Raw genomic sequence first — 55,169 nt, 5'->3', positions numbered from 1 at the left:
CTTTGTGGCAGACAAACATCTTGCCCAGGGCAGAAGACGAATAGTTGGCAGCATTCTTAATTGAAAAGAACGGGAACAGAACAAGCAGCTGCAACACCTGAAGACAGGTGAATTTGCAATTCGGATTCTTAACTGACCCGATGACTTTGCTTTGTATCCTTATGCTGTTCATAATGGTTGATATGCTGTTTATTGCCTTGCTAGAGTCATTCTTTGCAAAAAACTCTTGGAGTTCACCGATAATATATCTATTTTTGTTCATGGCTAAAGGGTGCTATATCCTTTGTTTGGCGACATTAATATAGTGATAATCATCGAATTATCAAACTCTTTAGCCTTTTTTATTACATTATTTGAGTACTTGCGAAACTTGAATACTATTGTTAATCCGGAAACTGATGTGCTGGTTATCGGCTATACACCGTGTGATAAACCGATACTGATGAAATAGATAAAAGGAATAATTGTTTTAATTAAAATGGAATGAATATTGCATTCCAAAAGGGAAATACCGTGTTCAGAAATCATTTAGTAGAGGTGATGAGGATATTCTTTTGACAGACAGTTTTGAGGTTAAATAAAAATGTGTGGAGTATGAAAAACTGGTATATTTATTTCGTGGCGATGATGGCAATATACGGACTGGGATGCAATCGCACGACATCAAAAAAACAGGTTATGCAGATTGGACCTGCCGATGCACAATGCCTGAACTGTGATACGCTGGGGACTACTGTGCGGATGAATATGATACAGAACCATTATCCGCTTGATACGAAGAATGTGTATGCAATCCTATTGAATCCTAAGCGTAAGTCGCTGATTTTTGGTGGTGACTGGACATTGCAGAAATGGGAAAACGGTTCGTGGATGGGTGCAAAGATGAATGGAATGTATGGCTTTGGAGATGTAGGTATGCAGTTAAACTTTGCTCCTGATTATTATTGTTTTAGTTATCCTGTCAGTTGCTATAGAATTACATCCGGAAAATATCGGATTATTCAATCATTCCATGACGGGAGGAAAGAACTTACAGTAAGTGCCGAGTTTTGGATAGATAAATAACGGAAAATTGTTTCACGGAAAAATATTATGTTATGAGAACAAAATTATTGTTAGGGGTATTGGCTTGGTTTGCAGCGTGTACATTGCAAGCTCAGGAGGTGAATGACCGTTATATTGAGGTGACGGGCACTTCAGAAATAGAAATTGTGCCGGATAAGATTCATTATCTTATTGAAATTCGGGAGTATTTTGAAGAGGAGTTCGACGGTAAGTCCAAGTCGGAGGAATATCGTACAAAAGTACCTTTAGGGCAGATAGAGCAGCAGTTGTGGAAGGTATTGATTGATGTGGGGATTCCGAAAGAAGCTGTCCGTACACAAGAGGTGGGGGACTATTGGCGCAGACAGGGACAGGATTTTCTGGTTTCCAAGAAATACGACATTACATTAACCGATTTCAAGCAGATAGATGAAATCGTGAAACGTATTGATACCAGAGGTGTGAATACCATGCGTATCGGAGAACTGGAAAACAAGGATATGTTGGTTTATCATCAGAAAGGGAAAATAGAGGCCCTGAAAGCAGCACAACGGAAGGCTGCTTATCTGGTGGAGGCGCTGGGAAAGAAACTGGGGGAGGTAATTCGTATTGTAGAGGATGGCAATGCAGGAATGTCCTCGTTTTTCAGTGCACAGAGTAATGTCCGTGCCTCTGATGCAGTTTCGTTCGACGGCTTCCGCACGATAAAAAAGTATTACTCTATGCAAGTACGGTTTGAAATTACAGATTGAATAGTTTTAAATGGATAGAGAATCATGAAAGCGGAATGTTTCATATTGTTGTGCGGATGCCTGATTTTAGGTCTGGCTGGTTGTAGCTGTAAAAAGTCGGACAGACAACAGGAAATACTTCCTGTAGGGGCTGTAGACAATACTGTGGGTCTCAACGATACATTGGGAATCTCCTTACATCCTGAATACCCTGTCTATTCTACCCGACAGAAACAGATTATCTTTGTATTGTCCAACCAAAGTGGTATGAATATCAGTTACGGTTTGGATTATCGTTATACGTATGAAGATGAGGCGGGTATATGGAGGGAGATTTCGAAACGACCTGTCGTTTTTGAGGTGGAATATGTACTTCTGCATGGGGGTAAACAGTATATCTATGCAGATTTGTATAGGAACTTACCAGGCCGATATCGTTTCTTTTTCGATGTTTGGAGATACGACCGAAGTTATACTTTCATGGCTGAGTTCGGTTTATGGGACACTAATGTGGTGGGTAAATAAAAATAGTCATTATAATCGAAAAGTCTTAATGGAATGAAAACGGTAAGATTCTATTGCTTTTGGGTAATTGGTTTCCTTTTAGTAGTAAGCTGTACTGGAAAACCAGCACAAAAAGAGACGAAGGTCTCCGAACCGCCTTCTCAGGAACAGATTCCTGACCAGAGCGAAGGTTGGAAAATCATTGAGGCCTTGACCAAGGCTTACGGGGATAATCCGAACCTCATCGGAGATTTCATTGGGAGTTCCCGATGTCCGGACTTTCTGGAAGGACGGTATTTTGACGGGAATACATTGGTTTTCCAGGTGCGGGGAGATACAACGTCGGCACGGCAGACGCTGGAAAAGACATCGGGTAGCAAAGCTTTCCGGATAGAGCAGCTGACGGACAGTACTTTTTCAGAGAAACAGCTTCAATGTCTTTTAGATAAGCTGAACAGTCGCTTTAATTCATTGCCGGAAAGCAAACTGAAAACCAATATGAAGAGTTGGGGGAGTACGGCACATTACATTGATGTGACTTTTATCCGTAACACTCCGGAGGCCCGCGCGGAGTTCCGCAGGCTGTTGATGGATTCGCCTGCCATCCGTTTCTTCGGACCAGAGCAGCCTGTCCGAAACAATACGACCGGAGCATCGGAAGTATACGGCATTTGCTTGTATCCCGAATATACCGTTTATCCGGATACGGCTGATACCGCTTCATTCATTCTGTTGAACCGGAGTAACGGACAGATTACCTGTGGCGAACATTATTTTATCACTTACGAGGGAGCAGACGGACAATGGTATGAGTTGCCTATCAATACCTTTGCGAATGATATTGCTTATGTGCTGAAGCCGGATTCACAACATCGTTTTGTGGCTAGGTTATATCCTGCGGTCAATGACAATAAACCGGGGCGTTACCGTTTCTTCTATGAGGTGTCTTTGGAATCAGGAGAAAATATCCGGATGATGGCGGAATTCCGTCTGACAGATGATTACGAAGAAGCCCGACGGGCCGGGAAAACTCCGATTCCGAAAACTACTGGCAGGAATTATGTGGAAGTTCCTCAGACCGATGAGCAAATGGTTTATCAGGTGGTAGAAGAAATGCCGGAGTTCCCCGGTGGAATGCCTGCTTTGATGGAGTTCATCCGGAAGAACCTTCGGCATGATAAGGCAGAAACAAAGGTACGTGTCATTCTCCAGGTTGTAGTGGATAAGGAGGGGAATGTAACAAATCCTGTTGTACTGCGGAGCGTAAACTCGATATTGGATGAAGAAGCTTTACGTATGGTCAGTCTGATGCCGAAATGGAAACCGGGAAGACAGGCCGGAAAGAACCGGAATGTAAGGTTTACTTTTCCGGTAACTTTCGAACCTTCGGGTAAAGGACTTCAATAATCTGCATGGAAAATAAGTCGTTTTTTCATCGGATGATTCCCGTATCACTGTCTTTCAGCTGGATGGTCTTGTTGATGGTACGGTATTTCCGTCCTTTGTTCAGGCGCCAGCTGATGTTGAGGCTGACCAGGTTGCGGCGGTCGGTGCTGTATAGGGCTATCTGCTTCTGTAGATTCCGGTTCAGGATTTCGGTTTCAAACATTTTGTATCTTTTCATCAGCGGCTGTTGCCAGATTAGGGCGAATTGCCAGTCCTTGTATCGGTAAGAGGTCTTCAGGGCAACATCAGAGCCGTTATAGCCTTTCGTTTCCCCTTCCAGAAAGCGCCATCCGTTGTCTGCGTATGCCTGTATGGAGAAATTGCTCAAGTAGGCATTGAGACTGCCTGTCACGAAATAAGAGGTATAGCAGTGAGTGTAATCGGTTCCGAAATTGAAGCAGCGGAACAGTCCTCCGTAGCCGGCCACGGACAGTTTCTCCGGCAGTAGCCAATAATTTACATAGCCCGAAACTTGCAGGGCATCTATTTCTTTCTGATTGCGCTGTGTGTAGATGAACTTGTCGTTGGCTGTCCGTTCGTACACGGCCATGTTCGGGTGACGACAAATCTTGTAGTAACCCTGAAGGTCTGCCTGTAGACGCGAATCGGCATAAGAGAGTCTGAGGGTTTGGTATGTGTCTCGGTTCGGCTTGAGTTCCGGACTTCCTACGGTCCATCCCATGCTGTTGGTACGGATGCTGGCATCGCTTATCATGGCTATCCGTGAAACCCGTTCGTTGGATTGGACGTTGTAACTGAGTTGCAGCCTGTCGGTAAAGTTGTAGCTTGATGAGGCTTTGGGGCAGAAAGTCCAATGGTTATAGGAATGTTCATCCTGACGGTAATACAGGTAACTTACTCCCACACCGGCCGCGTAGCGGAACTTGCCCCATGTACCTTTTATCTCGGAAAAGGCATATATCCGGCTGTTGTGCATGAGATTGAGCGAGGAAACATCTCCTGTATATTCATTGTCAGTGTATTTCTGGCTGTAGTTGAGTCCTGCGGAAAGGGTGAAGGGCTTTAGCCGGTTTTCATAGATGGCTTCGCTCAGAAAGGAGTAGGTCTTTCCTTCTACATTGTATACGTAGGGGGAGCCTTCATTGTAACTGCTGGATGAACGGGTGTCTATATAAGTACCTACAGCATTGAAGGTAAGCGATTGGTTGGGAGTAAGCTGTCGGAAATAGTAAAGGTCCAGTACCGGATTTTGGGACAGGCTGTTGTTCGTCTGGGTAGCCAGATAGTCATTCGTTCCGTCTTGAATCTCTTTCCGGTTGAAATTGCCCGGAATGTGGTTGAAGTTTCCGGTCAGCGAAGCTTGAAAGACATAGTCGGTAGAGTCCGCCAGGTTATAGGTCAGCTTGATATTGTTGTTGAAATACCGGCTACGTGACTCGGTGTCGTTACGGCGGATGGTATAGACAGAGCCGTCGTTCAGGTGATACCAGGCTGTTTCTTCCATCCGGTTGCCATTGTAATCCTGGTACCCGAATCCATAATTCAGCGAAAATTCACTCTTCCCGGTATTCCATTTTCCATATACCGAATAATTGCCGTTCCGGGCTGTAAGGGATTGGGTCATGTCGGTTCCTACAGTGTATCCGCTTTCGTTCCGGCGGGTTGTAATGTTGATGACGTAAGCGATTTCGTCGCCGTACCGTACCCCAGGTTGGTCAATGAAATCGATTTTGCTGATGGTTTTTGGGTCGAGTGCCAACATTTCTGCCTGGTCTACAATGATTCCGTTGATACGGAGTTGTACACTTCCTTTGTTGTCGATGGCGGTTACGCTATGTGAGACTTCATCGATGCGGATGTTCGGCAAAGTCAGTTGTTGAAGTACACTGTAACCTGAAGCGGATGACGTCTTCTGTTCGTCGGTGGGGTAAAGCAGCAGGCCGTCTGTCTTATGGACGACACGGGCTGCCTTTACTTCTACCTCTTTCAGCTCTATCGTCTGTTCCGTTTCTTGTGCCGTTGCTGTGGCTGTATAGCCAATAAACATGGATAATATGAGAACGGTTCGTATCCGTTTGTCCAGGGTACCGTTCTGCGAAGTCTGTCTATGGCAGGCATCTTTTACTGTCAGATTGATGAGTGCTTTCATGTGTTCCTGTTTTGTTGTTCAGGAACAAAAGTAGGCTTCTGCGGCAAAGACGGCAAAATCGGGAGCTGACATTTGTCTGACAATCTCTTGTCAGTTTTCCTGTTCTTTGATTTCCAGGGAATAACTCTTCCCTCTGTCGGCTACGATTCTGAGATTCGTATGGCTCTCGATGATGGGCTTTACCCGTCGGATAAGGGTATAGAGTGTGTCGTTGGCGTCGTCTTTCTTGGGCCAGAGGGCTGTACAGATTTCTTCTTTTGTCAGCGCATGGGAAGGAGCGTTCCAGAACATCCGGATGAGCTGTTCCTGCATGGGAGTGAAATGGATGAGGTCGTGGCTGGCATTGTAGAAACGGTTGTCTGTTTCCGAGTAGACCAGTCCGCCGAACCCGATGCTTTCTACCTGCATTTTTACTTCTTCCTTTTTTCTTCTTATGTATAACCAGACGAATATCCCCCAAAGGAAGGCAGCTACCATCAGTCCGGCTGACAGGCGCTGGTCGGAAAGGCCGAATATGGCAGCAGCAGACAAGCGGGTGTATCCTTTCAATGCGAGGGTCTCTTGAAGGGCCGGGTCTGTAACAATCAAGGTATCGCTGCAGATGGCCGGTTCATCCGTAGCATGGCCGGTATACTGATTATCCACCACATCGAAAGTAAGAAACGCCGATTCTTTCAGCCGTTTGTTCTTCAGGTACCGGCAAAAGCGCTCGTCCGAAACGGCTATCAGGACTTTCCCGCCGGATGTCTTACGGAGTTGTTTGTACACTTTGATGGTATCTTGTGTAACAATAGGCCTTGTCTTTTCTTTGACAATCAGTGCCAGTGCCTGGTTCAGGTCGGCTGTCAGCTCTTCTTTGGCGGTGCAATAGCTGTGTCTTCCGGCCAATAGGGAACTTAGCATGAGAGTCAGAAATACAATGACAGGAAGTGGTTTGTGTTTCATAATCGTCAGGTTTGTTTCATGCAAATGTAATGAATTTTACAGTTCAGGATAGTCTGTCACAAAAAATAATTATCCCCTTTTTATGGCTCTCAATGTGTTGCCAGATACCATGAAGTCTGTGGATAGTCTATGGTCCTACTGTTCGAGCTGGGTTCGGAGGTCGTTATACCTGAATATTGCTCCACTGTAATCGGACCTCTTGAGGCGGTATAAAACCTTTCTGTATGTGCCTTATAAGGAATGACTTTTTCCATTAGGGCGATGAAGTAACCATACAGCTCAGAATCGTTTCCGCACAGTGTACGCACATAATCACCGAAATCATAGAAAATGACAGGCGAATAACCGTCCATGCGTTGAATGTAAGTTATCTGTGAATTGTCTAAAGAATAGCTGGAATGGATAAGTTTCATCAGGTCTGCCAGTTCATCCAATTGGGAACAGTCCGTAACGGCAATGGTCCCGTACGGATATTGGTAACTGGAATAGAACTGGTAGAAGGCATTGCAGATGGCGGCATAGTCCGGCTTTTCAGCCAGCAGGTATTCTCCCATGGTGGAGTAGGGCATGCCGTATACCATGATTTCGGTAGGACAGGCTATCAGATAGTCGGTCACATGACGTAAGTCGTAGGCTGCTTCCAGCGATGACATGTAGCAGTCATCAAACAGGATATAATCCATTTTCAGTCCGCTGTTTGATAGGCTTTGTGAAAGGGTGGTGACATCCGTCTGATATTCGGCTGTCAATCCGCCAAAGAAACGGGTCTGAGGTACATCGGTATATTCCCAATGGTAGACAAAGTCTGTGATAGCTCTGCCTCGGCTTTGTTCAACAGGTAGCCATCCCATGCCGTGGCAACCGATTATCATGGCATAGTTGGCTGCCGGAGCATAAGATTTCATGTCATTCAGGATGGCCGTCAATCCTGTTTCGGTTGTAAAGGCTGGCGTCGTATATTCCTTTAACATGTCCCTGCGGCAGTGACCGTTTTCATATACGATTTCGAACATTTCAGCTTCAGATGCACTGGTGGATAGGAAAACAATCACCCGCTCATTATGAAGCCCTCGTCGGGAAATGGCTTTTTCCATATCTGAAATGTTGTTATAAAAGTATTCGGTCAGATTGGTAGACCATGGCAGGTACATGAAGATAGTCCTTTCGTTTGATGAGACAGGTGGTATATCTTCTTTTTGGCAACCGACCAAAGAGAAGATACTGATAATTACAATCAATATACGGGTTGCATGGGTGATTCTCATGAGATTTTTCTTGATGTTTTTCAGTGGTGTAAAAGTAGTATCTTTTTTTGAGTTTTCTGTTTTTTGAGCTATTTTTGTTGTTAGATGATTTAAACTGAAACCTATGAAGAAATTTCTCGGCGTTTTGTTTCTTGCGTCCGGACTGCTGTCTTTTACCGCTTGTTCCGGTGAAGAGTCGGATGGACCGGAGTCTGATGTGATATGGGATATCGCTCCTTTCGTGATTCATATAACTGTCTCTGATAAGGACGGAAATGATTTGTTGAATCCGGAAACATCGCAGTCCATTGCCGATAATGGGATAAAGGCCATTTGGACGGGAAGGACATTCGAAAAGGATTCCATATTTGTCCCCGATGGTCAGTCTCGGGCTGTTCTTGCTGTTTTCAGAGGCTTGTATGCCAATCAATGGCCTGACGGCCGTTACAGGCTTTCGTTCGGCGAATTTGCGGGGGACAGGAATTATGAACCTCAGGAACTGGTAATTGACTGGAACGACGGAACTCCGAATGACACCATCGTTTTCAGCCATTCTTTCTGGTGGGAGAATCACGAACCGAACCAGAAAACCATTGTTTATCTGAACGGGAAAGAAACAGACTCGCCTGTGCATATTGTCAAATGATGAAAAATCCTTTTATTTTATCTTACCTGTTTGTGGCTCCGATTTCAGATGAAGAGATTTTCTTTTTCTGCTAGCATAGGCTGAAATTCAGTCGTTCAAAACGAACGTCCGTTTGATAGGAAGCGTGCGTTCGTTTTGGTTAAAGCGTGCGCACGTTTTAATTGAAACGTCTAGACGTTTTTGGACCGGTCTTTTTGTGTCCGGAACCTGATGGGGGAAATGCCGGTTTTGCGGTGAAAGAATTTTCCGAAAACAGACTGGTCCGAGAATCCCAACTGGTCGGCTATCTCTTTGACGTCGAGGTCTGTGCATTCAAGCAGCTTTCGGGCATCGGCACATAACAGTTCCGAAATGTGGAAACAGACGGTGCGTCCTGTGATGTGTTTCACGATGCGTGACAGATAGGTGGTAGAGATGTTCAACTGGTCGGCATAGAACTGGATGGTGTGCTGCTCGCGGTAGTGGTGTACCAGTAACCGCTTGAAATTCCTGAAAATCTCGCTTGAGCGTTTTACACATCCCGAAGTGTCCCGGTTTTTCTTATACAGTATATCGGCTATCTGCAACAGCAGGAAACTGCACAGGTGTCGGATGGCTCCATCCTGATACAGTTGCATCTTTTCCAGTTGCGGGGTGAATAAAGCCATGGTCTTCTGCAGGTATTCCGTTTGTGCCTTGTCGAGTTGGAAGATGGGCAGGCGGAAATTCCCGATGTAGGAAGATACCTGATTGTAGGCCAGCTGACCTACAGCCAGTGTGTCGAAGTAGTCGGGGACGATGTATAGACAAATGCAACGGAAATCTTCGCTCTTGCCGGTCAGCCGGACCTGCACGCTGGGAGTCACTACCAGTAACTGTCGGGCAGAGAGTGTGTAGGTATGGTAAATGTCATTGACGGAGGATGTTCCGTTAATGACGAGCAGGAAGAAGAATCCTTTTTCCAGTGTGACAGTGTCATAGGCTGAAAACGAGCTCTCTATCTGTAGACATCCGGTCTTTACAAGGCCTGGACTCAAGCTTTTCATCACTTCATTGAAAGAAACATCCATGGGTATCGGTTTTTACACGCAAAGGTAGGTGTTGTTTCGTTTCCGACCAAGATAAGTCGTTCTTTTTCGACCGAAGAAATGAAAAATAGTATGAACTTTGCGGCATGTTTAAAAAAGAGACTTATGAGTAAGTATATGTTCAGGCGTTATCTGCTGTTTGTCGTTTCGTTGTTCATCAATGCATTCGGTATCGCATTCATCACCAAAGCGTTGCTGGGAACTTCGCCCATTACCAGTGTCACTTATGTGCTAAGTATGTTTACTCCCTTTACGATGGGAGTTTGGACTATTCTGCTAAACCTTTTGTTTGTGGTGCTGGAATTGTTCTTGATGACACGGAAAGACTTGAAAGAGGATTTGCGCATGTATCTGCTTCAGATTCCCGTTTCGTTCTGTTTCGGACTGTTCATCGATTTTTCTATGATGATGCTTTCCTGGCTTACACCGGCATCGTATGTTTCGCAGGTGGTGGACTTGCTGATAGGTTGTACCATTCTGGCGTTGGGTATTGCTTTGGAGGTCAAGGCAAATGCTGCCATGATGGCGGGAGAGTATTTCGTGAAGGCTATTACCCGCAGATTCCGGGGCGATTTCGGCTATGTGAAATTGGGCTTTGACATTACGCTGCTGGGTATAGCGTGTACTTTGTCGCTTGTTTTCATGTCCGGCATTTACGGGGTGCGTGAAGGTACTGTAGTGGCGGCGTTGCTGGTCGGCCCGATTGTGCATTTCGTGAGCCCGTATTATCGTTTCCTGGACAAGTGGATTACAGACCCTCTCCGTAGTCGGGAAGAAGGTACGAAACGGAGTGAAAACATTGTCATCACCATTGCGCGGGAATATGGAAGTGGCGGGCACCAGTTGGGCGAAATGCTTGCCAAGGAGCTGGGCATCAAACTGTATGACAATGAATTTATTCGCCTGGCAGCCCAACGGAGTGGAATGGATGAGCAGTATATCGTGAAGAATGAACAGTCTATTCCTTCGTTCTGGTTGAAGTGTATCCTTTCCAAGAACAGCGAACAACCTTTGGAAGGTAGTCTTTCGGCCGATGACGTGTTGTTTGTGGCCGAAAGCCGGATTGTGCAGGATTTGGCCGAGGAAGGTTCTTGTGTCATTGTGGGACGGTGCGCGGATTTTGTGCTGAAGGATTATCCGAAAGTGTTGAAAGTGTTCTGTTATTCGGATTTGCAGAGTGCGGTGGAGCGTTGCATCACCCGCTACGGTATTTCTGCGGAAGATGCCGAAGCTGAAATCCGTCGGGTGAACCGGAACCGTATTCGTCATTATGAATATTATACCGGTAGGAAATGGGGAAGTCCTCATCAATATCAGCTGATGTTGAATACGGGAAGTATCGGTCTGGATACGGCTTGCCGGTTGGTGAAGGATATTTATCGGGAAATGGAGAAGAAAAAAGTAGCGGCGAAGTAGGAAAATGCATTGTAGCGGGCTCGTTTTTTACGAGTATTTCAGTGCTTATTTTTATATATAGGTATAGGACTCCCTGTTCCCTGTACCTGCATGAAACTTTTTGTGAGCTTGAAAATCAGTCGTTTGTAGAAAAAATGCGATTTTTCTGATAAAAAAGTGTCGCTATGTTTTGGAGGTTTCAGAAAAAGCTATACCTTTGCACTCGCAATCGGGAAACCAATCGCCGGTTGTTGCAGGATAAGCGGAAATAGCTCAGTTGGTAGAGCATAACCTTGCCAAGGTTAGGGTCGCGAGTTCGAGTCTCGTTTTCCGCTCCCAAAGAGAAGGATGCGCGAAAGTCGAAAGGCTTTTATCAATGCCCAGGTGGCGGAATGGTAGACGCGCACGTTTCAGGTGCGTGTGTCGAGAGGCATGCAGGTTCGAGTCCTGTTCTGGGCACAACATTCTTCTCTCGTCTTGGAGGAATGGCGGAATTGGTAGACGCGCCACTTTGAGGGGGTGGTGACAGTTATGTCGTGTGAGTTCGAGTCTCATTTCCTTCACGATTGTAAATGCGGAAATAGCTCAGTTGGTAGAGCATAACCTTGCCAAGGTTAGGGTCGCGAGTTCGAGTCTCGTTTTCCGCTCCAAGCGTTGTTTAAAATGCTGTAAAGTCGAAAGACGAATTGCCCAGGTGGCGGAATGGTAGACGCGCACGTTTCAGGTGCGTGTGTCGAGAGGCATGCAGGTTCGAGTCCTGTTCTGGGCACTTTGTTGCGGAAATAGCTCAGTTGGTAGAGCATAACCTTGCCAAGGTTAGGGTCGCGAGTTCGAGTCTCGTTTTCCGCTCTTTACATCTTGTTTTGAATTATTGCGGAAATAGCTCAGTTGGTAGAGCATAACCTTGCCAAGGTTAGGGTCGCGAGTTCGAGTCTCGTTTTCCGCTCGTCGAAGAAATCGTTCATCGGTTTCTTTTTTTTGTTTTATACCCGTTTGTCTTTCCCTTATCTTTTTTTCTGGAATACGTTTTGGAAATCGGAGTTTTTATGTAAGTTTGCGGCGCAATCTAGCTAATGAATTTTGTATATGAAAACGTATGACATTTATTTCTCGGATGGTAATTCGAGCGATCACAAGGGATTCTCAATCAAAACTCAGGAGAAGGCTGTTCACATGGCTGAAGACATGCTGGTGAAGGGAAATTCTTATATCGACGATTATGCGGGAGGCCTTATTTCGGTAGTCGATTCGGAAGGCGTGACCGTCTGGAGCCAGCCTATTCCGGCTCATGTAAAGTGAATTGTTTATTCAAAAAAGATATAAAAGATTAGATATGTTCTCAGGTATTGTAGAAGAATATGCAGAAGTGGTGAAGGTGGTGAAGGATCAGGAGAATCTTCATCTTACCTTGAAGTGTTCGTTTGTAGACGAGCTGAAAATCGACCAGAGTGTGTCGCATAATGGAGTCTGTCTGACTGTGGTCCGGATTGAGGACGGTACTTATACGGTAACAGCCATGAAGGAAACCATTGAGCGTTCAAATATCGGACTGTTGCAGCCGGGCGACAAGGTGAATGTGGAACGTAGTATGATGATGAACGGCCGGCTGGACGGACATATCGTACAGGGACATGTGGACCAGACGGCTACCTGTGAAGCGATTGCCGATGCGGAAGGAAGCTGGTATTATACGTTCCGCTACCGGTTCGACCCGGAGATGGCCAAACGGGGATATTTTACCGTTGACAAGGGTTCGGTTACGGTGAACGGTGTCAGCCTGACGGTTTGTAATCCTACGGAAGACAGCTTCCAGGTGGCGATTATCCCTTATACCTACGAACATACCAATTTCCATACGCTGAAGGTAGGTAGCGTAGTCAATATCGAGTTTGATATTATTGGGAAATACCTGAGCCGCATGATGCAGCTGACCGGCAAATGAGCCGTGTCAAAGGTCTTTCAGCAAGATTTTATTGTTGCGGTATAAATATTCTTCGCGAGCTTTGATCAGTGCATCCCACGAGGAGGAATAATGCTTGCGGTCTATCTTGAATGCTTCTGATCCGGTTGAATCCAGTCGGCTCAGGAGCATTCCTACTGTCAGGACGTTGATGTCGATGGCTGGAGTGTAGCCTATCTCGTCCGATTTGTCATCATGGCTGGTTTCCAGAATCAGCTTCATGTCCTGTAATTCGTATAAAAGCTTTTTGGTCAGGCGGATGGGAATCTTGTGTTCTTTACTCAGTTCTTCGGCTGTGTAGGCTGAGGCTCCTACTGCAAAACGCTTGCAGATGGAGGAGAGGATGATGGTGCAGAAGAAATCGTGGTACCGCCGGCTGATGTTCGCTGTCTCCTTCCCGAAGTTGAAGGAAGACAGGTTCTGGCTGATGTAGCACATCTCGGCTCCTAGCAGACAGATGGTCCAGGAAATCTGTGTCCAGAGCAGGAACATCGGTATGGCTGCGAAACTACCGTAAATGGCGTTGTAGCTGGATACCCATATCTGGCTGTTGATATAGAAGTATTGGAAGGCTTGGAAGGCGCTTCCGGCAATGATTCCTGGCAGCCAGGCGTGGCTGAACTTGACTTTGGTGTTGGGAATGAAGATGAACAGGGCTGTGAACATGCTCCAGGTCAGGACGTAGGGAATCAGCCGGACCAGAAATTTCACAATCGGAGCCAGGACCACATAGTTCTCCATATCCTTTATATAGGTCGACATGAAGATACCCAGACCGCTGGAAACTACAATCAGAATGGGTAAAAGCAGAATCATGGAAAAATAATCGGTTATTTTCCGCATGACGCTTCGCGGACGTTTCACCTGCCAGATGGCATTGAAGCTCCGTTCGATGGTGTCGGTCAGGATAAGCACTGTCCAAAGTAGGACGACGAGGCCTACTCCGATAAAAATACCGCTCTGGGCATGCTCCAGGTAAGAGTTTATCCAGGAAATGATGAGCTCTGCCTGTTGGCTGGCTACACCGCTCCTGAACTGGCTTTCCACAAGGGAATCGAAGCCGAACCCGCGGGCAATGGCAAAGAGGATGGCCAGTATCGGGATGATGGAGAGTAGGGTACTGTATGTCAGTGCGGATGCTCTTTCGGTAATCCGGTCTACATCGAACTGCTTGATAGATAACGATACGACTTTGATGCATGCGTAGAGGCGCTGTTGAAGTGGAGTGACTTCATCTTCCGTTACTCGCCAGATACCATCGGTGAGGAACTGCAGCCAACTGTTGATTCGCGACTTGTTCATGGACTGAATTTAAGGGAGAGAATAAAAGAATAACAGCCGGCCTATAAGCCGGGTTCTGTCTCCCTGCAAGCAGGGGAGCCTGTCATTTATCTACACCGCCTGTTGCCAGACGGTTCTAGCGGTCCACCCTCCGACGTGGGGCGAGCAACCCTCGTTAGTGCCGGTTTACATGACCTTACAACTCCTAAGATGCACAGCCCGCATATCGCTATACGGCTGGTAGGCTCTTACCCTACCTTCTCACCCTTACCTCCCGGAGGAGGCGGTTCTTTTCTTCTGCATGGCTCTACCCTCGCGGATAGCTTTCTGTTAGGAAGTAGGATGCTCTGTGTTGCCCGGACTTTCCTCTTGTACCGAAGTACCAGCGACAAGCCGGCCGACTGTTATTCTGAATGCAAAGGTACGTATTTTTGCCGAAACTGCCGAGGCTTTGTCAGAAATATCTTTGTCAGTACTGGGTATGAACGGATTAATGAATGTAAAATTGGCAGAAAACCCCGTTAACTGCGGTTAACCGCCTGACATCCTTTGTTAAAAGACGGAAAAAAGCTGACAGGGGCGATACAACTGTATGGATTTTGTTCTAATTTAGCAAATGAAAAGTTAAATCAAACGTGAAATTAACAAATTATTAAATATTAGATTATGAAAACAGTAACTAAATTTGCGATAGGAACCATGGCTATGGTTGCTGTCAGCGCTGGCGTAGCTGGTGTGACCGCTTATACTGTTGCACAGAAAGCAGAAAACAATGAGGCTTCTTTCTATAAAACATTCGATACTCCTGCACTGCGTACGGCAGCTCTGGATTCTTCGACGATGCAGCCGGTAGATTTGACCGGAGCGGCCGAAAGCTCTCTGAATTCGGTGGTACATATCATGGCTGTTCAGCGCAGTAAGGTACAGACGGTTCAGACTCCGGATATCTTCGACTTCTTCTTTGGTGGAAGAGGACAGCAGCGTCAGGTGCAGACTCCGGAACAGCGTGGATTCGGTTCGGGTGTCATCATTTCGAAAGATGGATACATTGTAACCAATAACCATGTAATCGACGGCGCCGATGAAATCAGTGTCAAATTGCATGACGGTCGTGAGATGAAAGGTCGTGTAATCGGTACAGACCCTACTACGGACTTGGCTCTGGTGAAGATTGAAGGTGATGATTTCCCGGCTATCGTGGTCGGTAACTCCGATGCCTTGAAGGTCGGCGAATGGGTACTCGCGGTAGGTAACCCGTTCAATCTGGGTTCTACAGTGACGGCCGGTGTGGTCAGCGCGAAGTCTCGTGGATTGCGGGCCAATCAGGTGGAATCGTTCATTCAGACCGATGCGGCCATCAACCAGGGTAACAGTGGTGGCGCCTTGGTGAATGTGCGTGGCGAACTGGTGGGTATTAACTCCATGCTGTATTCTCCGACCGGTGCTTATTCCGGTTATGGATTCGCTATCCCGACCAGCATCATGACTAAGGTCGTTTCAGACTTGAAGCAGTATGGTACTGTACAGCGTGCGTTGTTGGGCATTGCAGGTCGTGACATGATGGGTGATGAAGTCTATCCGGATGAAATCCGTAAGGAACAGAAGGATTTGGGAGTAACCGAAGGTGTTCAGGTGGTAGAAGTCACTGAAGGTGGTTCATCGGAAGGTATACTCCAGAAGAACGATGTCATCTTGAAGGTGAATGGCACGAAGGTGAAGACAATGACAGACCTGCAGGGACTGCTTGCTCAGCTTCGTCCGGGCGACAAGGTGAAAGTGACAGTATGGCGTGACAAGAAAGAAAAAGAATTTACCATTACGCTGAAGAACGCGCAGGGCAACACCAAGATTGTGAAGAAAGCAGATATGGAAATCTTGGGCGCAGCCTTCCGTGCAGTGCCGGATGAATTGAAGAGACAGCTGAACTTGGGTTACGGCGTTCAGGTAACGGGCGTCAGTGACGGAAGAATGGCAGACAGTGGCATCCGTAAGGGATTCATCATTCTGAAAGCAAACGGTAAGCAGTTGAGAACTGTAGAAGATCTGGAAGATGTGATGAAGGCCGCTTCGCAGTCACCGGATCAGGTATTGTTCATGACAGGTGTCTATCCGTCAGGAAAACGTGCCAATTATGCAGTCGATTTGTCTCAAGCAGAATAAGCCGAAAGGATTGATTCGATAGGTATTTTAAGGTGGAAAGAAAGGACGTGTTATGTAATGTTAAATTAACACGTCCTTTTTATCTATTTGGCTCGTTTCTTGTTGTAATAGTAATGAATTTTTCGAAAAATCTTCGTTTAAGAAGATGGAGAATTCAAGAAAAAATTGTAACTTTGCATTCAAATCGATTTTTAGGAATGAGACAGTTAAAGATTACCAAAAGTATCACTAACCGAGAGAGTGCTTCTCTGGATAAATATTTGCAGGAGATAGGTCGTGAGGACCTGATTACAGTCGAAGAAGAAGTAGAACTCGCTCAACGTATCCGTAAAGGTGACCGTGTAGCTTTGGAGAAACTTACGCGTGCCAATCTGCGTTTTGTGGTTTCTGTAGCTAAACAGTACCAGAATCAAGGATTGAGTCTTCCGGACTTGATTAACGAAGGAAACTTGGGATTGATCAAGGCTGCTGAAAAATTCGATGAGACCCGTGGTTTCAAGTTCATCAGTTATGCTGTATGGTGGATTCGCCAGTCTATTCTTCAGGCACTGGCAGAACAGTCTCGTATCGTACGTTTGCCGTTGAACCAGGTCGGTTCGTTGAATAAAATCAGCAAGGCTTTTTCGAAATTCGAACAGGAGAACGAACGTCGTCCTTCTCCGGAAGAATTGGCGGATGAACTGGAGATTCCGGTAGACAAGATTTCGGATACATTGAAGGTATCAGGCCGTCACATTTCAGTAGATGCTCCGTTTGTTGAAGGCGAAGATAACAGTCTTCTGGATGTCCTGGTCAATGACGATTCTCCTATGGCTGACCGCTCTTTGGTTAATGAATCACTTTCGAGAGAAATCGATAGAGCACTTTCTACGCTGACCGAAAGAGAGAAAGAGATTATTCAGATGTTTTTCGGTATTAACACGCAGGAAATGACGTTGGAAGAGATCGGCGACAAATTTGGGCTCACCCGTGAGCGTGTCCGTCAGATCAAGGAAAAAGCTATCAGAAGATTGAGACAGAATTCTCGTAGTAAGTTGCTCAAGTCTTATTTGGGATAAGATAAGGGTTGATTTCTAAAAAAGACAGTAAGGTGTATTCCGTTCGGAGTACACCTTATTTATTTGATACACTTCGGTAGATGGGGATTGGGAAGAAAAGCAGGTGAGCTCCCCGGGGAAATCAGTGGGTCATGCTGTTCGTCGAGATGGATGTACCTGCTTGCATTTGTCGGATTTTGTGTTAATAAATGTCCACAGCCTCGGTTATTTAACTTTAATTGCTTATTTTTGTCCGCAATAAATTAGAGACTTATGCGATATACAAGATTTTTATGCTTCTTTTTACTGTCTATATTGGCAGTTTCTGCATTCTGTAAGGAACCGAAAGACAAAAATACATACGGTGTTTATTTGGCAGGTGTATCTGCATCCTTTACAGATTCACTCGTTTATTTTACTGATATTCAGTTGGTAGACAGCGCGGCTTTGGATTCAAAGGGCTTGTTGATCGGACGTTCTCTCTACAGTATGCAGTTGAAGGATTATCTGGAACAGCATCAGGATGGCAAGAACCGTACTTGCTTCATGTTCTTTAATACAAAGAAAAGAAAGCTGGAAAAGGAAATTAGTAAGTTGAAGCAGAAATATCAGAAGGGGAATACTTTGGTTCTGAAAGATCTGGGAGATTCCTTTCGTTTTGAAAAGGCTGTTGTGGAATAATGTGGTGAAGCTATGAAACGTATTCTTTTTTTATTGTTTTCTGTTTGCCTTTTTGTATCCTGCTCCAATGAAATTCCTGCCGACGTACAGGAGGAGAGACAAGGGCGTACCCTCATGGCTTATCTGGTTTCCAATAATCAGAGTAGTGATTTGGATTCGTATCTGAAGTATAACGTGGTCAGCATGTATTATAGCCTGATTCATTCGGAGAAACCTTGCGCCTTAACGGTGTATTACCGTCCGAAACCGTTGGATACCGACATGCCTTATCCTTGCATCTTAAGCTTTGAGTCGGATGGTAAGGGACAGGTGAACAATGTAGCGGAGGTCGATGTCGAAAATATTGAAAGTCTGATCGCTGATCCTTGGCAGTGGGGATCTTTCCCTACCTCCAGAGTTCAGGAAGCTTTCAGCGAAATCTTTAAGGTTGCCTATGTGAAAAAGCAGTATGAATCTGCAAGTCATGTGGCTACGGACCCGGTTGTAATGCGGCAGGTCATAGCCGATATGCAGGCGATATTCCCTTCGAATACGTATGGTATGATTTATGGTTCCCATGGTACAGGATGGATGAAGGGGGCCAAGACCGTAGCCCGTTCATTTGGCGATGATGGTGGGTATAGCATTGACGTTCCCGAGTTGGCTGCTGTATTGGAAAACAGCTTTTCTGCCGGGAAACTGGATTTTGTCTTGTTCGATGCCTGTATGATGGGAACAGCTGAGGTGGCCTATGAGTTGCGTAATGCGACCCGTTATTGCATCGCTTCAGTCATGGAAACACCGGCTGAAGGATTCCCTTATAAATACCTGATGAAGAATCTATATGCCGATAGTCCCAATTATCAGGAACTTTGTACCACATTTGCCGATTACTTCAAGAACGAGTGGGGAACTTGTGCAGTGGTTGACTGTTCAAAGATGGAGGGCTTGGCTACGGCGGTATCGGCGCAGTTACAGGAACATGCAGATCGGTTGCAGGACTTTGATGTTCATTCAGTACAGCAGTATGGTGAGAATTCGTATCGTAATTTTTCGTTCGATGTCGGCGATTTTGTCCGTCAGTTGAACGGAGGTGTCATACCTGCTTCTTTCCAGCAGGCATTGGATGAAGCTGTCATTGCCAAATCTTGTGTAGAACGGACATTCATTACCATAAGACCTGATGCGGAACGTTTCTGCGGTATCGGCATGTATCTCCCTGGAATGGTCAGCAATGTCTCTTCTTCGTGGGAAAGTTACTATGCTTCGGCTATCTCTTGGAATGATGCTGTCGGATGGAATACGTGGAAATAAATGAAGATTGTGAAATGATATGGAAAGAGGGCTTTCGAACGGTAGTGTGTTTGAAAGCCTTTTTTATCGGTATCTATCCAAACGACTGAACAGTCTCTTAAACGATTTGTTATTATTTAAGAAAAGACTATGTGGAATTTTATCAAAGAACTGAAACGGAAGGACCATCAGCGGTATCTGGGTGGTTTGGATATTCTGAAATACATCGGACCGGGGCTCCTGGTTACTGTCGGATTTATTGACCCGGGTAACTGGGCTTCCAATTTTGCGGCAGGCTCCGATTATGGTTATGCCTTGCTTTGGGTGATTACCCTTTCTACGGTCATGCTGATTGTCCTGCAGCATAATGTGGCCCATCTGGGGATTGTTACCGGACTCTGTCTGAGTGAAGCTGCTACCAAGTATGCTCCCAAATGGGTGTCTCGTCCTATTTTGGGCAGTGCGGTGTTGGCTTCCATTTCCACCTCGTTGGCGGAAATTCTGGGAGGTGCCATCGCTTTGGAGATGCTGTTTGATGTTCCCATCATCTGGGGGGCGTTGCTGACAGCCGTATTGGTAACCGTCATGCTTTTCACCAATTCGTACAAGCGGATTGAGCGGTTGATTATCGCTTTTGTATCCGTTATCGGCCTTTCTTTCTTGTATGAACTGTTTCTGATTGATGTGGATTGGCCCTTGGCGGCCCGTTCTTGGGTGGTTCCCAGCATTCCGGAAGGGAGTATGCTGATTATCATGAGTGTACTGGGGGCCGTAGTGATGCCGCATAATCTTTTTCTGCACTCAGAGGTGGTACAGAGTCGGGAGTATAACCGTGAGGATGAGGCCTCTATCCGGAAACTGTTGAAATATGAGTTTTACGATACCCTGCTTTCCATGGGAGTCGGATGGGCTATCAACAGTGCCATGATTCTGCTGGCAGCCGCTACTTTTTTCGTAAACAGGACACCCGTAGAAGAGTTGCAGCAGGCGAAATCGTTGTTGGACCCGTTGTTGGGTAGTCATGCCGGTATCGTATTTGCTTTGGCGTTGCTTATGGCGGGTATCTCGTCTACGGTGACCAGTGGCATGGCGGCAGGTTCTATCTTTGCCGGCATGTTCGGAGAGTCTTATCACATTAAGGACATCCACTCGAAGGTGGGAGTACTGCTGTCTTTAGGCATTGCCCTGCTGATTATCTTCTTTATAGACAATCCTTTCCAGGGGTTGATTGTTTCGCAGATGATGCTGAGTGTCCAGCTTCCTTTTACCGTTTTCCTGCAGGTCGGGCTCACTTCCTCCAAGCGGGTGATGGGGATTTATGCCAATTCCCGCTGGAGTACATTCGTCCTCTATTCGATAGCCGTTGTGGTTTCGGCGCTGAATATCCTGCTATTGTTCAGTTAGAGGATAGGTCTCTTTCATCTTTTTGATGTGATGCATCAGCATGGCAACCGCTGTCAGGAAGGCCAGCATATCTGAAACAGGCATGCTGGACCATACTCCGTTCACGCCAAAGAAGGGAGGCAGGAATGCCAGGCCCGGAAGCAGGAAGAGCAGTTGTCGGGACAGGGAGAGAAAGATGGAAACTGCGGCTTTCCCGATGGATTGGAAGAATTGGGTGATGACAATCTGAGCACCGATGACCGGGAAGCTGGCAACGCCAATCTGAAGGGCGATGCTTGCCCGATGGGTCAGCTCTTCGTTGTCTGTAAACATGCCGACGAACACCTGAGGGAACAATTCGCAGGCGATGAATCCAGCGGTTGTGATGATTGTACCGGCCATGATACCCAGTTTCAGGGTTCTTTTGACGCGTTCAAAATTTCTTGCTCCATAGTTGTAGCCGCTGATGGGCTGCATACCCATGGTGATTCCCATTACAATCATGACGAAAAGCATCTGGATACGGTTCAAGATGCCGAAAGCGCCGATGGATAAGTCGCCTCCGTAATGCAACAGACGGTTGTTGATGAAGATGACAATGCAGCAGGCGCAGACATTCATGACAAATGGAGACATGCCGATGCTGAAAATGTTCCGGATGATGGGAAGTCTCAGACGGAAACAGGATTTCCGGAAGCGGACAAAACTCTTCTGGCTGTAGAAATGCGAGAGCACCCAAATCATACCGACAAACTGGGAGGTGATGGTCGAGAGCGCAGCTCCACGGATACCCCATTCCAATACAAAGATACAGATAGGAGCCAGGATAACATTACAGCCCACGGTCAGTAACGATGAAAGCATGGCTTTCTTCGGATACCCCGTAGCTCGCATGATGTTGTTCAGACCAATCATGACAAACGAGATGGGGCTTCCTAACAGAATGACCTGCATGAAGTCGTAGGCGTAGGGAAGGGTAGAGTCGCTGGCTCCGAAGAAGCGTAGTATCTCTTCCAGAAAAAGGAGGGTGATTCCGCTGAAGACTACCGCATTGATGACACAGAGGACAGCCACATTACCCAGGATATACTCGGCACCGGTCTGGTCTTTCTGTCCCAACCGGATAGAGGACATGGTTGCGCCTCCTACTCCTACCAGGGTACAGAAGGCGATGTTCAGGTTCATCAGCGGGAAGGTGATGGCCAGTCCGGAGATGGCGAGTGCCCCTACACCGTGTCCGATGAAGATACTGTCGATGATGTTATACAGGGAAGTCAGTGTCATACCGATGATGGCCGGTATGGAATATTCCACCAGCAATTTGCCGATGGGAGCGGTTCCGAGGATGTGTGGGTTGTTTTTGTCCATTTTCATTTATTTTAAGTATCAAATTTAGGAAGATGCAAGGATATTTAAGACCTTTGCCGTGTTAAATCAAGCTAAATAAAAATGAATCAGACAAAGACAATTGCGGCACTTTTCGATTGCGACGGTGTGATTATCGATACAGAACCGCAGTATACGATTTTCTGGGACGGGGTAGGAAGAAAGTACCTGCCTGAATATGAGAACTTCGGGAAAATTATCAAGGGCCAGACTTTGGTACAGATATACGACCGCTATTTTTCCGGTATGGAAAAGGAACAGGCCGAAATCACGGACGCGTTGAACCGTTATGAAAACGAGATGTCATACGATTATATTCCCGGCGTGGCCGATTTCATGAAGGAATTGCGTTCGCAGGGAGTGAAGATAGCCATTGTGACCAGTTCCAATCAGCAGAAGATGCAGAACGTGTATGCGGCTCATCCGGAATTGAAAGGGCTGGTAGACCGCATCCTGACTTCGGAAGATTTTGCCCGTTCGAAACCTGCTCCCGACTGTTTCCTGCTGGGTGCAAAGGTATTCGATACGGTCATCGGGAACTGCGTGGTATTCGAGGATTCATTCCATGGACTGGAAGCCGGTAATGCGGCCGGTATGACGGTTGTTGGTCTGAGCACGACGAACCCGGCTGCCGCCATTCAGGATAAATGCAGGCTGGTGATTCCGGATTTTACAGAATTCAGTTATGCCCGGATGATGGAGCTTCTGGCCGGGAACTGATTTGTAGAGAGGCGTTTTCTACAGGTTCTGGTTGTGTCAGAGATTTCAGAAAATTTGTATAACTCATTAAAAACTCCTAATTTTGCCCCGTTTTTAAATTAAGGTAATTATGGCTGGATATCTTTCAGGTGATACACGTAAAGTGACGACTCACCGTTTGATTGAAATGAAAGAAAGAGGAGAGAAGATTTCGATGCTCACCTCGTATGATTTTACAATGGCACAGATTGTGGATGGAGCAGGCGTTGACGTCATCCTGGTCGGCGACTCCGCTTCGAATGTAATGGCGGGTAATGTCACGACGTTGCCTATTACAGTCGATCAGATGATTTACCACGGTAAATCAGTGATGCGTGGCGTGAAGCGTGCTTTGGTGGTAGTGGATATGCCTTTCGGTTCTTACCAGGCCGATCCGTACGACGGAGTCCGCAATGCTATCCGTATCATGAAGGAAACTCATGCAGACGCGTTGAAGCTGGAGGGTGGAGAAGAAGTGATTGAAACCATCCGCCACATCATCGGTGCAGGCATCCCGGTAATGGGACATCTGGGACTGATGCCGCAGTCTATCAATAAATATGGTACATACGGCGTACGTGCCAAAGAAGATGCGGAAGCCGAAAAGCTGATGAGCGATGCACGGCTGTTGCAGGAAGCAGGCTGTTTCGCCTTGGTTCTTGAAAAGATTCCGGCTGCGCTGGCTGCCCGGGTAGCTCAGGAGCTGACGATCCCGGTTATCGGTATCGGTGCAGGAGGGGCAGTCGACGGTCAGGTGCTGGTCGTTACCGATATGTTGGGCATGACCAAGGGATTCAGCCCACGTTTCCTCCGTCGGTATGCCGATTTGCACACCCTCATGACGGATGCCATCGGAAACTACGTTTCTGATGTGAAATCCTGTGATTTCCCGAACGAGTCCGAGCAGTATTGATTCCGCTTATGGCAATGGATATACTGCATTCTTCGGGAGGCAGAAGTAACTTGTGGAACCGGAATTTCAGCTTTTTGGTGATAGCCAACCTGCTGTTGCATGCAGCTGTGTACATGCTGTTTCCGGTTTTTCATCATTGGATGGTAAGACAGTGGCACTGTTCCGACCTGTATGCCGGAGGGGTGACCGCTGTTTTCGGTATATCACTCTTCCTTCCGGGGCTTTTCAACAATTATCTGGTAGATACATACAAGCGGCAGTCTGTCTGTATACGCAGCATCCTGTTGTTGGCACTCATCAGCCTGGCCTATCCGTATGTAGAACATTTCCAGACATTATGGTTGCTATGGATGATTCAGGGGGCAGCCTTTGCCGTCGTGCTGATGGCTACGGGAAGTACGTTGGTCATTGATGTGACTCCCAGCCAGAAGCGGAATCAGGCGAATGTCTGCTTCACGTGGGCAGGCATATTCGGTATGATAGCCGGTCTGATGGGCGGATATCACGCAGAGACTCTGCTGACCTTCCCGCAGCTGACCTATTGTTCGGCATTCCTGTCGGTAGGTGCTATCCTGTTGATTTCCATGGTTACAGTGACTTTCCGGGCTCCTTTGGAACTTCCGCTTCTGTCATTCGACCGTTTCATCCTGTTCCGTTCACTGGGACCGGGATTGAATATGATGGCCGTACCTTTTGTTCTGGGAATGATTCTCAGTACAATCTATGATTCTTTTTTCTATCTTTGCATAGGTGGCGGTTTTATCTGTTTCCTGTTCCTGAAGGCTGCTACGGTTACACGTGCCGACGGACGTCTGTTGGTGACTATCGGACAGCTCCTGACAGGGGCGGGGTTATTGGTTCTCTATTATTCGGATGCAGGCATTCATTTATGGGGAGCCGGATTCCTGATAGGACTGGGGGCTGCAGCTTCTATTTCGCAATTCCTTTTTGTGATGATACAGCTTCCTCTGCATTGTGAACGTGGAACAGGCTATCATACCTATCAGCTGTTGTGGGAGCTGGGTATCCTGTTGGGAGTCATGTCCGGTAAATGGACGGCGGCTACTCCATCCGGTAATCCCTTCATTGTTGCCCTGGTGGTATGTCTGGTCGGACTGATAGCTTATCAGTTGGCAGTGCACCGTTATTATCGGAAGCAGATGGAGCGAAGAAAGATTTGATTTTATTTTTAACAGTTAAAAGAATATGGCAGACGACAAGAAGATTATTTTCTCAATGGTGGGAGTAAGCAAATCCTTCCAGAACAACAGACAGGTATTGAAAGACATCTACCTATCCTTTTTCTATGGTGCCAAGATCGGTATCATCGGTTTGAACGGTTCCGGTAAATCTACGTTGATGAAGATTATCGCCGGTATCGACAAGAGTTATCAGGGAGAAGTGGTCTTCTCACCGGGATATTCGGTGGGTTACCTGGCTCAGGAGCCGGTACTTGACAATACCAAGACCGTAAAGGAAGTGGTGATGGAAGGTGTACAGCAAGTGGTAGATACCTTGGCTGAATACGAGGAAATCAACAATAAGTTCGGGTTGCCGGAATATTATGAAGACCCGGAGAAGATGGACGCGCTGTTTGCCCGTCAGGCGGAACTGCAGGATATCATCGATGCAACCGATGCCTGGAACCTGGATAGCAAGCTGGAACGTGCCATGGATGCCCTCCGTTGTCCGCCAGAAGACCAGTTGGTAGAGAATCTGTCGGGAGGTGAACGTCGCCGGGTTGCCTTGTGCCGCCTGTTGCTGCAGAAACCGGATATCCTTCTGCTGGACGAGCCGACCAACCACTTGGATGCGGAAAGTATCGACTGGCTGGAACAGCACCTGCAGCAGTATGAAGGAACGGTGATTGCCGTTACACACGACCGTTACTTCCTGGATCATGTAGCCGGATGGATTCTGGAGCTCGACCGTGGTGAAGGGATTCCTTGGAAGGGTAACTACTCCAGCTGGTTGGAACAGAAGACCAAGCGTATGGAGATGGAGGAAAAGACAGCCAGCAAGCGTAGAAAGACGCTGGAACGTGAGTTGGAATGGGTACGCATGGCTCCGAAGGCCCGTCAGGCCAAGGGTAAGGCCCGTTTGAATTCGTACGACAAGCTCTTGAACGAGGATGTGAAGGAGAAGGAAGAAAAGCTGGAGATCTTTATCCCGAATGGTCCGCGTCTGGGCAACAAGGTTATCGAAGCGAAGCATGTGGCCAAAGCATACGGCGACAAGTTGCTGTTCGACGATTTGAACTTCATGCTTCCACCGAACGGAATCGTAGGTGTCATCGGTCCGAACGGTGCCGGAAAGACAACGCTGTTCCGCTTGATTATGGGGCTTGAAAAGGCTGATAAAGGGGAATTTGAAGTGGGCGAAACCGTAAAGGTGGCCTACGTAGACCAGCAGCATCGTGACATTGATCCGAACAAGACGGTTTATCAGGTCATCAGCGGCGGTAACGATTTGATTCGAATGGGAAACCGTGATGTGAATGCCCGTGCATACCTGAGCCGTTTCAATTTTTCCGGTTCCGACCAGGAAAAGCTTTGTGGTATGCTTTCGGGTGGTGAGCGTAACCGTCTGCACCTGGCGATGGCCTTGAAGGAAGAAGGTAACGTACTTTTGCTGGACGAGCCGACCAACGATATCGATGTGAATACCCTGCGTGCTTTGGAGGAAGGTCTGGAGGATTTCGCCGGATGTGCCGTAGTCATCAGTCACGACCGTTGGTTCCTCGACCGTATCTGTACACACATTCTGGCTTTCGAAGGTAACAGTGAAGTCTTCTATTTCGAAGGTTCTTATACCGAATACGAAGAAAACAAGATGAAACGTATGGGTAACGTAGAGCCGAAACGTGTCCGTTACCGGAAGTTGATGGAAGATTAATGATCGATATGAAAAAAACGAACTCGCGTGTTGATTGAAACATGAGTTCGTTTTCATGAAAACGTCCGTTCGTGTGACATCATACGAGCGGACGTTTTTTATTATATCAGAGAATTTGGGTTCCTGTTGCCTGAAGATACAGGAAATCTCATTGAACCAGCATGTTCTCTACTTCTTCCAAAGAACCGTCTGTCTTTTCGGGGGTGATGTGCAGCAGACGTGCCAGTAATGAGTAGATGGATACATTCCGGAATTTAGGCGCTTCGTAACCTTTCTTGAAGTCCGGTCCCCAGGCACGGAACATTACCTGCATGTCGTCGTAGGTCGGATCGAATCCGTGTGCTCCCGGAAGCGTCTGTTGTCCTTCTTCCACCAGCCAGCCTAAATCCGGCAGTACGATGATGTCACCTACCCGTGGGTTGCTTCCATAGTTCAGGTAAGCCGGAATCTCCTCTTTTTTCCACACACGTACATGGTTCAGGTTTTGCAGAGCTTGATAGACAGAGTCGCGGTATTCTGGTTTTGTGTAAATCTGTGCCGGCAGGTTACCGTCAATCATCCGGTACCATTGCTCTTTCAGCAGGTGTCTGATGGGTACGAAGCGGTCGGCACTGACCGTAGCCATTCCGTGGTCGGAGGTAACAATCAGGTTGATGTCTTTTCCGAAAGGCAGGCTTTGAAGTCCTTCCCACAGGTATTTCATGAGTGCGTCCAGTTCCGAGATGCAACGGCGGGTCTCCTTGCTGTGCGGACTGTAACTGTGTCCGTACGTATCGGAGTCTTCCAGGTACAGCATGATGAGCTGAGGGCGTTCCGTTTCCGGCAGTTTCAGCATTCTCAATGCTTCGGCTACCCGTTCTGTCTGTGTAAGGCGGAGAGTCTGGTCGTATACGTGGTAGTAAGTGGGGTGCTGTCCCTTGACGGCAATGTCTGAACCTACCCAATAGATGTTTCCTGTCTTGACTCCCTGTTTCTGTGCGGTAATCCAGATGGGTTCTCCGCCGTAATAGGAGGCGTCGTTCCGGGTTTTGGCGTCACCCATCCGGTAGACCTCGTTGCGTTCCGGATTCCAAAAGGTATTGGCTACAATACCGTGGTGGTCGGGTACCAGCCCTGTGGCAAGTGTGTAGTGGTTCGGAAAGGTTTTGGTCGGGAAAGACGGAATCATGGTAGCTTTCACGCCTTCTCGGGCCATCTGGTCGAAGAATGGGGTGTCATACATCTGCGGATAGTCCCATCGGAATCCGTCTAACGAAACGATGACTGTGTAGTGTTTTCCGGCCCAGATGGAGAGGCCGATACACAGCATGATGCATAATGAGATGAATCTTTTCATAAGTCTTTTTTTAGGGTGATAAAAAGAAAGGTGTATTGCCCACAAGACAGGGCAATACACCTTTATGTAAGGATTAGTCTTTCATTAGAAAGTCAGTCTTACGCCCACCTGGCAGTGCCAACGTGAGCTGATGTCGCTCTTCTGGATTTCGGCCTTGTTGTAAGAGAACGATGCGATTTTGTTTCCATCGGCATCTGTAGAAAGTCCGTTCATAGTCAGCGGTGATAAGTTGTAAGCTGAGCTATAGCTTGCTCCCCATTTCTTGTTCAACATGTTGGCGAAGTTGATGATATCGAATGTGAATTCCAGTTTTCCGACTCCCTGTACGTTGTAGATAGTCTGTGCCAGGTGCAAATCGATTTCATGTTCCCAATTGCTCAGGTTAGAATTACGTTCTGCGTATTGTCCTCTGTGGTTCTTGGCATAGCTGTCGTTTTCAATCCACTGCTTGAAAGCTTGACGGCTTTCATCGGCGCTCATCGTTACATTGCCTTGTTTGTCAGTGATGTCTACGAAGTTCATCTGGCTCAGTTCCTCGTCAGTCGGGATGTACAACAGAGAGTTGCCGGAATATTTGTCACCGTTGTAGTCAGATTTTTCATTCATGGTCAAGCTGTAGCGGCTGCCTGAGAATCCGTTGTAGATGACAGAAACCGTTGTGCTGGTCCATCCGTTCCAGTATTTCGGACTGGTGTAAGAAGCCTGTACCATTACACGGTGAGGAATATCGAATTTAGAGAAACCAAGTTCGTTTCCGGAGTTGGTGTCTACCGAGTAGTTGTACTTCCAGTTAGAGTAAGCTACAGAGCTTGTACCGTCGTTTACAGATTTTGCATGTCCGTAGGTATACGATGCCGACAGGTCCAGACCGAAGTTGAAATGTTTCTCCAGCAAAGCAGACAATGCGTATGTATATCCTTTGTTGGTGTTCTTCAGGTTGATGATGCTGTAGTAGTTACCAGAGTTGAACTGGTAGTAAGGAGCTGCAGAAGCTTCGTTGCCGGCTACTGCATATACTTTGTTGCCGCTTTGAGTCAGGGCCAGGTTCTCGAAGAATACGTTGTTCATGGTTTTTGAATAGATACCTTCGAGGGTCATTTTCACATCGCCCGGCAGTCTCTGTTCCAATGCCAGATTAGCACGGAATACCTGCGGGTATTTGAAGTTCTTGTCTACGGTTACGATATCAGGTTTTGCTGAGGCACCGCTCTGTGAAGTGGCAGCTCCTAACGGATTGTCTGCATATTCTCCTAATTTCGGTGCATCGTAGGTATAGTTACCGTCTTTGTCTTCAGGAGTGATTGTGGTACCCTTGCTTTCCATACCTGTGTTGTTGAAAGCGTTGGACAACCATACGAACGGTACACGTCCGGTAAAGATACCGATACCGCCGCGGAGCAGGGTGTTGTGTGAATCGTCTGTATACCAGCGGAAACCTACACGCGGTGAGAACAGGACTTTGGCACTCGGGTTCTGACCGACGCGTGCGTTCAGGTTCTGTGCTTCAGCAAATTCGTTGAAGGCATCGTTTGTAGTCGGGTCGTTGAAGATGACCGGAATATCGATACGCAATCCGTAGGTCAGGTTGAAGTTGTTGCTGATATCCCACTTGTCCTGTGCATAGAATCCGAACTGACCGGATTTCATGGTCGGAGCCCATTTGGTGTTACCACCTGTAAGAGCCGGGTCTGTATACTTATAGCTGTACTGGTAAGGTCTGTCAGCAATGAAATCCTCCAATGAATTGTAGTACCATGAGCCGTTGGAAGCCTGGATGAAAAGATTGGTCATCTTGTAGATTTCATTGTGGGTACCGAAAGTCAGTGTATGGTTACCCAGATACCAGGAAAGGTTATCTTCGAATGTGTAGATATCCTGATCCAGGTAGTTGGCTCCGGAAGAATATTCTGTACCGATGTTGGCGGTGATGTTTGTACCGTCCGGTGCCGGAATGTTTTTAATCTGAACAGTCGGACCTTGGTAAGCTACGTCACGATGGTCGCGGATATAGCTGGCAGAAGCACGGAATTCATTGTACAGGCTCTGCCCCAGGTGAGAAGTCAACTCGGCTACGATAGAGTTTGTCTTGTTGTTCATGCGGTAGCCGCTGTTTTCGAACATGTAGCTGGTTGAACCTACTCCGTAGTTGTCATCGTATGAGTTGTTGTGCTGGTAGCGTAAAGCCAGTTTATGGTTCTGGTTGATGTTCCAGTCGATACGTGCCAACAGGCCGAATGACTTGTTGTCGATGTTACGTTGTGAGTAACCTTCCTGGAAGCCTGTCATGTCATAGTAGGCATCTGCTATTTGTTTGGCCTGGTCGGAAGTGAGGTAAGAGGTTGTATATCCCGGATAGATACTTGACGGGTAAGATTCTTTCTTGGCTTCTGCGCTGACGAAGTAGAACAGTTTGTCCTTTACGATGGCACCGCCCAATGTACCTCCGAAGGTACGGGTGTACTGCTGGGTAAGCGGAGATTTTTCGTAATCGCGTACGGCACTGTATTTGCCATACATGTTCTGGTTGTTGAAGTAAGTGTAGGCAGAACCGTGAGTGGTGTTGGTACCTTGCTTGGTAATGGCGTTGATACCACCTCCGGTAAATCCGCTCTGGCGAACGTCGTAAGGAGCTACGACTACCTGGATTTCCTGGATAGCGTCCATGGAAATCGGGTTGGCACCTGTCTGGCCGCCGTTTGTTCCGGATGCTGACAATCCGAATACGTCGTTACTTACGGTACCGTCAATCTGGAAACTGTTGTAACGGTTGTTTGAACCGGCGAATGTGATACCTCCGTTCTTTGAAGTCATGGCCATCGGCATGTTCTTCACGATGTCATACACGTTACGGTCGACGGTCGGAGTGTTTTCGATTTTCTGTGTAGAGAAGTTGTGGGCTGCTCCGGCGTTGGCTTTGGCATCGGCCACTACCACTACTTCGTCCAGCAGTTCTGAACTCGGGTGCAGGTCAGCGTTCAGGCTGAGGGTATTACCCAGTTCCAGATAGAGGTCTGTGTAGGCAGTTTTCTGATAACCCACATAAGAGATTTCAATTTTGTACGGTCCTCCAGTACGCATACCTTGGATGGTGTAGCGTCCGTCTACGTTGGTTACGGCACCATAAAGGGTACCGGAAGGTTCATGTACGGCTACCACAGTAGCTCCGATTACTGGTTCTTTGTTTTCATCGATAACTTTTCCACTGAGTGCGGAAGTTGTTACCTGTGCATTGACACATACTGCGATGGCAGGGGTCAGTGCCGCCAACCAGAATTTTGATTGATTTGACATAACTGTTAGTTTATAGAAAAAAGATATATTGTTTTGTCGACTGATAAGTCAGTGCTTATTCAAGTCTTAGTTGTTTTTGTCGTTTTTTCCGCTGCAAATTTACATATTTTCCTATTGATTCAGAGGTTTTGACTTGTTTTTAACAAACGATGAACTTTATATTTTACAGAAAAAATGGGATTTAGTGCGTTGGTAATGGGGTGTTTACATTTATTTTTAACAAGTTAGGCATTTTGGGTACGATGTTTCCGGTGTAATGGAAATGAAACATCGGCTGTACTTCCGTTCGGATAGGTACCTGCTTTTCTGTAAAGATTTAAGAATGGTTGCCAAATATTTGTTAAATTTTTCTTTCTGCGGCGAATTTCCATAAGAATGTTATAAAATATCTCATTGGAAATGTTATTTTTGTATACATTTTCGTTTTTTATTCATTAAACAAGCTAAAATAGACTTATGAAAAAACATCTGAAACATTTCCTTTTGTTTGCAGTACTTTTTACATGTAGTATTGCAACGGCTGTAGCTCAGGCTACATTGAAAGGTAAGGTCGTAGATGCGGAAACTGATGAGCCGCTGATTGGCGCAACGGTTTCGGTCAAAGGACAAACGGTAGGTGCTGTCACCGACATGGACGGTTTATTTACGTTGAAAATTACCACTTCGGGCGCAACCGTCGAATTCAAATACCTGGGATATAAGGACGAGACGATGAAGGTTACCCAGAAAGGTAATGTCGATTTAGGAACTGTCCGTCTGCACCCCGATGCTCATGTATTGGGCGATGTGGTCATCACTTCGCAGATTGCTGTGGCACGTAAGACTCCGGTAGCCGTTTCCAGCGTTGCAATGGATTTCATCGAAGAAAAATTGGGTACACAGGAATTTCCTGAAATCTTGAAATCTACTCCGGGTGTTCATGCCAATAAAGATGGTGGTGGTTATGGTGACTCCGAAATCTATATGCGTGGATTCGGCAATGAGAATATTGCTGTCATGGTGAATGGTGTCCCGATGAACGATATGGAATGGGGGGGTGTCTACTGGTCAAACTGGGCCGGACTGACCGATGTGACACGTACCATGCAGACGCAGCGTGGTCTGGGTGCTTCGAAGGTATCGGCTCCTTCTGTCGGTGGTACCATCAACATCATCACACAGAGTCTGGAAAGCAAGAAAGGTGGAACCGTATCTTATGCGTTGGGTAACGATGGCATGAACAAGATTCTGTTCAGTGTTTCTACCGGACTTACCAAATCGGGCTGGGCCATGACTTTGCTGGGTTCCAAGAATTGGGGTAACGGATACGCTCAGGGACTGGATTTCGAAGGTTACAATTATTTCTTGAATATTTCCAAGCGATTGAATGATGCCCATCAGTTGTCATTTACAGTGTTTGGCGCGCCGCAGACTCACTATCAGCGTAACGGTGCCCTGACTATCGCAGACTGGAAGATGACGGAAGAGGTATATGGTATCAAGAACTATAAGTACAATTCTACTTACGGTTTCGATAACGAAGGTCGCAGAAGAACCAGTGAATACAATTCTTACCACAAGCCTCAGATCAGTCTGAACCACCAGTGGCAGATTAATGAAAAGTCTTCTTTGAGTACAGTGGCATACGTTTCTATCGGTCGAGGTTACGGTTATTCCGGACAGGGTAACGAATACTATGGATATTCTTATCAGGATTGGAGAGGTGCCAACTACGGTACACTGCAGACTAAATTCCGTAAACCGGACGGTACTTTCGATTACGGAGCCATCCAGGATATCAATGCGGAAAGTGAATACGGTTCTATGTTGGCCATGAGTCTGTCGAAGAACTATCACAACTGGTACGGATTGTTGTCTACCTATACCACCAAGTTCGGTAAATACATCGATTTCTATGGCGGTGTGGATTTCCGTTATTATAAAGGTACACATACCAATGAAATTTCTGACTTGTATGGAGGACAGTATTTCATGGACTCTACCCGTGGAGATGTGCTGCCCGAAAACAACAGTGCGGCTGCCGACCCGATGTGGAAATACCAGAAATTAGGGGTAGGCGACGTTGTTTACCGTGATTATGACGGACATGTGTTGCAGGAAGGTGCCTTCTTCCAGACAGAGTTTAACAAAGACAAGTTGTCTGCGTTCGTGGCCGGTTCATTGTCGAACACTACTTACTGGCGTTACGACCGTCTGTTCTATGACAAGGCTCATGCAAAATCAGACAACATCAGTTTCATCGGCTTTACTGCCAAGGGTGGTGCGAACTATAACATTACCGACAATCACAATGTATTCTTCAATTTAGGTTATATCAGCCGTGCGCCGAAATTCTCTTACGGTGCTTTCATGCAGGCCAATGCCAGTCATGCCATCAATAAGGATGCCAAGAACGAGAAAGTGCTTTCGTTCGAATTGGGTTATGGTTTCCGCAACAGCTGGCTGACTGCCAACGTGAATGCCTACTGGACCAAGTGGCTGGATAAGGCGATGACCAAATCAGGTCAGCTCGACAACCAGGAACGTACCGAATATTATATGAACATGACCGGTGTAAACGCCTTGCACAAAGGTGTGGAACTGGATGTGAAGATTACTCCGCTGAAGTGGTTGGACATCAACGGTATGTTCTCAATCGGTGACTGGAAATGGGACAGCAACGCTACCGGTTACGCATACGATGACGCCGGAGTTCCTCTGACAGAAAACGGTACGCCTGCCAGCGGTATCGGTGCTGCCGACCATGTATCGGCTTCCATCAACCTGAAGGGCGTACGTGTGGGAGGTTCTGCACAGACAACCGCCGCACTGGGCGCTACATTCAAGATTGGCAAGTCTATCCGTGTAGGAGCAGACTGGACTTATTACGGACGTAACTATGCTTACTATTCATTCAGTGGTAGTGATTTGAAGCTGGGACAGGAAATCAGTATCGCCGATCCGTGGAAGGTTCCGGCAGCCAGCCAGATTGATATGAATGCTTCTTATCGTTTCAAGTTAGGTAAATTGGACGCTGTTCTTTCTGGTAACGTGAACAACCTGCTTGATTACCAGTATATTTCAAAGGCTTACAATCCTCGTTCAGGAACTGTTTCCGATGAAACCATCTATTGTTATTACGCTTTCGGACGTACTTATAGTGTGAGACTGAGAGTAAACTTCTAATCACTTGTTTAATAGCAAAGAATCTATGAAGAAAATATTATTTATATCAACTGCATTGCTGGCTACTTTGACAGCGTGCGAAGACTATAACGACCAGTTTAATATCGGCTCTCAGATTTCGGATGTGAAGAAGGGAGTTGCCATTAAATTGGAGGCTTCGGATTATGCGGCAGTGGCCAATAACGCGACCAATAAGGAAGTGGCCTTGTCGAAAGACCCGGAAAACGGGACATACGTAGCTGCTCTTGAGGCCATCGGTAAAAACCGGTATTTCGCCAGCAAGACGGAAGCCGAATGGTTCCTGCCGGCTTTCATTACAGAAAAGTACCCGCAGGCCGATGCCGGTTCCCGTTTCTCTGTTTCCTATAACATGTATCGCGAACCGTCTACTTATCTGTCCGACTTCAAGAACCTGAAGGAATATACGTTGGTGAATGCCGATTACCGGAATGTGTGGGGTGAAACGGCTACAGCTACTTACCTTTCTCCGTCAACTCTGAAGAAATTGCCTGAAGTGTTGGCCGCTAAAATCGACAAGCCTGCCGAAGGCGATATGGTGGCAGTCAACTATGCTTATTCGGAATTTGAGCCGAGTGCAGGCGGCGGTTCCGTTATCCCGATGGTCTACCAGCAGGTTACTTCCTTCGATGGAGAGGCCGGTAATTATGTGATTGCTGCCAAGGCCGATGACGGCAACTATTATCCGTTCGGTAAACTGGATAAGGAAAGCAACAATTATGGCTATATGAATCCGGCTCCGATTACGGTAGGTGAAAACGGAGTGATTGCCAACGCCGACGGAGCGGAACAGGTGGTGACACTGGGCAAGACCGAAAAGGGCTTTACTTTGTTGAACGGTTGGTCCAAGTATATCTACATGAGTGGTACCTACAATAGCTTCAATGTAAGCGAGACAGTGCCGACAGAAGGTGCGGAATGGGTGCTGAACAGCAACGGTGACGGTACATTCGCCTTGAAGAATGTAGAGAAGGACAAGACAGTGAAGCTGACTTATATCAATGACAAATACAGTTACGGATGTTATCCGGAATCCAGCTATGCTTATTTTTCTGATCCGATGACTACTGAAACCGGTAAGTTCTCCATCAAGGATGTAACGCTGCCGGAGGGTTCTACCTATGTATGGAAAATCGATTCATACGGTTATTATAAAGGTTCGGCATACGTAGGTGGTAAGAATCTGGCTTCTGAAAGTTATGTGGTTTCTTCTGAAATTGACCTGTCGGAAGCTACGGCTCCGGTATTGTCTTTCAACCTGGCACTGAATTTCCTGAGCGGTAACAGGGCTACGGATTTCTTCCAGGTGAAGGTTGCTTCGGACTACACGGGTGATGTGGCTGCCGCTACATGGACCGATGTCGCTTACGATGCTTCGGGCATCGGAAGTTCATGGGACTTCACCGACCAGCGTATCGATTTGAGTGCGTTCAAGGGCAAGAAGATTGTGGTTGCCTTTGTTTACAAGAGTACGGATGCCTGTGCACCTACTGTTGAACTCAAGAGTACCCTGGTACAGGAAAAGGATGCGAAATATTGGGATGTATGTCTGTTCAAGGAAGTCGCTGAAAACGAAGTGGAAGCTGCCCTGTTGAGAATGAGCCGTGCATCAGGCGCTTATGCCAACTCTTCTGCTCTTTATGTCTACACCGATGGTGCTTGGGTGGAATATTCGAAGGAAGATGTCAATGTATTGGTTGCCGATCCGAAGTTCTATGCGGAACTGGGTACAGAATATGTTTCCAAACCGTCTGTTATCTTCCCGGTTTATCTGACTCAGAAATTCCCGTATGCGGCGAAAGGTGATCAGGTAGCTGTGGTCTACAAGAATGCGGCAGATGCCGACCCGATTGTAGAGGAATATACATTCAACGGTACTTGGGCTGTCTCTACCAATTACTCTACCCGTACGACAATCTTTGAAAAGGCTGCCGACGGAAGTTATACCGCACAGGCCGGTGTTTATCTGGACGAGGCACTGACTGGTGGCAGTGACGGTGGATTTACGGTACAGGATGTAGCGTTGACAGGTGTCAGCTATGTATGGAAGAGCGATGCCAGCTACGGTTGGAAGGCTTCTGCCTTTATGAACAATACCAACTATGAAACAGAAAGCTGGTTGCTGACTCCGGCCATCGACTTATCGGAAGCCATGGCTCCGCAGCTGTCGTTCGAGGAAGCCCATAGATACCTGAACGGCAATCCGATTTCTGAATACATGATGGTGAAGGTTTCTACCGATTATGTCGACAATGTGGAAACGGCTACCTGGGAAACCCTGGAAGTGGACGAAACCCAGTGGTCTGACGGTCAGAGTTGGGATTTCTACAAGGTCGGTCCTTATAGCCTGAGCAGTTATGTAGGTCAGGTAGTACGCCTTGCGTTCATCTACAAGAGCTCTAGCAGTGCGGCTCCTACCTGGGAAATCAAGAATGTCTTGGTCAACGAGGCTGAATAATTTGAAATAGTGTCATCCGCTGGCTCTTCTTTCGTGCGATGGAAGAAGAACCGGCGGATTTTTTTAATTCTATAGCGTTACGAATCAGTGATGAAGAACTATTTACTGGTACTTGGACTGGCATTGGGCCTGTTCAATGTGAGTTGTGAAGAGCAGAATACGCTCCCTAACGGTTATGTGGAAACTACGCAGGACGGTGCATATACTTCTGTCCTGAAGGGATATGAGAATCCTGCATTGGGATTTACTACTTGCCAGCCGGAGGGTTTCAATGCTTCTTTTTATATACAGGACAAATCTTTTTGTGGCTCGGCCTATTCGTTTGTAAGCGTTTCGGCCCATCGGTTGGACGACATGGCCGAAGTGCCTGCAAATGCGGATTGGCAGCCGTCGGCTGCTGTCGTACCGGATGGGGCCTATTGGGTACGTTACCGGGATACGCAGGTGTATCGTTTCCTGAAGATGCGGGTGATGCAGATTGACGGGAATGCGGTGACGCTGGAATACGTCATTGCCACGGAAACAGTGGCTATTCCGAACGAGAATGTAAATGCCAATGCCGGTTATGAGAATGTTTCGGTAACCGGGTATGAGATGCCTCGTCTGGATGACCGCTACGTGTATGCCGACCATTATGTGACGGTGAACGGAGTAGAACGGCTGAATTATGCGTTGGAATGGAATCCGGACATGCGCCATGCCAATTGGGTGGCTTTCTCGTTCGACAGTACCAGCTCGGCCGATGTCGTGAAACGTACCGATGCATGGGCGGTCGACCCGAAACTGCCTGAGGACATGTGGACGATGGAAGAAGACCACAAGAGCGACGGTTTCGATAAGGGTCACCTGTGTGCTTCCGAAGACCGTGTCTATAGCAAGGAGGCCAATGAACAGACATTCTATTACAGCAACATGTCTCCGCAGCTGAATGACTTCAACGGTGGATTCTGGGCTAAAATGGAAGCCCGTGTTCAGAGCTGGGGGCGTTCTACTGTTTCGGGTACTTTCGATAAGGTATATGTCGCCAAAGGTGGAACCATGAACGAGCTTCTGAAGAACTTCACCGGAACCAAGGTATCGGGTGGTACACCTACGACCGATGAAAATGGTTTCACGATTCATGGTCTGGCTTGTCCGAAGTATTATTTTATGGCCGTGCTGGCACAGAAAGGAGATTCTTTCCAGGCAATCGGCTTCCTGGTGGAACACAAGGAAGGACATCCCCGTAATCCTTCGGCCGACGAGTTGAAACAATGCGCGGTTTCTATCGACGAACTGGAAAAGAAAACGGGTATTGATTTCTTCTGTAACCTGCCGGACAATATCGAAGAAGCGGTCGAAGCGGCTTACGATGTAAATGCCTGGGCCTGGTAACCCCGCTCAGATATGAATCCCATAATCCTGCTTGATTTCATCCATCACGAACATGCTTTCCAGCGAGCCCAGGCTGTCGATGGTACCCAGTACGTTCAGAATGAATTCCTGGTAATGCTTCATGTTCCGTGCATGGATTTTCAGCAGGTAATCAGAACTTCCGGAGATATTGTAACACTCGGTTACCTCCGGAATTTTTTTGATGATTTCTGTAAATTCCGTGGCGATATCCCGGTTCAGCCGACGCAGTTTCACGCTGCAGAACACCACAAATCCCTGATTCAGTTTGTCGGCATCCAGCACTGCAATGTATTTCTTGATATATCCTTTATTCTCCAGCCGCTTCAGCCGTTCGAAGACGGGGGTGGAGGAGAGGTTTACTTGCGCGGCCAGTTCTTTGGTGGTCAGCCGGGCATTCTCTTGCAGGATACGCAGTATCTGCAGGTCGGTCTTGTCAAGTGTATCCATAGAATAATATTCTTTATCCGGACGCAGTCGGCCGGTGTTTCTGATTGATTTTTCTGTTTCCTGCTGCAAAAATAGCTATATTTTCTGTATTTTTCTCAGATATTGGTGAATAACTCTACGTATGCTACCTTTGCCGTCAGTAGAAACATTCATTGATAGACTTATGGACAGAAACAGCTTACATTTCGAGACTTTGCAGTTGCACGTGGGACAGGAACAGCCGGATTCGGCGACCGATGCCCGTGCCGTACCCATTTACCAGACCACTTCGTACGTTTTCCGCGATTCGGCCCATGCCGCTGCCCGCTTCAGTCTGGAAGAGGCTGGAAATATTTACGGTCGTCTGACGAACCCTACACAGGGAGTGTTCGAAGAGCGGATTGCTGCGTTGGAAGGGGGAGTGGCGGCCCTGGCGGTGGCTTCCGGTGCGGCTGCCATTACGTATGCCATCCAGAATATCACCCGTCAGGGAGACCACATCGTGGCGGCGAATACTATCTACGGAGGAACCTATAACCTGTTGGCTAATACCTTGCCGGTCTATGGAGTGACGACCTCGTTTGTCGACCCGAGCGATTTGAATAACTTCGAGCAGGCGATTCAGGAGCATACGAAGGCCATTTTCATCGAGACCTTCGGCAATCCGAATTGCAACCTGATTGATCTGGAGAAAGTAGCGGATATTGCCCACCGTCACCGCATTCCGCTGATTGTAGACAATACGTTCGGGACACCTTACCTCATTCGTCCCATGGAACACGGAGCGGATATTGTAGTACATTCCGCCACGAAGTTCATCGGCGGACACGGAACCTCTTTGGGAGGGATTATAGTCGATTCCGGAAAGTTCGATTGGGCTGCTTCCGGCAAGTTCCCGCAACTGACCGAACCGGACCCCAATTACCACGGTGTCCGTTTTGTCGAGGCGGCTGGTGCGGCAGCGTATGTGTTACGTATCCGGGCTGTCCTGTTGCGTGATACGGGAGCTTGTATCAGTCCCTTCAATGCTTTCCTGCTGCTTCAGGGGCTTGAAACGCTGTCGTTGCGTGTGGAACGTCATGTCGAAAATGCCTTGAAAGTGGTAGCGTTCCTGCAGTCTCATCCCAAGGTACAGCAGGTGAATCACCCTTCCTTGCCCGGTCATCCGGACCATGTGTTGTATCAGCGGTATTTCCCGAAAGGTGCGGGTTCTATCTTTACGTTCTCCCTGGCAGGTGGAAGGGAAGAGGCTTTCCGTTTCATCGACCGCCTGGAAATCTTCTCCCTGTTGGCCAATGTGGCCGATGCCAAGTCGCTGGTGATTCATCCGGCCAGCACTACCCATTCGCAGCTTACGGCACAGGAACTGGTCGAGCAGGGGATATCGGAAGGAACCGTGCGGTTGTCGGTCGGTATAGAGCATATTGATGATTTGTTGGCCGACTTGGAGCAGGCCTTGGCTGCGGTCTGAAAAAGAAAAGGTGTGTCAGGAGATTCCCGACACACCTTTTTCCGTGTTTCTTGCAGTAAAAAAGAATTAAGCTTCAGCCGGAGCTTCAGTTGCTTCTTCAGCCGGAGCAGCTTCAGCGTTAGCGGCAGCTTCTGCTTCTGCTTTTGCAGCAGCTTCAGCAGCTTTCTTTTCAGCTACTTTCTTAGCGATTTCTTCGTTTACTTTCTTTTCTGCTTCCAGACGTGCTTTAGCTTCAGCCTTCTTAGCTTCTTCTTCTTTAGCCTTCAAAGCAGCCAGACCTGACTGTTTGTTTTCTTTCCAAGCGTTGAATTTAGCTTCAGCCTGTGCTTCGTCAAATGCACCTTTTGCTACACCGCCCAGCAAGTGTTTCTTCATGTAAACACCTTCACGAGACAGGATGTTACGTACTGTGTCAGTAGGCTGTGCACCAGTCATAACCCAGTACAATGCACGGTCAAAATTCAAATCTACTGTGGCAGGATTGGTATTCGGATTGTAAGTACCAATTTTTTCAGTAAATCTACCATCACGTGGTGCTCTTGCATCTGCAATAACAATTGAATAGAACGCATAGCTTTTACGTCCGTTTCTCTGCAATCTGATTTTAGTTGCCATTTTAATGTTGATTTTTTAATGTGAATGATTTGAATTATGCTAATAACCCGTATTAGCGGGTGCAAAGGTAGTGCTTTTATTTGATTCTGCCAAACTCCGGTTGTCTTTTCTTTTATTTTCAAAGACTTTTCAGTACTTAGACCCCTTTCTTTATTTTCATGCTGGCTTTCACCAGGAAGACAATCAGGCAGATGTAGGCCACGAACGATACCACCTGGCTCATCGGATCGTTCAGCCATGAGTCGTTGATGACATTCACGTTGCAGTAACGCAGGATAGCGCTTACTACTCCCATCAGGGCACCGCCGGCAATGAATCCGGAAGCCAGCAGGGTTCCTTTCTCACCACGGGCCGAGTTGACAGCCTCGTCTTTGCTGCGGGTGGTGACGTACCAGTTGATGGCTCCTCCTACCAGCAGCGGCAGGTTCAATTCCAGCGGGATGAACATACCCAGGGCAAAAGCCAGGGCTGGCACCTTGCAGAAGGTCAGCACGAGAGCCAGCATGGCGCCGATACCGTACAGCAGCCACGGAGCGCCGACTCCGTTCATCAGCGGATCGATGACGGCTGCCATGGCATTGGCTTGCGGAGCTGCCAGTTGTCCGCTGGTAAATCCGTATGAATCATTCAGTATCATAATGACTCCGCCTACTGTGGCGGCAGATACCAGTGTACCCAGGAATTTCCAGCTTTCCTGTTTCTTGGGAGTGCTTCCCAGCCAGTAACCTATTTTCAGGTCGGTAATGAAACCGCCTGCCATCGAAAGTGCGGTACATACCACACCGCCCATAACCAAAGCCGCTACCATGCCGGTAGTCCCTTTCAAACCTACGGCCACCATAATGACGGATGCCAGAATCAAGGTCATCAGGGTCATACCCGATACGGGATTCGTTCCCACGATGGCAATGGCATTGGCTGCTACAGTGGTAAACAGGAACGAGATGACAGCTACCAGCAAGATGGCTACAACAGTATGCATTACATCTCCCTGCATTACATCGAAGTAGAAGAAGGCGAGAATCAGCAGCAGGGTAAAGATGGAACCGAAAGCGATGAATTTCATGGACAAATCCTTTTGGGTACGTTCGGTGGTCTCTGTCACTTTCTTGCCGCCCATTTCTTTACCGGCCAGGCTGACGGCGCTTTTGATGATGTCCCATGAACGGACAATACCGATGATACCCGCCATGGCGATACCTCCGATACCGATGCTCTTGGCGTATTCGCTGAAAATCTGTTCCGGAGTCATGTCCTTGACGGCCAAGGTGATGTCCGGGTTCCATGCATTCAGTACCTGGTCGCCCCAAATCAGGGAAAGTCCCGGCACGATAATCAGCCAGACGGCGATGGAACCCGCGCAGATGATGGCGGCATATTTCAGTCCCACGATGTAGCCCAGTCCCAGGACTGCGGCTCCCGTATTGATTTTGAAGACCAGCTTGAATTTGTCGGCCAGGGCTTCGCCCCATCCGCATACTCGGCTGGTAAAGTTTTCGTTCCACCATCCCAAGGTACCTACGATGAAGTCATACAGACCGCCGACGAGTCCGGCCAGCAGCAGTGGCTTGGCCTGGTCCCCGCCTTTCTCGCCCGATACGAGGACCTGAGTACTGGCGGTCGCTTCCGGGAAGGGGTATTCGCCGTGCTTTTCCTTGACGAAATATTTCCGGAATGGAATCAGGAAGAGGATGCCCAATACACCACCCAGCAGGGAGCTGATGAACATCTGCATGAAGTTGACGGTCATTTCCGGATATTTTTCCTGAAGAATGTAAAGGGCAGGCAGGGTAAAGATGGCTCCCGCTACAATCACGCCCGAGCAGGCACCGATGGACTGGATGATGACGTTTTCTCCCAAGGCGCCTTTCCGCTTGGTGGCGCTTGACACCCCTACGGCGATGATGGCGATCGGAATGGCGGCTTCGAATACTTGTCCTACTTTCAGTCCAAGAAAGGCTGCTGCTGCCGAAAAGATAATAGCCATGATGATACCCCACGAGACAGATCGGAAATTAACTTCGGGGTACTCCTTGTCCGGCGACATCAACGGCTCGTATTTCTCACCGGACTTCAACGGGCGGAACGCGTTTTCAGGGAGTCCCACCTGCTTTTCAAGTTCTTCTTTCATGTGTGTTTTTAATTATAAGTGTGAATGATTTGACTTTTTTCGTGTCCAAATGTACGAAAAATAGCTTGAACGGCGAAAGAACAGGCTTATTTTACGTCAGATTCACGCCAGAAGTATTGAAAACGGTTAAAAAACAACAATCTCCTTATGAACGGAAGTCGTTCTTAAGGAGATTGGTCCGATTCCTTTGCGGGAATCTTTATCAGGAAGTGATTTCAGTCAGTGGAATCCCATCCCATTTTATTATGAAGAAGATGTTGTGTCTATTCCACTCTGGCATTCGCCGGTTGCATGTCCCCTTCGATAATCAGGCGGGTGATTTCATCCTTGGCGTTGGTACGCAGGGTGACAGTCTTCCGGAAATGTCCCGGGAATTTGCCTGTTCCGTCGTAGGTCACGGTGATTTCACCGGTTTCGCCCGGTCTGATAGGTTCTTTCGGATATTTGGGAACGGTACATCCGCATGAAGCGATAGCCTGATGGATAACCAACGGTCCGTCTCCGGTATTGGTGAATTTGAATTTACAGGTTACTTTCGGATGGTCTTCATAAAATATACCGAAGTCATGGGTTGTCTTTTCAAAATAAATCTGTGCTGTTCCCTGTGCCCATACAAAGACGGTGCTTATTACCAGGAAGAGCAACGTGCTAATAATTTTTTTCATTATCGTTTTATTTTTAAATCGGTGCAAATATACGGATATTGTTTGTATTACCTTCTGTTTGATTAGGATTATTAACAGACCGGTGGCAGCCACACCGTTTCCTCGGAAACGGTCCGTTTACCCCCTGCTTACCTGCTTGACTCCTTTTACGGTCTTTATTTTCTTGATGAGCGCTTCCAGTTTCGTGTTGTCATCCACCATCACCGTCAGCATGCCCGAAAAGAGTCCGTCGTTCGAATCGATGCTGATGGAACGTAACAGGATATTCGTTTCCTTGTTGATGATGGAGGTGATGTTGGTGACGATACCGATGTCATCGTGGCCTACTACACGGAGCCGGATAGGATATTGTTTTCCTTGGCTCTTACCGGCCCAGCGTGCCCGGACGATACGGTAAGGGAAGCGTGCCCTCATTTCCTTGGCGTTCGGACAGTCGCAGCGGTGTATCTTGATACCTCCCGAGATGGTGACGAATCCGAAAACTTCATCGCCGTAAATTGGGTTGCAGCATTTGGCCAGGTTAAAATCAATGCCTTTCAGGTTCTGGTCAATGACCAACACGTCATCTTTGTAATAGTCTTTACCTTCGGTGGCTTGCTGGATATTGAATCCTTCTGCACTGCGGTAACTGATTTCTTCCCGCTGTTCGGTTTCTTTCCGTTGCATTTCTACATAGCGGTCAATGAGGATATTGATGTCCAGACTCTCATCGGAAATGCTCCGGTAAAAATCAGTTACGGTCTTATAGCCCAGTTTCTTGATGAGACGCATCAAAATGGCCTCATCGTATTCTATCTTGCGATTCTTGAATTTCCGTTCCAGTGTTTCGCGGGCAAACTGTGTCTGCTTGGCGGCCATTTCTTTCAGGGCCTGACGAATTTTGGTACGGGCTTTCGAGGTGGTCACGAAGTTCAGCCAGTCCTGTTTCGGAGTCTGGGTAGACGAAGTCATGATTTCCACCTGGTCGCCACTGACCAGCGGCTGACGTACCTGGGCGTTTTTACCGTTCACTTTCGCGCCGATGCAGTGGCAGCCGATGTTGGTGTGGATGGTAAAGGCGAAGTCCAGCACGGTGGCACCCTGCGGCAGCTTGTACAGGTCTCCTTTCGGAGTGAAGACAAACACTTCCTCCTTATATAAATCCAGCTTGAACTGGTCCATGGCCTCTATGTCGCTGTCGGCATTCTCCAGGGTCTCCCGGATAGAGTTCAGCCATTCGTCCAGTCCCGATTCCCCTTTCACGCCTTTGTAGCGCCAATGGGCGGCCAGACCCTTCTCGGCTATTTCGTCCATCCGTTCGGTACGTATCTGCACTTCCACCCATTTTCCTTCCGGTCCCATTACCGTAATGTGCAATGATTCATAGCCGTTGCTCTTAGGCACAGACAGCCAGTCGCGCAGACGTTTCGGATTCGGCAGATACATATCTGTTACAATGGAGTATACCTGCCAGCATTCCTGCTTTTCTTTATCTTCCGGAGAATCCAGAATGACACGGATGGCAAACAGATCGTATACTCCTTCGAACGGGCATCCTTGTTTCTTCATCTTCTGATAAATAGAATGGATGGATTTGGTCCGTCCTTTGATATGGAACTTCAGTCCGCTTTCTTCCAGTTTCCGTTTTACCGGTTCGATAAAGGCTTCGATATAGCGGTCTCGGGCAGCTTTGGTAGCGTTCAGCTTATCCTTGATGTGATAATAGATGTCATGCTGGGTGTATTTCAATGACAGGTCTTCCAGTTCCGATTTCAGTTTATAAAGTCCCAGTTTATGAGCCAAAGGAGCATACAGGTATGCTGCTTCATTGGCCACTTCCAGCCGGGCTTCATTGTTTTCACTGTCTTTTATCTGACGCATCAGGTTCACACGGTCGGCAATGATAATCAGTATAACCCGCATGTCTTCGGCGAATGAAAGTAGCAGATTCCGGAAGTTTTCCGATTCGATAGTCGGGCTTTTGGCATATAGATCGTTGATACGTACCAGCCCTCGAATGATACCTGCTACGTCACTACCGTATTCGCGTTCTACGGATTCCAAGGTACAGAGGCCGTATTTTACCGATTCATGGAGCATGATTCCTAAAATGGAGGCTCGGCGCATACCTATTTCTTCGGCAACAATCATGGCCGTCTGCATATCCTTGATGATGGGATTCATTCCAAATACGTTGCGCGGAATGCTTCCTCCCTGCATAACGTTTACCAGGTGGGCCTTCAGCTTCCGGCAGTCATCTTTTTGGAGCGTATCTTTGGATAATTGTAGTAGTCTTTTATATAACGTAATGAGCTGTTCGTGCTCTTGCGGAGTGAAAAATGTATTTCCTTCCATAAACATAAAAATTTTCTTTTGGGGTAAAGATACTTTTTTTATTGGTTTGTAGGGAAGAATTTCGTTATTTTTTATATTTTTGAGCATTAAATCTATACGGATGAAGTTTCTATAACCTAAAATATATAAATATGTTGACACACGAAGACAAAGAATTGTTGGCCAAGAAAGGCATTTCGGAAGAAAAAATTGCTGAACAATTGGCATGTTTTGAGAAAGGATTCCCCTTCCTGAAACTTTCTGCTGCAGCCTCTGTAGAAAACGGTGGCATTATGTTAGCTACAGAAGCCGATCAGCAGCGTTATCTGGCCGCTTGGGACGCTTATAAGGAAGGCAACAAGAAAATTGTAAAATTTGTACCGGCATCAGGGGCTGCCAGCCGTATGTTCAAGAATATGTTTGAATTTCTGGGGGCTGATTACAATGTACCGACTACTGATTTTGAAAAGAAGTTTTTCGATCACATCCACAATTTCGCTTTCTACAACGACCTGAATGCGGCCTGTATGGACAATACCGGCAAGAACATCGATGCGTTGATTGCCGAAAAGAACTACAAGGCAGTCGTAGCTAACCTGCTGGAAGCTGCCGGACTGAACTACGGTTCGCTGCCGAAAGGCTTGCTGAAGTTCCACCGTTATGCCGATGGGGTACGTACACCGTTGGAAGAACATCTGGTAGAAGGTGCGTTGTATGCTGCCGGTAAGTCGGGCGATGTTTTTGTACATTTCACTGTTTCTACCGAACACCGTGAATTGTTCCAGAAACTGGTAGACAGCAAAGCTGCCGAATACGCTGCCAAATACGGTGTCAATTACCACATCAGCTTCTCTGAACAGAAACCGAGTACCGATACGGTGGCTGCCGATATGGAAAACAAGCCGTTCCGCGACAAAGACGGCAAATTGTTGTTCCGTCCGGGTGGCCATGGAGCATTGATTGAGAACCTGAACGACCTGGATGCTGATGTTGTATTCATCAAGAACATTGATAATGTGGTTCCGGACCGCTTGAAGGCTGACACGGTTACCTATAAGAAGCTGTTGGCTGGTGTACTTGTAACTCTCCAGAAACAGGCTTTCGAATATTTGAAACTGTTGGATAGCGGCTCTTACCGTCATGATGAACTGGAGAATATTATCCGTTTCGTTCAGCAGCAGTTGCACTGTCGCCGTGCTGACCTGAAGGATTTGGAAGATGCCGACTTGGTTATTTATTTGCGTAAGAAACTGAATCGTCCGATGCGTGTCTGCGGTATGGTGAAGAATGTAGGCGAACCGGGTGGTGGTCCGTTCCTGGCATACAATCCGGATGGTACCGTTTCTTTGCAGATCCTGGAAAGTTCACAGATTGACATGAATGATGCAGAAAAGAAAGCGATGTTCGAGAAAGGTACACACTTCAATCCGGTGGATTTGGTTTGTGCCGTACGTAATTACAAAGGTGAAAAGTTCAATTTGTTGAATTATGTAGACAAGGCTACTGGTTTCATCTCTTATAAGTCAAAGAACGGTAAGGACTTGAAAGCATTGGAATTGCCTGGATTGTGGAACGGATCAATGAGCGACTGGAATACTGTTTTCGTTGAAGTTCCGTTGAGTACCTTCAATCCGGTGAAAACAGTAAATGACCTGTTGAGAGAACAGCATCAATAAAAGAGAAGTATCCCCCCTTTTGGGTTCGAGGGAGGAAGTGGAAAGTATCAAGAGCCGGATGAAAACTGTGGAATCCATAGAAAGGGTTGCTGTCAGTTTCGTCCGGCTCTGATTCTGTAAACAGATAATTGTCTATTTTTGAAAATAAGTATTACAATGTTGAAAAAAATTTTATTTCTGGCAGCGGCTTGTTTGTTTACATGGACTGGTTCTGCTGTCGAACACAAGGAATTGCCTGCTAAAGGAGATTGCAGTCTCCAGGTTTTCAAACAGGAAAGAGTGCGCTTTTGTCCGGATTCCATCGGGAATATCACTGCTCCTGATGCAGATGGGGTAATGCGTCTGGTAAACGGACGTATTTTGCTGAAGAAGATAAAACTTCCTGAATACCAGCGGAACATTAAAGTAATGCTGCATGTTCAGGTGGCTTCTAACGGTGACCGATGGGACAAGTCTGGTTCTGTTTTTGTCCTTCCCAAGAATTCTCCGATAAATATCATGAGCATTGCTGAAGGTAAGCGGGAGTTTCCTGCAATTGACGAAGCCCGTCTGGAAAACATGAAGGGGATTGTAGCTGGTCCGGATTATTTGCCTACTGTGGAGCTGATGCGTTTCATGACTCCTTTTGGTGTAGGTCATTTCAGTGCTCCTGATGATTCGTTGAGTAGCAAACGCCGCCCTGTTTATATTCCGAAGTGGGAGACTTCTGTCAATTGGGTACAGGATATCACTCCGCTTTATCCGATGTTGGAAGGTGAAGCTTATGTGGGTGTCTTTATTGATACCTGGACTAAGGAGGGATATTTGGCCGATGTACGGATTGAAGTGAAGGAGACTGAAGTGCCGTGCGAAGCGTTGCCAAAGCGTCAGGTTACTCCTTTGATGAATACTGTATATTATATAGGTCAGACTTACCCCGATATCTTTGCCCGAAAGCCGGTGGAGACTACATTTACCTTGCCGCGCGAAGCCAAAAATGTACAGTTGAAGTACATTGTGACCGGGCATGGTGGCCATAGTGGTGGCGATGAGTTTGTGGAACGTCAGAATATTGTGTCGGTAGATGGTAAGACCGTTCTCGATTTTATTCCTTGGCGTGACGATTGCGCTTCATTCCGTCGTTTTAATCCTGCTACTGGAGTATGGCTTATCAAGCGTGAGGCTGCTTATATAGGTGAGAACGGTTACGAAGTAAAGGAAGTGGAGGAACCGCTGGCTTCGTCCGATCTTTCCCGCTCCAACTGGTGTCCGGGTAGTGATGTCTTGCCGGAGACTGTTGAGTTAGGTACTTTGTCGGCTGGTGAACATACCTTTAAAGTAGATATTCCTGAAGCTGAGCCGGTTGACGGTGATAAATTGAACCACTGGTTGGTTTCTGCTTATCTGGTATGGGAATAACGGATGTCGGAAGATGATACGTTACATGTGTTGTGATTCGCCGATAGGAAAGCTGGTGGTCTGTGAAGAGTCAGACCGATTGGTGGCTATCCGATTGAACGAGATACCTATTGGAGCAGTACCGGAAGAAACATCGGTAGGGAAAGAGGCCTGTAGTCAATTAGTCGATTATTTTCGGGGGCAGCGGAAGGATTTCCAGCTTCCGTTGGCCTGGAAAGGTACTCCGTTCCGGCAGCGTGTCTGGCAGGTATTGCTGGATATCCCTTATGGAGAAACCCGGACTTATGCCCAAGTGGCGGAGGCTGTCGGCTCTCCTAAGGCGGTCCGTGCGGTAGGAGGGGCGTGCCACGACAATCCGTGGCTGATTGTGGTTCCCTGCCACCGTGTGGTGGGCAGTTCCGGTCAGTTGACGGGGTATGCCGCCGGATTGGATACGAAACGTTTCCTGCTGGAATACGAAGGCGGAAGGCTTGAATAAGGTCGTCTTCCTATAGAAATTGGACTGCTCAAAAAACGAACGGACGTTTGAAGTAAAACATGTGTATGTTTCATTTCAAACGTCCGTTCGTTTTGTTTCAAACGCCTAGGCGTTTTTATTCGTATTTATCGGATGTCCAGTCCCATGATGTAGTCGTTCATGTAGTATCCGTTGCCGATGTGGAAATCGTCCTCCCGTAATTTCTTCATTCCCATGTGTTCGTAGAATCCCAATGCCGGATTGTGGCGGTTTACCCGAAGTTCCATCATACAGGGTTCCGGATGCAGTTCCCGGATGGCCTTTACGGCCTGTTCAAAGAGTTGTCTGCCCAGACGGTATTTCTGGTAATATGGTAACACATAGATCTTCTGCAGCTCAAACAGGTCTTTGTCTAGCGGTTGGATGGATACGTATCCTGCCGCTTCACATTCTTCGTATGCGATATAATAGGTGTGGCCTTCTTCTTCCATTTGTTTACGTAGACTTTCTGGAGAATACATCCAGTCCATCATGAAATCAATCTGTTCTTGACTGAGGATATTCTTATACGTTTCCGGAAATACCTGCTTGGCGAGGTTGTTAATCAGCGGAATATCCGCTGTGGTGGCTTTTCTGATGTAAAACATAGTATCTGTTGATTTAGTTGATTTGTCGACGGACAAAGATAGGATTTTCCCGTTTATTTTCTCTGCTTCCGACTGATATTCTTGTTAAAATAAGTAAAATATAGTACTATGTATAACAAGGTATTCAAATAATACCTATATTTGTGTTATACAAGATTGAGAGACAATGAAAGTAGACAATGTAAAATCGCAGATGCGTAAAGGGATGCTGGAATACTGCATCCTGCTGTTGCTCCACCGTGAGCCTTCGTATGCTTCAGACATCATTCTGAAACTGAAGGAAGCCAAGCTGATAGTGGTCGAAGGAACACTCTATCCTTTGCTGACCCGGTTGAAGAACGATGAGCTGCTTTCCTACGAGTGGGTGGAGTCCACCCAGGGGCCTCCGCGGAAATATTATCGGCTTACTGCTCAGGGAGAGGATTTCCTGGCTGAACTGGAATCAGCTTGGGATGAACTTTCCGATACCGTGAATCATTTGAGATATAAACTATTAACCACTACACAATCATGAAAAAGACATTGACAATCAATTTGGGAGGTACCGTTTATCACATTGATGAGGATGCCTACATCTTATTGGACAACTACCTGAACAATCTCCGTTACCACTTCCGGAAGCACGAAGGGGCCGACGAGATTGTGCACGACATGGAAGACCGTATCGCCGAACTCTTCAACGAGTATCTGCACGAAGGTCATCAGGTAGTGACGATTCGGGAGGTAGAGGCAGTCATTGCCCGGATGGGAAAACCCGAGGACCTGAACGACGATCAGGAGGAAGGGGAGACCGCTTCGGAACGGACTGCCGATGCCGACCCGTCGGAAACTGCGACCCGCCGTTTGTTCCGCGACCCGGACGACCGCATCCTGGGAGGTGTGGCCAGCGGATGGGCGGCTTATCTGGGATGGGACCCTACATGGGTCCGTCTCGCCTTTATTCTGATTGGTCTGTTCTTCCACGGTTTCATCTTCATCTATCTGATTGCCTGGATCATCATGCCGTTGGCACGTACGGCTACAGAGAAGCTTCAGATGCGGGGGGAGCCGGTGAATGTGGACAGTATCGGAAAGGCGGTGACCGATGGTTTCGAACGGGTGAATGAATCCATCCGCTCGGAGAAGACCCAGTCTGTCCTGCATCAGCTGGCGAGCGGCTTTGCCCGTTTCATCGGGGGAGTGCTGAAAATTATTCTGGTTATCATTGCTATCTGTCTGGTGCCTTGCTTGTTGGGAGCTTTGGTCGTACTCTTTGCCTTGGCCTTGGCTGCTGTAGGAGTTCTGGCCAGTGTCCCAGCTATTTTCTACCATATTATGCCATACGTAGATTGGGAGGCATTGGGTAGTATGTCTGGTCCGGCTATCACTTTTGCTCTTTGTGGGCTGATGGTGGTGGCGCTTCCGGTCATTGGTCTGTTGCAGCTGTTGATGCAGAGTTTCGGTCGTCAGACTCCTATGTCTACTTGGACTAAAGTATTGCTGATTCTGTTATGGTTGATAGCTGCAGGATACATGATGTATAGTGTATTCCATACGTCGCTTTTCCTTTTCCCGGAGAACACCTTTTTAATTAATAATTAATAATTAATAATGAATAATGAACAATGAACAATGAACAATGAATAATGAATAATGAAAAACGGTGGTTTATCCTCCGTTTTGAAATTGAAAACGGAATTCATTTGTTTTTGAAATATTTCCACGGTGGTTTATTCTCCGTTTTGACATATTTCCACTTTTGTAGGGACGCACGGCTCGTGCGTCCTAATGTTTTGTCCTGAAAAACTTTGTTTTTCGTTTGCCTCTCCGCTCACCTTTCACTATCTTTTCATAAGATAGGATGCGGTTCGGGATAGTCAAACCTGAAAAACTTTGTTTTTCGTTTGCCTCTCCGCTCACCTTTCACTATCTTTTCATAAGATAGGATGCGGTTCGGGATAGTCAAACCTGAAAAACTTTATTTTTCGTTTGCCTCTCCGCTCACCTTTCACTATCTTTGCCAAAAGAAGGTTTAATTTTAGGACTTATGACTAAGAAAATACTTTTGCTGGGTTCCGGCGAATTGGGAAAAGAGTTTGTGATTGCTGCTCAGCGTCTGGGACAGTATGTAATTGCGTGTGATTCGTATGCGAATGCTCCTGCCATGCAGGTTGCCGATGCGTGCGAAGTGTTCAGTATGTTGGATGGAGATGCTTTGGATAAGGTGGTTGAAAAATATCATCCGGACATCATCGTTCCGGAAATCGAAGCAATCCGTACCGAACGTCTGTATCACCTGGAGAAAGAAGGAATCCAGGTAGTGCCGAGTGCCCGTGCAGTGAACTTCACCATGAACCGTAAGGCTATCCGTGATTTGGCTGCCAAGGAACTGGGACTGAAGACTGCAAAGTATTATTATGCCAAATCTTTGGACGAACTGAAGGAAGCAGCCGCTAAAATCGGTTTCCCGTGTGTCATCAAGCCGCTGATGTCTTCTTCCGGCAAGGGACAGTCGGTAGCCAAGGGACCGGAAGATCTGGAGCATTCCTGGGAATACGGTTGCAGCGGCAGTCGTGGCGATATCAAGGAGCTCATCGTCGAAGAGTTCATTCATTTCGATAGCGAAATCACGTTGCTGACTGTTACCCAGAAGAACGGACCTACCTTGTTCTGTCCGCCTATCGGTCACGTACAGAAAGGTGGAGATTACCGCGAAAGTTTCCAGCCGGCTCATATTGCGCCGGAACACTTGGCTGAGGCCCAGCAGATGGCGGCCAAGGTTACCGAAGCTTTGACGGGTTATGGTATCTGGGGAGTAGAGTTCTTCCTGAGCCACGAAAACGGAGTCTATTTCTCCGAACTTTCTCCACGTCCACACGATACAGGTATGGTTACGCTGGCCAATACCCAGAATCTGAATGAATTCGAACTGCATCTGTATGCTATCTTGGGCTTGCCCATTCCGGGAATTACCCAGGAACACATCGGTGCGAGTGCCGTTATCCTGTCGCCTATCGCCAGCCAGGAAGCTCCACGTTATCGGGGCGAAGAACTGGTCTGCTCACAGCCGGATACGTACCTGCGTATCTTTGGTAAACCTTATACTCGCCTGAACCGTCGTATGGGAGTGGTAGTCTGCTACGACAAACCGGACGGTAATCTGGATGCTTTGCGTGACAAATGCAAGGCGTTGGCTGCGAAAGTTGAGGTGTATTGATGATGAAATGAACAACTTGATGTCTGTCGGTTGGGGAAGCTGACAGTCGTTTTTATGGTTCCCTTCTATTGGATTTTTTATCCGATGGAAGGGAATCTTTGTTTCAGTAGTTCCGGAATTCCGGATGAGGGGTGAAACGTACACCCATGCATTCCATTTCAATCAGCCAGCCCGGACGGCAGACCGGTGCCAGTACGATGACGGTCGGATGATGGGGAAAACGCTCTTGGAAAAGTTTCCGTACCACTTGGTAATCGGCTATGTCGCGCAGGTAGACGATGAAAGCTCCCATATCGGAGAAATCCATGTCTGCTTCGCGAAGCAGGGCTTCCACGTTTTCCCACATGCGGAAGGTCTGCTGGCGGATATCGCCGGGATGGACAATCTGTCCCCGGTGGTCGATACTGGCAGTACCGGAGATGAAGGTATGGCGACGGTCACCGTAATCGATGCAGGTTCCGCGTTCGAAACTGACACCGTATTCGTAAGTGGGGTTCAGGTGAGTCCGTGCGTAAAGGTAACGTATTTGTTCGGGAGAGATGCCCAAGACGGAATAGGCATCCATCAGGACGGAAACGGTCGGATCAGCATGGCGTCCGCCGATACCGGTACTGGCGATGAAATGAGTATCGGGAGTGAGTCGTTGGGTACGGAACACGTCATTCCGTGCCTTCACCACTCCGGCATAATTGACATCGACATTCTGGACGAAGAACCAGGTACGTACACAGTTATCGGCCAGTGTTCCGCCGGTTTCCTGCAGTTGCTGCAGATACCTGTTCAACAGCTGGCGGGTCTGCTCTTCGGAGGTGTCGCCGGATTGGTAGCGGTAGCCCGTCCAGAGATGCGTGTAACCGTTGCGTACGAATCCGGTCTGGTTCCCCGGAAAAGATTGAGGAACGGCTTCGGTCTGCAGGTATACCCACAAGGCTATCTTGCTTCCGTCTAAAGGAGGTTGTTCCACAATGGAGCGGGAACAGGCAGGACAGGCCGTCAGTGCATCCAGCAGGTATTGGGTCTGATTGGCGGCATCACTTAAAAAATACCGTTCAAAGACGGCTCTTGCCCCGTGCAGTTCGTTTTCCCGTAAGTGATGGCAGGCATCGAGTAACGCAGCCAGTTGTTGCTCGAAGTCCAGTTCCGGGCTGGTGATGTGAATCATGGCCTGGTATTCGCAGACTCCTGTCGGTGGAACGAAGCGGGACAGTTCGATACGTGTGTGATGATTTGTTTTTCTCATGGTTATATCATTATCGGAGGAATGAAAAATCGTCAAGACCCTGTCGCATAGCTGTGCATCCCCCCCAGAAAGAAATTCACGCCCAGGTAAGTGACCAGTACACTTAAAAAGGCCAGAATGGCGAATCTGTGGAAGAAAAGGGGGTTACGGAAAGCAGGCAGGGAATCGGAATGCAGGGCTCCTGCATAGATGAGCAGGGTAATGAGTGCCCAGACTTCTTTAGGGTCCCATCCCCAGTAGCGTCCCCAGGAGGCATTGGCCCAGACGGCTCCGATAAAGATACCGACTGTCAGGAAAAAGACGGCCGGATAGAGCAGGATGCGACTGATGACGGACAGGCGTACAACCTGCGCTTCGCTGTCCGGACGGGTATGGTGGAGCAGGAGGGCGGTCACTCCGTTGAGCATGATGAAAGCCAGCAGGGTATAGGCAA

Annotated in this window: 43 protein-coding genes, 7 tRNA genes, 1 other RNA gene and 1 pseudogene (1 of these 52 only partly in view); 34 read left to right on the top strand and 18 right to left on the bottom strand. The window is 47.4% G+C overall.

Annotated features, from left to right (window positions below; all coding sequences use genetic code 11):
* Positions 1–262, bottom strand: a pseudogene (locus tag C510_RS17935) (IS4 family transposase); the annotation flags it as partial.
* 332 nt (positions 263–594) lie between these two features.
* Here C510_RS17935 and C510_RS0112260 point away from each other — a divergent pair.
* The 4 genes from C510_RS0112260 to C510_RS16515 are packed head-to-tail and all read left to right on the top strand — an operon-like array spanning position 595 to position 3,686.
* A complete protein-coding gene (locus C510_RS0112260) occupies positions 595–1,065 on the top strand; it encodes an immunoglobulin-like domain-containing protein (protein WP_025892991.1) in 471 nt (156 codons plus the stop codon).
* A gap of 32 nt (positions 1,066–1,097) precedes the next feature.
* Positions 1,098–1,796, top strand: a complete 699-nt coding sequence (locus C510_RS0112255) for an SIMPL domain-containing protein (protein WP_022054373.1) — start codon at positions 1,098–1,100, stop codon at positions 1,794–1,796.
* Positions 1,797–1,820: 24 nt separating this feature from the next.
* Entirely contained in the window at positions 1,821–2,300 is a 480-nt protein-coding gene (locus C510_RS16520) for an immunoglobulin-like domain-containing protein (RefSeq protein WP_018711633.1), read from the top strand.
* Positions 2,301–2,333: 33 nt separating this feature from the next.
* Positions 2,334–3,686, top strand: a complete 1,353-nt coding sequence (locus tag C510_RS16515) for an energy transducer TonB (protein ID WP_018711632.1) — start codon at positions 2,334–2,336, stop codon at positions 3,684–3,686.
* A gap of 25 nt (positions 3,687–3,711) precedes the next feature.
* On the opposite strand, the gene C510_RS0112240 is transcribed toward C510_RS16515, so the two are convergent.
* From C510_RS0112240 to C510_RS0112230, 3 genes are all read right to left on the bottom strand, one after another.
* A complete protein-coding gene (locus C510_RS0112240) occupies positions 3,712–5,835 on the bottom strand; it encodes a porin family protein (protein WP_018711631.1) in 2,124 nt (707 codons plus the stop codon).
* Positions 5,836–5,925: 90 nt separating this feature from the next.
* On the bottom strand, positions 5,926–6,780 hold the full coding sequence (locus tag C510_RS0112235; protein ID WP_018711630.1) for a helix-turn-helix domain-containing protein: 855 nt from the start codon (positions 6,778–6,780) through the stop codon (positions 5,926–5,928).
* 89 nt (positions 6,781–6,869) lie between these two features.
* The gene (locus C510_RS0112230) at positions 6,870–8,045 is read right to left on the bottom strand and encodes a clostripain-related cysteine peptidase (protein WP_026320217.1); all 1,176 of its coding nucleotides are present in this window, start codon (positions 8,043–8,045) and stop codon (positions 6,870–6,872) included.
* Positions 8,046–8,148: 103 nt separating this feature from the next.
* Here C510_RS0112230 and C510_RS16510 point away from each other — a divergent pair, with 103 nt between their 5' ends.
* Positions 8,149–8,670, top strand: a complete 522-nt coding sequence (locus C510_RS16510; RefSeq protein WP_018711627.1) for a hypothetical protein — start codon at positions 8,149–8,151, stop codon at positions 8,668–8,670.
* A gap of 170 nt (positions 8,671–8,840) precedes the next feature.
* On the opposite strand, the gene C510_RS0112220 is transcribed toward C510_RS16510, so the two are convergent.
* Positions 8,841–9,719: an AraC family transcriptional regulator gene (locus C510_RS0112220; protein WP_018711626.1), complete on the bottom strand. Its 879-nt coding sequence runs from the start codon at positions 9,717–9,719 to the stop codon at positions 8,841–8,843.
* A 123-nt stretch (positions 9,720–9,842) separates the two neighbouring features.
* Between C510_RS0112220 and C510_RS0112215 the strand changes: the two genes are divergently transcribed.
* The 10 genes from C510_RS0112215 to C510_RS0112170 all read left to right on the top strand — a co-directional run bounded on the left by C510_RS0112215 (position 9,843) and on the right by C510_RS0112170 (position 13,074).
* Entirely contained in the window at positions 9,843–11,153 is a 1,311-nt protein-coding gene (locus C510_RS0112215; protein WP_025892997.1) for a cytidylate kinase family protein, read from the top strand.
* Positions 11,154–11,394: 241 nt separating this feature from the next.
* A tRNA-Gly gene (locus C510_RS0112210) sits at positions 11,395–11,467 on the top strand.
* A 43-nt stretch (positions 11,468–11,510) separates the two neighbouring features.
* Positions 11,511–11,591 (top strand) — tRNA-Leu (locus C510_RS0112205).
* Positions 11,592–11,611: 20 nt separating this feature from the next.
* A tRNA-Leu gene (locus C510_RS0112200) sits at positions 11,612–11,695 on the top strand.
* An 11-nt stretch (positions 11,696–11,706) separates the two neighbouring features.
* A tRNA-Gly gene (locus tag C510_RS0112195) sits at positions 11,707–11,782 on the top strand.
* A 38-nt stretch (positions 11,783–11,820) separates the two neighbouring features.
* A tRNA-Leu gene (locus C510_RS0112190) sits at positions 11,821–11,901 on the top strand.
* Positions 11,902–11,908: 7 nt separating this feature from the next.
* Positions 11,909–11,981: transfer RNA gene (locus tag C510_RS0112185), tRNA-Gly, on the top strand.
* 24 nt (positions 11,982–12,005) lie between these two features.
* A tRNA-Gly gene (locus C510_RS0112180) sits at positions 12,006–12,078 on the top strand.
* 140 nt (positions 12,079–12,218) lie between these two features.
* Positions 12,219–12,431, top strand: coding sequence for a hypothetical protein (locus tag C510_RS0112175; RefSeq protein WP_018711624.1), 213 nt, complete (start codon positions 12,219–12,221; stop codon positions 12,429–12,431).
* 34 nt (positions 12,432–12,465) lie between these two features.
* Positions 12,466–13,074 (top strand): riboflavin synthase, encoded by a 609-nt coding sequence (locus C510_RS0112170; RefSeq protein WP_018711623.1) that lies wholly within the window; start codon positions 12,466–12,468, stop codon positions 13,072–13,074.
* A 6-nt stretch (positions 13,075–13,080) separates the two neighbouring features.
* Here C510_RS0112170 and C510_RS0112165 read toward each other — a convergent pair whose 3' ends face one another.
* Complete coding sequence (locus C510_RS0112165; protein WP_018711622.1) at positions 13,081–14,394, bottom strand: YihY/virulence factor BrkB family protein; 1,314 nt, start codon at positions 14,392–14,394, stop codon at positions 13,081–13,083.
* 28 nt (positions 14,395–14,422) lie between these two features.
* An RNA gene (gene rnpB / locus C510_RS16930) (RNase P RNA component class A) lies at positions 14,423–14,778 on the bottom strand.
* 261 nt (positions 14,779–15,039) lie between these two features.
* Between rnpB and C510_RS0112160 the strand changes: the two genes are divergently transcribed.
* From C510_RS0112160 to C510_RS0112140, 5 genes are all read left to right on the top strand, one after another.
* Positions 15,040–16,533, top strand: a complete 1,494-nt coding sequence (locus tag C510_RS0112160; RefSeq protein WP_022339114.1) for a trypsin-like peptidase domain-containing protein — start codon at positions 15,040–15,042, stop codon at positions 16,531–16,533.
* A gap of 197 nt (positions 16,534–16,730) precedes the next feature.
* Positions 16,731–17,591 carry a sigma-70 family RNA polymerase sigma factor gene (locus tag C510_RS0112155; RefSeq protein WP_018711620.1) on the top strand — a complete coding sequence of 287 codons (861 nt, stop codon included), beginning with the start codon at positions 16,731–16,733 and terminating at the stop codon, positions 17,589–17,591.
* A 252-nt stretch (positions 17,592–17,843) separates the two neighbouring features.
* The gene (locus tag C510_RS0112150) at positions 17,844–18,251 is read left to right on the top strand and encodes a hypothetical protein (RefSeq protein ID WP_022339112.1); all 408 of its coding nucleotides are present in this window, start codon (positions 17,844–17,846) and stop codon (positions 18,249–18,251) included.
* A gap of 12 nt (positions 18,252–18,263) precedes the next feature.
* Positions 18,264–19,544 carry a clostripain-related cysteine peptidase gene (locus tag C510_RS0112145; protein ID WP_018711618.1) on the top strand — a complete coding sequence of 427 codons (1,281 nt, stop codon included), beginning with the start codon at positions 18,264–18,266 and terminating at the stop codon, positions 19,542–19,544.
* Positions 19,545–19,673: 129 nt separating this feature from the next.
* Complete coding sequence (locus tag C510_RS0112140) at positions 19,674–20,927, top strand: Nramp family divalent metal transporter (protein WP_018711617.1); 1,254 nt, start codon at positions 19,674–19,676, stop codon at positions 20,925–20,927.
* Here the strand turns inward: C510_RS0112140 and C510_RS0112135 are convergent.
* Entirely contained in the window at positions 20,913–22,274 is a 1,362-nt protein-coding gene (locus tag C510_RS0112135; protein ID WP_022339111.1) for an MATE family efflux transporter, read from the bottom strand. The two genes, C510_RS0112140 and C510_RS0112135, sit on opposite strands and share 15 nt — an antisense overlap.
* A gap of 81 nt (positions 22,275–22,355) precedes the next feature.
* On the opposite strand from C510_RS0112135, the gene C510_RS0112130 reads away from it, so the two are divergent.
* The 4 genes from C510_RS0112130 (at position 22,356) to ettA (ending at position 26,838) form a co-directional block, all read left to right on the top strand.
* Positions 22,356–23,012, top strand: a complete 657-nt coding sequence (locus C510_RS0112130; RefSeq protein WP_018711615.1) for an HAD family hydrolase — start codon at positions 22,356–22,358, stop codon at positions 23,010–23,012.
* Between the two features lie 109 nt (positions 23,013–23,121).
* Positions 23,122–23,943: a 3-methyl-2-oxobutanoate hydroxymethyltransferase gene (gene panB, locus C510_RS0112125; RefSeq protein WP_018711614.1), complete on the top strand. Its 822-nt coding sequence runs from the start codon at positions 23,122–23,124 to the stop codon at positions 23,941–23,943.
* Between the two features lie 8 nt (positions 23,944–23,951).
* Positions 23,952–25,124 carry an MFS transporter gene (locus C510_RS0112120; RefSeq protein WP_244870478.1) on the top strand — a complete coding sequence of 391 codons (1,173 nt, stop codon included), beginning with the start codon at positions 23,952–23,954 and terminating at the stop codon, positions 25,122–25,124.
* Positions 25,125–25,149: 25 nt separating this feature from the next.
* Complete coding sequence (gene ettA / locus C510_RS0112115) at positions 25,150–26,838, top strand: energy-dependent translational throttle protein EttA (protein ID WP_018711612.1); 1,689 nt, start codon at positions 25,150–25,152, stop codon at positions 26,836–26,838.
* Positions 26,839–26,986: 148 nt separating this feature from the next.
* On the opposite strand, the gene C510_RS0112110 is transcribed toward ettA, so the two are convergent.
* Positions 26,987–28,174, bottom strand: coding sequence for an alkaline phosphatase family protein (locus C510_RS0112110; RefSeq protein ID WP_026320215.1), 1,188 nt, complete (start codon positions 28,172–28,174; stop codon positions 26,987–26,989).
* Between the two features lie 84 nt (positions 28,175–28,258).
* Entirely contained in the window at positions 28,259–31,465 is a 3,207-nt protein-coding gene (locus tag C510_RS0112105; protein ID WP_018711610.1) for a TonB-dependent receptor, read from the bottom strand.
* A 456-nt stretch (positions 31,466–31,921) separates the two neighbouring features.
* On the opposite strand from C510_RS0112105, the gene C510_RS0112100 reads away from it, so the two are divergent.
* The 3 genes from C510_RS0112100 to C510_RS0112090 all read left to right on the top strand — a co-directional run bounded on the left by C510_RS0112100 (position 31,922) and on the right by C510_RS0112090 (position 38,480).
* Entirely contained in the window at positions 31,922–34,630 is a 2,709-nt protein-coding gene (locus C510_RS0112100; RefSeq protein ID WP_018711609.1) for a TonB-dependent receptor, read from the top strand.
* Between the two features lie 25 nt (positions 34,631–34,655).
* A complete protein-coding gene (locus C510_RS0112095; RefSeq protein WP_025893009.1) occupies positions 34,656–37,106 on the top strand; it encodes a choice-of-anchor J domain-containing protein in 2,451 nt (816 codons plus the stop codon).
* A 90-nt stretch (positions 37,107–37,196) separates the two neighbouring features.
* Positions 37,197–38,480 (top strand): DNA/RNA non-specific endonuclease, encoded by a 1,284-nt coding sequence (locus tag C510_RS0112090; protein WP_018711607.1) that lies wholly within the window; start codon positions 37,197–37,199, stop codon positions 38,478–38,480.
* A gap of 6 nt (positions 38,481–38,486) precedes the next feature.
* Here the strand turns inward: C510_RS0112090 and C510_RS0112085 are convergent, their stop codons facing one another.
* The gene (locus C510_RS0112085; RefSeq protein ID WP_025893012.1) at positions 38,487–38,948 is read right to left on the bottom strand and encodes an Lrp/AsnC family transcriptional regulator; all 462 of its coding nucleotides are present in this window, start codon (positions 38,946–38,948) and stop codon (positions 38,487–38,489) included.
* Positions 38,949–39,111: 163 nt separating this feature from the next.
* On the opposite strand from C510_RS0112085, the gene C510_RS0112080 reads away from it, so the two are divergent.
* Positions 39,112–40,398, top strand: a complete 1,287-nt coding sequence (locus C510_RS0112080; RefSeq protein WP_018711605.1) for an O-acetylhomoserine aminocarboxypropyltransferase/cysteine synthase family protein — start codon at positions 39,112–39,114, stop codon at positions 40,396–40,398.
* A gap of 66 nt (positions 40,399–40,464) precedes the next feature.
* Here the strand turns inward: C510_RS0112080 and C510_RS0112075 are convergent, their stop codons facing one another.
* The 4 genes from C510_RS0112075 to C510_RS0112060 form a co-directional block, all read right to left on the bottom strand.
* Positions 40,465–41,013, bottom strand: coding sequence for a 30S ribosomal protein S16 (locus tag C510_RS0112075; protein WP_018711604.1), 549 nt, complete (start codon positions 41,011–41,013; stop codon positions 40,465–40,467).
* Positions 41,014–41,149: 136 nt separating this feature from the next.
* Positions 41,150–43,144 (bottom strand): OPT family oligopeptide transporter, encoded by a 1,995-nt coding sequence (locus tag C510_RS0112070; protein WP_018711603.1) that lies wholly within the window; start codon positions 43,142–43,144, stop codon positions 41,150–41,152.
* A gap of 263 nt (positions 43,145–43,407) precedes the next feature.
* Entirely contained in the window at positions 43,408–43,809 is a 402-nt protein-coding gene (locus tag C510_RS0112065; RefSeq protein WP_022339104.1) for a DUF1573 domain-containing protein, read from the bottom strand.
* Positions 43,810–43,926: 117 nt separating this feature from the next.
* The gene (locus tag C510_RS0112060) at positions 43,927–46,143 is read right to left on the bottom strand and encodes a RelA/SpoT family protein (RefSeq protein ID WP_018711601.1); all 2,217 of its coding nucleotides are present in this window, start codon (positions 46,141–46,143) and stop codon (positions 43,927–43,929) included.
* Between the two features lie 131 nt (positions 46,144–46,274).
* On the opposite strand from C510_RS0112060, the gene C510_RS0112055 reads away from it, so the two are divergent.
* The 3 genes from C510_RS0112055 (at position 46,275) to C510_RS0112045 (ending at position 49,674) form a co-directional block, all read left to right on the top strand.
* A complete protein-coding gene (locus tag C510_RS0112055) occupies positions 46,275–47,798 on the top strand; it encodes a DUF4301 family protein (RefSeq protein ID WP_018711600.1) in 1,524 nt (507 codons plus the stop codon).
* A gap of 156 nt (positions 47,799–47,954) precedes the next feature.
* Positions 47,955–49,196 carry a PNGase F N-terminal domain-containing protein gene (locus C510_RS0112050; RefSeq protein ID WP_018711599.1) on the top strand — a complete coding sequence of 414 codons (1,242 nt, stop codon included), beginning with the start codon at positions 47,955–47,957 and terminating at the stop codon, positions 49,194–49,196.
* A gap of 13 nt (positions 49,197–49,209) precedes the next feature.
* Positions 49,210–49,674 carry a methylated-DNA--[protein]-cysteine S-methyltransferase gene (locus C510_RS0112045; protein WP_018711598.1) on the top strand — a complete coding sequence of 155 codons (465 nt, stop codon included), beginning with the start codon at positions 49,210–49,212 and terminating at the stop codon, positions 49,672–49,674.
* Positions 49,675–49,799: 125 nt separating this feature from the next.
* Here the strand turns inward: C510_RS0112045 and C510_RS0112040 are convergent, their stop codons facing one another.
* Complete coding sequence (locus tag C510_RS0112040) at positions 49,800–50,300, bottom strand: GNAT family N-acetyltransferase (RefSeq protein ID WP_018711597.1); 501 nt, start codon at positions 50,298–50,300, stop codon at positions 49,800–49,802.
* 166 nt (positions 50,301–50,466) lie between these two features.
* On the opposite strand from C510_RS0112040, the gene C510_RS0112035 reads away from it, so the two are divergent.
* The 3 genes from C510_RS0112035 to purT all read left to right on the top strand — a co-directional run bounded on the left by C510_RS0112035 (position 50,467) and on the right by purT (position 53,496).
* Complete coding sequence (locus C510_RS0112035) at positions 50,467–50,814, top strand: PadR family transcriptional regulator (protein ID WP_018711596.1); 348 nt, start codon at positions 50,467–50,469, stop codon at positions 50,812–50,814.
* The gene (locus tag C510_RS0112030) at positions 50,811–51,881 is read left to right on the top strand and encodes a PspC domain-containing protein (RefSeq protein ID WP_018711595.1); all 1,071 of its coding nucleotides are present in this window, start codon (positions 50,811–50,813) and stop codon (positions 51,879–51,881) included. Before C510_RS0112035 ends, C510_RS0112030 begins: the two co-directional genes overlap by 4 nt.
* Before the next feature lie 445 nt (positions 51,882–52,326).
* A complete protein-coding gene (gene purT / locus C510_RS0112025; RefSeq protein ID WP_018711594.1) occupies positions 52,327–53,496 on the top strand; it encodes a formate-dependent phosphoribosylglycinamide formyltransferase in 1,170 nt (389 codons plus the stop codon).
* A 103-nt stretch (positions 53,497–53,599) separates the two neighbouring features.
* On the opposite strand, the gene C510_RS0112020 is transcribed toward purT, so the two are convergent.
* The gene (locus C510_RS0112020) at positions 53,600–54,736 is read right to left on the bottom strand and encodes a Rid family hydrolase (RefSeq protein WP_025892962.1); all 1,137 of its coding nucleotides are present in this window, start codon (positions 54,734–54,736) and stop codon (positions 53,600–53,602) included.
* A gap of 32 nt (positions 54,737–54,768) precedes the next feature.
* Positions 54,769–55,169, bottom strand: the 3' end of a protein-coding gene (locus tag C510_RS0112015) for a cytochrome c biogenesis protein CcsA (RefSeq protein ID WP_018711592.1). Its footprint extends 1,867 nt past the window's final position; 401 of the gene's 2,268 nt are visible here — the last part of the coding sequence; its start codon lies off the right edge, out of view; the stop codon is at positions 54,769–54,771.

Source organism: Phocaeicola barnesiae DSM 18169 = JCM 13652 (genome assembly GCF_000374585.1).
Taxonomy (GTDB): domain Bacteria; phylum Bacteroidota; class Bacteroidia; order Bacteroidales; family Bacteroidaceae; genus Phocaeicola; species Phocaeicola barnesiae.
The sequence above is the reverse complement of the archived record's forward strand: the minus strand, read 5'-3'. Positions and strand labels throughout refer to the sequence as shown.

Bases quoted from the DNA above. Each gene is read 5' to 3' on its own strand.
- C510_RS0112260 (WP_025892991.1), top strand. From the start codon at position 595: ATGAAAAACTGGTATATTTATTTCGTGGCGATGATGGCAATATACGGA.
- C510_RS0112255 (WP_022054373.1), top strand. From the start codon at position 1,098: ATGAGAACAAAATTATTGTTAGGGGTATTGGCTTGGTTTGCAGCGTGT.
- C510_RS16520 (WP_018711633.1), top strand. From the start codon at position 1,821: ATGAAAGCGGAATGTTTCATATTGTTGTGCGGATGCCTGATTTTAGGT.
- C510_RS16515 (WP_018711632.1), top strand. From the start codon at position 2,334: ATGAAAACGGTAAGATTCTATTGCTTTTGGGTAATTGGTTTCCTTTTA.
- C510_RS0112240 (WP_018711631.1), bottom strand. From the start codon at position 5,835: ATGAAAGCACTCATCAATCTGACAGTAAAAGATGCCTGCCATAGACAG.
- C510_RS0112235 (WP_018711630.1), bottom strand. From the start codon at position 6,780: ATGAAACACAAACCACTTCCTGTCATTGTATTTCTGACTCTCATGCTA.
- C510_RS0112230 (WP_026320217.1), bottom strand. From the start codon at position 8,045: ATGAGAATCACCCATGCAACCCGTATATTGATTGTAATTATCAGTATC.
- C510_RS16510 (WP_018711627.1), top strand. From the start codon at position 8,149: ATGAAGAAATTTCTCGGCGTTTTGTTTCTTGCGTCCGGACTGCTGTCT.
- C510_RS0112220 (WP_018711626.1), bottom strand. From the start codon at position 9,719: ATGGATGTTTCTTTCAATGAAGTGATGAAAAGCTTGAGTCCAGGCCTT.
- C510_RS0112215 (WP_025892997.1), top strand. From the start codon at position 9,843: ATGAGTAAGTATATGTTCAGGCGTTATCTGCTGTTTGTCGTTTCGTTG.
- C510_RS0112175 (WP_018711624.1), top strand. From the start codon at position 12,219: ATGAAAACGTATGACATTTATTTCTCGGATGGTAATTCGAGCGATCAC.
- C510_RS0112170 (WP_018711623.1), top strand. From the start codon at position 12,466: ATGTTCTCAGGTATTGTAGAAGAATATGCAGAAGTGGTGAAGGTGGTG.
- C510_RS0112165 (WP_018711622.1), bottom strand. From the start codon at position 14,394: ATGAACAAGTCGCGAATCAACAGTTGGCTGCAGTTCCTCACCGATGGT.
- C510_RS0112160 (WP_022339114.1), top strand. From the start codon at position 15,040: ATGAAAACAGTAACTAAATTTGCGATAGGAACCATGGCTATGGTTGCT.
- C510_RS0112155 (WP_018711620.1), top strand. From the start codon at position 16,731: ATGAGACAGTTAAAGATTACCAAAAGTATCACTAACCGAGAGAGTGCT.
- C510_RS0112150 (WP_022339112.1), top strand. From the start codon at position 17,844: ATGCGATATACAAGATTTTTATGCTTCTTTTTACTGTCTATATTGGCA.
- C510_RS0112145 (WP_018711618.1), top strand. From the start codon at position 18,264: ATGAAACGTATTCTTTTTTTATTGTTTTCTGTTTGCCTTTTTGTATCC.
- C510_RS0112140 (WP_018711617.1), top strand. From the start codon at position 19,674: ATGTGGAATTTTATCAAAGAACTGAAACGGAAGGACCATCAGCGGTAT.
- C510_RS0112135 (WP_022339111.1), bottom strand. From the start codon at position 22,274: ATGGACAAAAACAACCCACACATCCTCGGAACCGCTCCCATCGGCAAA.
- C510_RS0112130 (WP_018711615.1), top strand. From the start codon at position 22,356: ATGAATCAGACAAAGACAATTGCGGCACTTTTCGATTGCGACGGTGTG.
- panB (WP_018711614.1), top strand. From the start codon at position 23,122: ATGGCTGGATATCTTTCAGGTGATACACGTAAAGTGACGACTCACCGT.
- C510_RS0112120 (WP_244870478.1), top strand. From the start codon at position 23,952: ATGGCAATGGATATACTGCATTCTTCGGGAGGCAGAAGTAACTTGTGG.
- ettA (WP_018711612.1), top strand. From the start codon at position 25,150: ATGGCAGACGACAAGAAGATTATTTTCTCAATGGTGGGAGTAAGCAAA.
- C510_RS0112110 (WP_026320215.1), bottom strand. From the start codon at position 28,174: ATGAAAAGATTCATCTCATTATGCATCATGCTGTGTATCGGCCTCTCC.
- C510_RS0112105 (WP_018711610.1), bottom strand. From the start codon at position 31,465: ATGTCAAATCAATCAAAATTCTGGTTGGCGGCACTGACCCCTGCCATC.
- C510_RS0112100 (WP_018711609.1), top strand. From the start codon at position 31,922: ATGAAAAAACATCTGAAACATTTCCTTTTGTTTGCAGTACTTTTTACA.
- C510_RS0112095 (WP_025893009.1), top strand. From the start codon at position 34,656: ATGAAGAAAATATTATTTATATCAACTGCATTGCTGGCTACTTTGACA.
- C510_RS0112090 (WP_018711607.1), top strand. From the start codon at position 37,197: ATGAAGAACTATTTACTGGTACTTGGACTGGCATTGGGCCTGTTCAAT.
- C510_RS0112085 (WP_025893012.1), bottom strand. From the start codon at position 38,948: ATGGATACACTTGACAAGACCGACCTGCAGATACTGCGTATCCTGCAA.
- C510_RS0112080 (WP_018711605.1), top strand. From the start codon at position 39,112: ATGGACAGAAACAGCTTACATTTCGAGACTTTGCAGTTGCACGTGGGA.
- C510_RS0112075 (WP_018711604.1), bottom strand. From the start codon at position 41,013: ATGGCAACTAAAATCAGATTGCAGAGAAACGGACGTAAAAGCTATGCG.
- C510_RS0112070 (WP_018711603.1), bottom strand. From the start codon at position 43,144: ATGAAAGAAGAACTTGAAAAGCAGGTGGGACTCCCTGAAAACGCGTTC.
- C510_RS0112065 (WP_022339104.1), bottom strand. From the start codon at position 43,809: ATGAAAAAAATTATTAGCACGTTGCTCTTCCTGGTAATAAGCACCGTC.
- C510_RS0112060 (WP_018711601.1), bottom strand. From the start codon at position 46,143: ATGGAAGGAAATACATTTTTCACTCCGCAAGAGCACGAACAGCTCATT.
- C510_RS0112055 (WP_018711600.1), top strand. From the start codon at position 46,275: ATGTTGACACACGAAGACAAAGAATTGTTGGCCAAGAAAGGCATTTCG.
- C510_RS0112050 (WP_018711599.1), top strand. From the start codon at position 47,955: ATGTTGAAAAAAATTTTATTTCTGGCAGCGGCTTGTTTGTTTACATGG.
- C510_RS0112045 (WP_018711598.1), top strand. From the start codon at position 49,210: ATGATACGTTACATGTGTTGTGATTCGCCGATAGGAAAGCTGGTGGTC.
- C510_RS0112040 (WP_018711597.1), bottom strand. From the start codon at position 50,300: ATGTTTTACATCAGAAAAGCCACCACAGCGGATATTCCGCTGATTAAC.
- C510_RS0112035 (WP_018711596.1), top strand. From the start codon at position 50,467: ATGAAAGTAGACAATGTAAAATCGCAGATGCGTAAAGGGATGCTGGAA.
- C510_RS0112030 (WP_018711595.1), top strand. From the start codon at position 50,811: ATGAAAAAGACATTGACAATCAATTTGGGAGGTACCGTTTATCACATT.
- purT (WP_018711594.1), top strand. From the start codon at position 52,327: ATGACTAAGAAAATACTTTTGCTGGGTTCCGGCGAATTGGGAAAAGAG.
- C510_RS0112020 (WP_025892962.1), bottom strand. From the start codon at position 54,736: ATGAGAAAAACAAATCATCACACACGTATCGAACTGTCCCGCTTCGTT.